The sequence below is a fragment of the Massilia sp. AB1 genome, assembly GCF_018119385.1.
Taxonomy (GTDB): Bacteria; Pseudomonadota; Gammaproteobacteria; order Burkholderiales; family Burkholderiaceae_D; genus Telluria.
Genome location: NZ_JAGKSG010000002.1, coordinates 170062 through 223835, shown reverse-complemented (window position 1 = coordinate 223835; position 53774 = coordinate 170062). Strand labels below are relative to the sequence as shown.

Annotated in this window: 63 protein-coding genes and 1 tRNA gene (2 of these 64 only partly in view); 29 read left to right on the top strand and 35 right to left on the bottom strand. The window is 64.9% G+C overall.

What is annotated here, in order from left to right; translation table 11 throughout:
- The 3 genes from J8847_RS02405 to J8847_RS02395 form a co-directional block, all read right to left on the bottom strand.
- On the bottom strand, positions 1–40 hold the start of the coding sequence (locus tag J8847_RS02405) for an amino acid deaminase (RefSeq protein ID WP_211523088.1). Its footprint begins 1286 nt before the window's first position; the window shows 40 of its 1326 coding nt (coding positions 1–40); its start codon is at positions 38–40; its stop codon lies beyond the left edge, outside the window.
- A 230-nt stretch (positions 41–270) separates the two neighbouring features.
- Positions 271–1011, bottom strand: coding sequence for an acetoacetyl-CoA reductase (gene phbB, locus J8847_RS02400; protein ID WP_211523087.1), 741 nt, complete (start codon positions 1009–1011; stop codon positions 271–273).
- Positions 1012–1070: 59 nt separating this feature from the next.
- Positions 1071–2249, bottom strand: coding sequence for an acetyl-CoA C-acetyltransferase (locus J8847_RS02395; RefSeq protein ID WP_211523086.1), 1179 nt, complete (start codon positions 2247–2249; stop codon positions 1071–1073).
- A 321-nt stretch (positions 2250–2570) separates the two neighbouring features.
- Here J8847_RS02395 and minC point away from each other — a divergent pair, with 321 nt between their 5' ends.
- From minC to minE, 3 genes are read left to right on the top strand one after another with little or no spacing between them, the layout of a single operon-like run.
- The gene (gene minC, locus J8847_RS02390; RefSeq protein WP_211523085.1) at positions 2571–3362 is read left to right on the top strand and encodes a septum site-determining protein MinC; all 792 of its coding nucleotides are present in this window, start codon (positions 2571–2573) and stop codon (positions 3360–3362) included.
- A 35-nt stretch (positions 3363–3397) separates the two neighbouring features.
- On the top strand, positions 3398–4213 hold the full coding sequence (gene minD, locus J8847_RS02385; protein WP_211523084.1) for a septum site-determining protein MinD: 816 nt from the start codon (positions 3398–3400) through the stop codon (positions 4211–4213).
- Between the two features lies 1 nt (position 4214).
- Positions 4215–4466 carry a cell division topological specificity factor MinE gene (minE, locus tag J8847_RS02380; RefSeq protein ID WP_211521554.1) on the top strand — a complete coding sequence of 84 codons (252 nt, stop codon included), beginning with the start codon at positions 4215–4217 and terminating at the stop codon, positions 4464–4466.
- A gap of 50 nt (positions 4467–4516) precedes the next feature.
- Here the strand turns inward: minE and J8847_RS02375 are convergent, their stop codons facing one another.
- Positions 4517–5101: a hypothetical protein gene (locus tag J8847_RS02375; protein ID WP_211523083.1), complete on the bottom strand. Its 585-nt coding sequence runs from the start codon at positions 5099–5101 to the stop codon at positions 4517–4519.
- A gap of 208 nt (positions 5102–5309) precedes the next feature.
- Here J8847_RS02375 and J8847_RS02370 point away from each other — a divergent pair, with 208 nt between their 5' ends.
- The 9 genes from J8847_RS02370 (at position 5310) to J8847_RS02330 (ending at position 15131) form a co-directional block, all read left to right on the top strand.
- Entirely contained in the window at positions 5310–5999 is a 690-nt protein-coding gene (locus tag J8847_RS02370; RefSeq protein WP_211523082.1) for a response regulator transcription factor, read from the top strand.
- Between the two features lie 79 nt (positions 6000–6078).
- Positions 6079–7350, top strand: a complete 1272-nt coding sequence (gene hemA, locus J8847_RS02365) for a glutamyl-tRNA reductase (RefSeq protein WP_211523081.1) — start codon at positions 6079–6081, stop codon at positions 7348–7350.
- Positions 7351–7443: 93 nt separating this feature from the next.
- On the top strand, positions 7444–8520 hold the full coding sequence (gene prfA / locus J8847_RS02360; RefSeq protein ID WP_211523080.1) for a peptide chain release factor 1: 1077 nt from the start codon (positions 7444–7446) through the stop codon (positions 8518–8520).
- Between the two features lie 132 nt (positions 8521–8652).
- Positions 8653–9126 carry a disulfide bond formation protein B gene (locus tag J8847_RS02355; protein ID WP_211523104.1) on the top strand — a complete coding sequence of 158 codons (474 nt, stop codon included), beginning with the start codon at positions 8653–8655 and terminating at the stop codon, positions 9124–9126.
- Between the two features lie 9 nt (positions 9127–9135).
- On the top strand, positions 9136–9972 hold the full coding sequence (gene prmC, locus J8847_RS02350; RefSeq protein ID WP_229429549.1) for a peptide chain release factor N(5)-glutamine methyltransferase: 837 nt from the start codon (positions 9136–9138) through the stop codon (positions 9970–9972).
- 58 nt (positions 9973–10030) lie between these two features.
- Positions 10031–11923 carry a DUF885 family protein gene (locus tag J8847_RS02345; protein ID WP_211523079.1) on the top strand — a complete coding sequence of 631 codons (1893 nt, stop codon included), beginning with the start codon at positions 10031–10033 and terminating at the stop codon, positions 11921–11923.
- Positions 11924–11998: 75 nt separating this feature from the next.
- Positions 11999–13597 (top strand): glutamate--cysteine ligase, encoded by a 1599-nt coding sequence (gene gshA / locus J8847_RS02340; RefSeq protein WP_211523078.1) that lies wholly within the window; start codon positions 11999–12001, stop codon positions 13595–13597.
- A gap of 12 nt (positions 13598–13609) precedes the next feature.
- On the top strand, positions 13610–14656 hold the full coding sequence (locus J8847_RS02335) for a histone deacetylase family protein (RefSeq protein WP_211523077.1): 1047 nt from the start codon (positions 13610–13612) through the stop codon (positions 14654–14656).
- Between the two features lie 22 nt (positions 14657–14678).
- Positions 14679–15131, top strand: a complete 453-nt coding sequence (locus tag J8847_RS02330; protein ID WP_211523076.1) for a GNAT family N-acetyltransferase — start codon at positions 14679–14681, stop codon at positions 15129–15131.
- Here the strand turns inward: J8847_RS02330 and J8847_RS02325 are convergent, their stop codons facing one another.
- Complete coding sequence (locus tag J8847_RS02325; RefSeq protein ID WP_211523075.1) at positions 15132–15560, bottom strand: FKBP-type peptidyl-prolyl cis-trans isomerase; 429 nt, start codon at positions 15558–15560, stop codon at positions 15132–15134.
- Positions 15561–15763: 203 nt separating this feature from the next.
- Here J8847_RS02325 and J8847_RS02320 point away from each other — a divergent pair, with 203 nt between their 5' ends.
- A complete protein-coding gene (locus tag J8847_RS02320; RefSeq protein ID WP_211523074.1) occupies positions 15764–16717 on the top strand; it encodes an IS1595 family transposase in 954 nt (317 codons plus the stop codon).
- A 27-nt stretch (positions 16718–16744) separates the two neighbouring features.
- Here J8847_RS02320 and J8847_RS02315 read toward each other — a convergent pair whose 3' ends face one another.
- Complete coding sequence (locus J8847_RS02315) at positions 16745–18622, bottom strand: potassium transporter Kup (RefSeq protein WP_211523073.1); 1878 nt, start codon at positions 18620–18622, stop codon at positions 16745–16747.
- 166 nt (positions 18623–18788) lie between these two features.
- Between J8847_RS02315 and rarD the strand changes: the two genes are divergently transcribed.
- From rarD to J8847_RS02300, 3 genes are all read left to right on the top strand, one after another.
- Entirely contained in the window at positions 18789–19667 is an 879-nt protein-coding gene (rarD, locus tag J8847_RS02310) for an EamA family transporter RarD (protein ID WP_211523072.1), read from the top strand.
- Positions 19668–19744: 77 nt separating this feature from the next.
- Positions 19745–21412 (top strand): energy-dependent translational throttle protein EttA, encoded by a 1668-nt coding sequence (gene ettA / locus J8847_RS02305; protein WP_211523071.1) that lies wholly within the window; start codon positions 19745–19747, stop codon positions 21410–21412.
- A 173-nt stretch (positions 21413–21585) separates the two neighbouring features.
- Positions 21586–22119: a transposase gene (locus tag J8847_RS02300; RefSeq protein WP_211523070.1), complete on the top strand. Its 534-nt coding sequence runs from the start codon at positions 21586–21588 to the stop codon at positions 22117–22119.
- Positions 22120–22288: 169 nt separating this feature from the next.
- Here J8847_RS02300 and J8847_RS02295 read toward each other — a convergent pair whose 3' ends face one another.
- Positions 22289–22861 (bottom strand): porin family protein, encoded by a 573-nt coding sequence (locus J8847_RS02295; protein ID WP_211523069.1) that lies wholly within the window; start codon positions 22859–22861, stop codon positions 22289–22291.
- A 175-nt stretch (positions 22862–23036) separates the two neighbouring features.
- Complete coding sequence (locus J8847_RS02290; RefSeq protein ID WP_211523068.1) at positions 23037–23633, bottom strand: alpha-ketoglutarate-dependent dioxygenase AlkB; 597 nt, start codon at positions 23631–23633, stop codon at positions 23037–23039.
- Between the two features lie 52 nt (positions 23634–23685).
- Between J8847_RS02290 and J8847_RS02285 the strand changes: the two genes are divergently transcribed.
- Complete coding sequence (locus J8847_RS02285) at positions 23686–24261, top strand: molybdopterin-dependent oxidoreductase (protein ID WP_211523067.1); 576 nt, start codon at positions 23686–23688, stop codon at positions 24259–24261.
- Here the strand turns inward: J8847_RS02285 and J8847_RS02280 are convergent.
- The 7 genes from J8847_RS02280 to J8847_RS02250 form a co-directional block, all read right to left on the bottom strand.
- A complete protein-coding gene (locus tag J8847_RS02280) occupies positions 24258–24620 on the bottom strand; it encodes a hypothetical protein (protein ID WP_211523066.1) in 363 nt (120 codons plus the stop codon). The genes J8847_RS02285 and J8847_RS02280 overlap by 4 nt on opposite strands.
- A 131-nt stretch (positions 24621–24751) precedes the next feature.
- The gene (locus J8847_RS02275) at positions 24752–25129 is read right to left on the bottom strand and encodes an MAPEG family protein (RefSeq protein ID WP_211523065.1); all 378 of its coding nucleotides are present in this window, start codon (positions 25127–25129) and stop codon (positions 24752–24754) included.
- A 16-nt stretch (positions 25130–25145) separates the two neighbouring features.
- Positions 25146–25976 (bottom strand): Rossmann-like and DUF2520 domain-containing protein, encoded by an 831-nt coding sequence (locus J8847_RS02270; protein WP_373999812.1) that lies wholly within the window; start codon positions 25974–25976, stop codon positions 25146–25148.
- A 1-nt stretch (position 25977) separates the two neighbouring features.
- On the bottom strand, positions 25978–26571 hold the full coding sequence (locus J8847_RS02265; protein ID WP_211523063.1) for a DUF924 family protein: 594 nt from the start codon (positions 26569–26571) through the stop codon (positions 25978–25980).
- A gap of 36 nt (positions 26572–26607) precedes the next feature.
- The gene (locus J8847_RS02260) at positions 26608–27354 is read right to left on the bottom strand and encodes an MgtC/SapB family protein (RefSeq protein WP_211523062.1); all 747 of its coding nucleotides are present in this window, start codon (positions 27352–27354) and stop codon (positions 26608–26610) included.
- Between the two features lie 8 nt (positions 27355–27362).
- Complete coding sequence (locus J8847_RS02255; RefSeq protein ID WP_211523061.1) at positions 27363–27623, bottom strand: hypothetical protein; 261 nt, start codon at positions 27621–27623, stop codon at positions 27363–27365.
- Complete coding sequence (locus J8847_RS02250; protein WP_211523060.1) at positions 27623–29431, bottom strand: aminopeptidase P family protein; 1809 nt, start codon at positions 29429–29431, stop codon at positions 27623–27625. The genes J8847_RS02255 and J8847_RS02250 overlap by 1 nt, the downstream gene beginning before the upstream one ends.
- Positions 29432–29612: 181 nt before the next feature.
- On the opposite strand from J8847_RS02250, the gene J8847_RS02245 reads away from it, so the two are divergent.
- Both J8847_RS02245 and J8847_RS02240 read left to right on the top strand, forming a co-directional pair.
- Positions 29613–29978 (top strand): MmcQ/YjbR family DNA-binding protein, encoded by a 366-nt coding sequence (locus J8847_RS02245; protein WP_211523059.1) that lies wholly within the window; start codon positions 29613–29615, stop codon positions 29976–29978.
- A gap of 93 nt (positions 29979–30071) precedes the next feature.
- Positions 30072–30656: a hypoxanthine-guanine phosphoribosyltransferase gene (locus J8847_RS02240; RefSeq protein WP_211523058.1), complete on the top strand. Its 585-nt coding sequence runs from the start codon at positions 30072–30074 to the stop codon at positions 30654–30656.
- A 152-nt stretch (positions 30657–30808) separates the two neighbouring features.
- On the opposite strand, the gene J8847_RS02235 is transcribed toward J8847_RS02240, so the two are convergent.
- The 3 genes from J8847_RS02235 to J8847_RS02225 all read right to left on the bottom strand — a co-directional run bounded on the left by J8847_RS02235 (position 30809) and on the right by J8847_RS02225 (position 32946).
- Positions 30809–31762, bottom strand: coding sequence for a nitronate monooxygenase family protein (locus J8847_RS02235; RefSeq protein ID WP_211523057.1), 954 nt, complete (start codon positions 31760–31762; stop codon positions 30809–30811).
- Between the two features lie 82 nt (positions 31763–31844).
- A complete protein-coding gene (locus tag J8847_RS02230; RefSeq protein WP_211523056.1) occupies positions 31845–32750 on the bottom strand; it encodes an MBL fold metallo-hydrolase in 906 nt (301 codons plus the stop codon).
- A 1-nt stretch (position 32751) separates the two neighbouring features.
- Positions 32752–32946, bottom strand: a complete 195-nt coding sequence (locus tag J8847_RS02225) for a DUF1289 domain-containing protein (protein ID WP_211523055.1) — start codon at positions 32944–32946, stop codon at positions 32752–32754.
- 119 nt (positions 32947–33065) lie between these two features.
- On the opposite strand from J8847_RS02225, the gene J8847_RS02220 reads away from it, so the two are divergent.
- Positions 33066–33539, top strand: coding sequence for a hypothetical protein (locus J8847_RS02220; RefSeq protein ID WP_211523054.1), 474 nt, complete (start codon positions 33066–33068; stop codon positions 33537–33539).
- On the opposite strand, the gene J8847_RS02215 is transcribed toward J8847_RS02220, so the two are convergent.
- Positions 33518–33955 (bottom strand): thioesterase family protein, encoded by a 438-nt coding sequence (locus tag J8847_RS02215; protein WP_211523053.1) that lies wholly within the window; start codon positions 33953–33955, stop codon positions 33518–33520. The two genes, J8847_RS02220 and J8847_RS02215, sit on opposite strands and share 22 nt — an antisense overlap.
- A 124-nt stretch (positions 33956–34079) precedes the next feature.
- On the opposite strand from J8847_RS02215, the gene J8847_RS02210 reads away from it, so the two are divergent.
- Positions 34080–35099 carry a PHB depolymerase family esterase gene (locus tag J8847_RS02210; RefSeq protein WP_211523052.1) on the top strand — a complete coding sequence of 340 codons (1020 nt, stop codon included), beginning with the start codon at positions 34080–34082 and terminating at the stop codon, positions 35097–35099.
- Here the strand turns inward: J8847_RS02210 and J8847_RS02205 are convergent.
- Complete coding sequence (locus J8847_RS02205) at positions 35096–35287, bottom strand: cysteine-rich CWC family protein (protein ID WP_211523051.1); 192 nt, start codon at positions 35285–35287, stop codon at positions 35096–35098. The genes J8847_RS02210 and J8847_RS02205 overlap by 4 nt on opposite strands.
- Positions 35288–35467: 180 nt before the next feature.
- Between J8847_RS02205 and argB the strand changes: the two genes are divergently transcribed.
- The 5 genes from argB (at position 35468) to pabB (ending at position 39768) form a co-directional block, all read left to right on the top strand.
- A complete protein-coding gene (argB, locus tag J8847_RS02200) occupies positions 35468–36397 on the top strand; it encodes an acetylglutamate kinase (RefSeq protein WP_211523050.1) in 930 nt (309 codons plus the stop codon).
- Positions 36398–36433: 36 nt separating this feature from the next.
- Positions 36434–36508: transfer RNA gene (locus J8847_RS02195), tRNA-Thr, on the top strand.
- A gap of 96 nt (positions 36509–36604) precedes the next feature.
- Positions 36605–37336, top strand: coding sequence for a pyrimidine 5'-nucleotidase (locus tag J8847_RS02190; RefSeq protein WP_211523049.1), 732 nt, complete (start codon positions 36605–36607; stop codon positions 37334–37336).
- A 26-nt stretch (positions 37337–37362) separates the two neighbouring features.
- A complete protein-coding gene (slmA, locus tag J8847_RS02185) occupies positions 37363–37941 on the top strand; it encodes a nucleoid occlusion factor SlmA (protein WP_211523048.1) in 579 nt (192 codons plus the stop codon).
- 3 nt (positions 37942–37944) lie between these two features.
- Entirely contained in the window at positions 37945–39768 is a 1824-nt protein-coding gene (gene pabB / locus J8847_RS02180; protein ID WP_211523047.1) for an aminodeoxychorismate synthase component I, read from the top strand.
- Here the strand turns inward: pabB and J8847_RS02175 are convergent.
- From J8847_RS02175 to J8847_RS02165, 3 genes are all read right to left on the bottom strand, one after another.
- Positions 39765–40376, bottom strand: a complete 612-nt coding sequence (locus tag J8847_RS02175; protein ID WP_211523046.1) for an OmpW family protein — start codon at positions 40374–40376, stop codon at positions 39765–39767. The two genes, pabB and J8847_RS02175, sit on opposite strands and share 4 nt — an antisense overlap.
- Positions 40377–40487: 111 nt before the next feature.
- The gene (locus J8847_RS02170; RefSeq protein ID WP_211523045.1) at positions 40488–41075 is read right to left on the bottom strand and encodes a glutathione peroxidase; all 588 of its coding nucleotides are present in this window, start codon (positions 41073–41075) and stop codon (positions 40488–40490) included.
- Positions 41076–41137: 62 nt separating this feature from the next.
- Entirely contained in the window at positions 41138–41560 is a 423-nt protein-coding gene (locus J8847_RS02165; protein ID WP_211523044.1) for a CoA-binding protein, read from the bottom strand.
- Positions 41561–41673: 113 nt separating this feature from the next.
- Here J8847_RS02165 and J8847_RS02160 point away from each other — a divergent pair, with 113 nt between their 5' ends.
- Positions 41674–42291, top strand: coding sequence for a peptidoglycan recognition family protein (locus tag J8847_RS02160; protein ID WP_211523043.1), 618 nt, complete (start codon positions 41674–41676; stop codon positions 42289–42291).
- A gap of 26 nt (positions 42292–42317) precedes the next feature.
- Here the strand turns inward: J8847_RS02160 and J8847_RS02155 are convergent, their stop codons facing one another.
- Positions 42318–43997, bottom strand: a complete 1680-nt coding sequence (locus J8847_RS02155) for a serine hydrolase (protein ID WP_211523042.1) — start codon at positions 43995–43997, stop codon at positions 42318–42320.
- 154 nt (positions 43998–44151) lie between these two features.
- Positions 44152–44511: a hypothetical protein gene (locus tag J8847_RS02150; RefSeq protein WP_211523041.1), complete on the bottom strand. Its 360-nt coding sequence runs from the start codon at positions 44509–44511 to the stop codon at positions 44152–44154.
- A gap of 336 nt (positions 44512–44847) precedes the next feature.
- Here J8847_RS02150 and J8847_RS02145 point away from each other — a divergent pair, with 336 nt between their 5' ends.
- Both J8847_RS02145 and J8847_RS02140 read left to right on the top strand, forming a co-directional pair.
- Complete coding sequence (locus tag J8847_RS02145; protein WP_211523040.1) at positions 44848–45051, top strand: hypothetical protein; 204 nt, start codon at positions 44848–44850, stop codon at positions 45049–45051.
- Between the two features lie 67 nt (positions 45052–45118).
- Complete coding sequence (locus J8847_RS02140; protein WP_211523039.1) at positions 45119–45304, top strand: hypothetical protein; 186 nt, start codon at positions 45119–45121, stop codon at positions 45302–45304.
- Between the two features lie 249 nt (positions 45305–45553).
- On the opposite strand, the gene J8847_RS02135 is transcribed toward J8847_RS02140, so the two are convergent.
- The 10 genes from J8847_RS02135 to J8847_RS02090 form a co-directional block, all read right to left on the bottom strand.
- Positions 45554–45976, bottom strand: coding sequence for a F0F1 ATP synthase subunit epsilon (locus tag J8847_RS02135; RefSeq protein WP_211523038.1), 423 nt, complete (start codon positions 45974–45976; stop codon positions 45554–45556).
- Positions 45977–46126: 150 nt separating this feature from the next.
- Positions 46127–47530, bottom strand: a complete 1404-nt coding sequence (atpD, locus tag J8847_RS02130) for a F0F1 ATP synthase subunit beta (protein ID WP_211523037.1) — start codon at positions 47528–47530, stop codon at positions 46127–46129.
- Between the two features lie 44 nt (positions 47531–47574).
- Positions 47575–48450 carry a F0F1 ATP synthase subunit gamma gene (gene atpG / locus J8847_RS02125; protein ID WP_211523036.1) on the bottom strand — a complete coding sequence of 292 codons (876 nt, stop codon included), beginning with the start codon at positions 48448–48450 and terminating at the stop codon, positions 47575–47577.
- 56 nt (positions 48451–48506) lie between these two features.
- Complete coding sequence (atpA, locus tag J8847_RS02120) at positions 48507–50048, bottom strand: F0F1 ATP synthase subunit alpha (protein WP_211523035.1); 1542 nt, start codon at positions 50046–50048, stop codon at positions 48507–48509.
- Between the two features lie 68 nt (positions 50049–50116).
- Positions 50117–50650 carry a F0F1 ATP synthase subunit delta gene (locus J8847_RS02115; protein ID WP_211523034.1) on the bottom strand — a complete coding sequence of 178 codons (534 nt, stop codon included), beginning with the start codon at positions 50648–50650 and terminating at the stop codon, positions 50117–50119.
- Between the two features lie 2 nt (positions 50651–50652).
- Positions 50653–51123 (bottom strand): F0F1 ATP synthase subunit B, encoded by a 471-nt coding sequence (locus tag J8847_RS02110; protein ID WP_211523033.1) that lies wholly within the window; start codon positions 51121–51123, stop codon positions 50653–50655.
- Between the two features lie 77 nt (positions 51124–51200).
- A complete protein-coding gene (gene atpE / locus J8847_RS02105) occupies positions 51201–51443 on the bottom strand; it encodes a F0F1 ATP synthase subunit C (protein ID WP_211523032.1) in 243 nt (80 codons plus the stop codon).
- An 87-nt stretch (positions 51444–51530) separates the two neighbouring features.
- Positions 51531–52364 carry a F0F1 ATP synthase subunit A gene (atpB, locus tag J8847_RS02100; protein ID WP_211523031.1) on the bottom strand — a complete coding sequence of 278 codons (834 nt, stop codon included), beginning with the start codon at positions 52362–52364 and terminating at the stop codon, positions 51531–51533.
- Complete coding sequence (locus J8847_RS02095; RefSeq protein WP_211523030.1) at positions 52364–52705, bottom strand: ATP synthase subunit I; 342 nt, start codon at positions 52703–52705, stop codon at positions 52364–52366. Before J8847_RS02095 ends, atpB begins: the two co-directional genes overlap by 1 nt.
- A gap of 378 nt (positions 52706–53083) precedes the next feature.
- On the bottom strand, positions 53084–53774 hold the 3' portion of the coding sequence (locus J8847_RS02090) for a ParB/RepB/Spo0J family partition protein (RefSeq protein WP_211523029.1). Its footprint extends 191 nt past the window's final position; 691 of the gene's 882 nt are visible here — the last part of the coding sequence; its start codon lies off the right edge, out of view — the gene reads right to left on this strand; it ends in the stop codon at positions 53084–53086.

Below are 53774 nucleotides of genomic sequence, written 5' to 3'. Positions count from 1 at the left end.
GGCTGGACAGCGCCAGCGCGCCATGCGGCAAGGTAGACATCGGTTTCCTCTTCATGCCAGGTGGAGACCATGCCATTGTAAATGGCGGCGGCATCGTGCGGCACCGCGATCGGCGGCCTGGCGCCAGTGCGCGCTCGCGTATGTGCCAAGGGGCATGGAAGCTCGCGTGTCACGCGCATCGTGAAGCCGGAAACAGCCGAAAAAAAGCCCGGCCATTACTGGACCGGGCCGAGAGCGCAAGCGCAGATCGGTGTGATCAAGCCATGCGGATCAGAACATGTGCTGGCCGCCGTTGATGGCGATGTTGGCGCCGGTGACGAAAGCCGCGTCGTCGGAAGCCAGGAAGGCGACCAGACCAGCCACTTCTTCCGGCTTGCCCAGGCGGCCCATCGGAATCTGCGGGATGATCTTGGTTTCCAGGACTTCGCTCGGGATGTCCATCACCATCTTGGTGCCGATGTAGCCCGGCGAGATGGTGTTGACGGTCACGCCCTTGCGCGCCACTTCCAGCGCCAGCGCCTTGGTGAAGCCGTGCATGCCGGCCTTGGCCGCCGAGTAGTTGGTCTGGCCGAAGGCGCCCTTCTGGCCGTTCACCGACGAGATGTTGATGATGCGGCCCCAGCCGCGCTCGACCATGCTGTCGCAGACCGGCTTGGTCATGTTGAAGACCGAGTCCAGGTTGGTCTTCATGACCGCATCCCAATTGACCTTGTCCATTTTCTTGAAGGTCATGTCGCGGGTAATGCCGGCGTTGTTGACCAGCACGTCGACCGGACCGATGTCCTGCACCACCTGGCGCACGCATTCCTGGGCCGAGTCGTAGTCCGACACGTCGCAGGCGTAGGCCTTGAAGTCGTGGCCCTGCTCGCGCATGCTGCTGAGCCAGCCGTCGACCTTCTTGTTACCCGGCGAAAAAGTAGTGACGACCGTATATCCCAGCGCGGCCAGTTTGAGGCACACCGCTTCGCCCAGGCCGCCCATGCCGCCCGTTACTAATGCTACTCTAGCCATTGTTCTCTCCAGTGTTGGTATTCGTCACTTCCCTAACATCCCCGTATATGGATCGCCTGTCAGTCGCGTTCGACTGCCAGCGCCACGCCCATGCCGCCGCCGATGCACAGGCTGGCCAGGCCGCGCTTGGCGTCGCGCCGGGCCATTTCGTGCAGCAGGGTGACCAGGACACGGCAGCCGGACGCACCGATCGGGTGGCCCAGCGCGATCGCGCCGCCGTTCACATTGATCTTCGAGGTATCCCAGCCCATTTCCTTGTTGACGGCAATGGCCTGGGCGGCGAACGCCTCGTTGATTTCCATCAGATCCACGTCCTCGTGGCGCCAGCCGGCCTTCTGCAGGCACAGGCGCGAGGCCGAGACCGGTCCCATGCCCATGATGGTCGGGTCGATGCCGGCCGATGCGTAGGCCTTGATGCGCGCCAGCGGGGTCAGGCCCAGTTCGCGCGCCTTGGAGGCGCCCATCATGATCACGGCGGCCGCGCCGTCGTTCAGGCCGGACGCGTTGCCGGCGGTGACGGTGCCTTCCTTGTTGAAGGCCGGGCGCAGGCTGGCCAGCGCTTCCAGCGTGGTGCCGTGCTTCGGGTATTCATCGCTGTCGAACACGATCGCGCCCTTCTTGGACGGGATCTCGATCGGGATGATCTCGTCCTTGAAGCGGCCTTCCTTCTGGGCGGCCTCGGCCTTGAGCTGCGACTGCAGCGCGAATTCGTCCTGCTCGGCGCGCGAGACTTCGTACTTGCGCGCGACGTTCTCGGCCGTCACCCCCATGTGGTACTGGTTGTAGACATCCCACAGGCCGTCCACGATCATCGTGTCGGTCATCTTGATGTCGCCCATGCGGAAGCCGTCGCGCGAGCCGTTGAGCACGTGCGGCGCGGCGCTCATGTTCTCCTGGCCGCCGGCGATGATGATGCCGGCGTCGCCGCAGCGGATCGCCTGGGTGGCCAGGTGGGTGGCCTTGAGGCCGCTGCCGCAGACCTTGTTGATGGTGTAGGCCGGCACCATGTCGGGCAGGCCCGCCTTGATGGACGCCTGGCGGCCCGGATTCTGGCCCACGCCGGCGGTGAGCACCTGGCCCATGATGACCTCGCTGATGGAAGCGGGATCGATGCCCGTCTTGCCCAGGAGGTGGCGGATCACATGCGCGCCGAGTTCGGCGGCTGGGATCTTGGCGAGCGTGCCGCCGAACTTGCCGACGGCAGTGCGGCCAGCGGCTACGATGACTACGTCTTCCATGTCGATCTCCGTTCTGCCGGCCCGTTCGGGCCGGGTTGGTCGAGACGGCGGCCGGAGCCGCCGGCATCCCTTGATTGGCGCGAGGGGTGCGAAACCCAAGCATATTACGTACGGTGCTCTACTCTAGTTTGAGCAAAATCAATCTTATCAGCTTATTCACAGAATACAACCGCTGTAGAACCGCCTTTCGGCCTATGGCGCGACTTAATTTTTTGGGTTTGGCAAAGCATCAATTTCCACTAAGAATCATTTATCCGCGACGACCTTTTCTGTAAATTTCACAGTAGAATGCACGAGCGCAACGCCAACCACTCCTGTTTTATGCCGAAAACCACGCTGCCCATCGAAATCAAGATCTCCACGGTCGTCGCCATCTCGACGATCCTGCACTCGGCCGATCCGGTGGCCATCGATGCGGCCCTGACCCAGATGACCGGCGGCGTGTCCGACTTCTTCGAAGACGAATTCGCGGTGATCGACGTGGCGGCGATCGCGCACGAGACCCCGGCCATCGACTGGCCGGCCCTGGTGGCGCTGCTCAAGAAATACCGGCTCAATGCCGTGGCGGTGCGCGGCGCCAGCCCGGCGATGGCCGAGGCGATCCGCGCCCACGGCCTGGCGCTGGACGACGGCTCGAGCGGCGTGCGCGCGCCGGAGAGCGCCGCGCCGGCGGCTGCGGCTGCCCCTGTTCCCGCGCCGGTCGCGGCGCCGGTGCCGGTGGCGGAACCGGCCCCTGCTCCGGCGGCGGCTCCCGTCCCGGCCCCGACGGCCATGATCATCGACACCCCGGTGCGGGCCGGCCAGCGCATCTATGCGCGCGGCAGCGACCTGATCATCACGGCGGTGGTCAACAACGGCGCGGAAATCATCGCCGACGGCAGCATCCACGTGTATGCGCCGCTCAACGGACGGGCGCTGGCGGGCGCGTCGGGAGACGCCGGGGCGCGCATCTTCGCCCTGACGATGCAGCCCGAGCTGGTGTCGATCGCCGGCGTCTACCGCACCTTCGACGAAGGATTCCCGAACAACCAGGCGCGCCAGCCGGCCCAGGTCCGGCTGGTCGGCGACCGGATCGACATCCAGTCGCTGGGCCCGGCATCGCCGCGCGCCTGAATCCCGAACTCACAGATATTGAAAAGGACTTTTTTGTGGCAAGAATTATTGTTGTGACGTCCGGCAAGGGCGGTGTGGGCAAGACGACCTCGAGCGCGAGCTTCTCGACCGGGCTGGCCATGCGCGGCTACAAGACCGCGGTCATCGACTTCGACGTCGGCCTGCGTAACCTCGACCTGATCATGGGCTGCGAACGCCGCGTGGTGTACGACCTGATCAACGTGATCAACGGCGAGGCGACCCTGAACCAGGCGCTGATCAAGGACAAGCACTGCGACAACCTGTTCATCCTGCCGGCCTCGCAGACCCGCGACAAGGACGCGCTGAGCGAAGAAGGCGTCGAGAACGTGCTCAACGACATGGTCAAGATGGGCTTCGACTTCATCGTCTGCGATTCGCCGGCCGGCATCGAGCACGGCGCCCTGATGGCCCTGACCTTCGCCGACGAGGCGATCGTCGTGACCAACCCGGAAGTGTCCTCGGTGCGCGACTCGGACCGCATCCTGGGCATCCTGCAGGCCAAGTCGCGCCGCGCCCAGAGCGGTTCGGAGCCGGTCAAGGAACACCTCCTGATCACCCGCTACTCGCCGAAGCGCGTCGAAGCCGACGAAATGCTGTCCTACCAGGATGTGCAGGAAATCCTGCGCATTCCGCTGATCGGCATCATCCCGGAATCGGAATCGGTGCTGCACGCATCGAACCAGGGCAACCCGGCCATCCATTTCAAGGGCACCGACGTGGCTGACGCCTACGAAGACGTGGTCGCCCGTTTCCTGGGCGAGGAACGTCCGCTGCGCTTCACGAACTACGAGAAGCCGGGCCTGTTCCAGCGCATTTTCGGAGCCAAGTGATATGCCGCTGCTTAATTTCCTCTTCCCGGAAAAAAAGAAGAGCGCGACAGCCGCCAAGGAACGCCTGCAGATCATCATCGCGCGCGAACGCAGCAGCCGCACCGGCCCGGACTTCCTGCCTGCCCTGCACCGCGAGCTGATCGAGGTGATCTCGAAGTACACCAAGGTCAACCCGGACGACATCAAGATCTCGCTCGACCGCCAGGGCAACCTGGAAGTGCTCGATGTAAACGTCGTGCTGCCGGACGCCTGATTTTCTTCAGGCGCTCCCACTGGATGCCCGCCTCGCGCGGGCATCGTCGTTTACATCACCGGCATCGGCGACTCGCCTTCGAAGCCCTTGCCCGCGGCCGGCATCGGCGACAAATTGTCGAATTCCTTGCCGGTCTCCGCTTCCAGCGCACGCGCCACCTTGGCGCAGGCTTCCACGTGCTGGTCGCCCATCTTCTTGAACAAGGCATAGCCGATCGCCGCCGAGGCCAGCTGCCCGGCCAGCGGCACGAACCTGGCGGTCGACTTGGCCGCCATCTTCCCGGCCGAGCGCTTGAACAGGCCCATCACCAGCCTGCGCGTCACCATCTTCCCGACCATCATGCCGCCCACCGAAGCGGCCGCCTCATAGGCGATCCGGCGCAGGCGCGGGGTCAGCTTCTCGATCTGCGCCTGGGTCAGGCCGAATTCCTTGTTGACTTCGTCCACCAGCACGGCGAAGCCGGTCGCGTCCGACAGGATGTCCATGCCCGGCAGCGGGATCGCCGCCACGCCGGCCGACATGGCCGCGCGCTTCTTCACGACCTGCAGGCAACGCTGGCGCGCTTGCTCGATCTGGGTTCCGGTCACGGGCACGCGGCCCGACTCGTCGATCTTGTTTTTGCGTCGAAACAACATATCGTCACCTCGCTGTAGATGTTGGAAAACCGTGTTTCGAGTGTACTCCCATAGTAGAAATTGCTTAGTGGTCCCTTTCACACAACAGATCTGTAGTTGCAAATGTAAATTCGGTGTTTATCTGTAGCACTATTTTGTGAAAGTCTGATATATTTGGTTTAACCTTGTAGGACACTTCCTACAAAGGCAACTTTTTATAAGCGTCAACATGAAGATCGCCGTTCTTGAACAAGACCGTAGCCAGGCAGACCTGATCTGCCAGGTGCTGAGCGCTGCTGGCCACAGCTGCCAATCGTTTGATAGCGCCAAGGAGCTGCTGGGGCAGCTTCGCAAGGACAGTGCGGATATGCTGGTCATGGACTGGAACGTTCCTGACCTCGACGGTGCCGAGGTGCTGCGCCGCGCCAAGGAAAAGCTGGCGCCGACCGCACCGGTCATCTTCCTCGTCGGCAACAATGCCGAAGACGACATCATCGACGGCGTCAGCGCCGGCGCCGACGACTACCTGGTCAAGCCGCTGCGCCGCGGCGAGCTGGTGGCCCGTGTCTCGGCCCTGCTGCGCCGCGCCTACCCCTCGCAGAACAGCGCCGAGCAGCTGCAGTTCGGCCCCTATGTCTTCGAAACCCGTCCCGGCCGCCTGCTGAAGGACGGTTCGGTCATCGACGTGACCCAGAAAGAGTTCTCGCTGGCGCTGCTGTTCTTCCGTAACATCGGCCGCCCGCTGTCGCGCGCCTACATACACGAGTCGGTCTGGGTGCGCGATACCGATGTCCCTTCGCGCACCATGGACACCCACGTCTCGCGCGTACGCAACAAGCTGCACCTGCGCCCGGAGAACGGTTTCCGCCTGGTGCCGGTCTACAGCTACGGCTACCGCCTGGAAAAGCTGGGCGCCTGAGCCCCCCTCGGCGGTATCCGCTGAAACCCTGCTGGCCTGAGGGTATAATGGGTGCATACCTGTCGACCCCCGTCCCCGAATGCAACTGCTCGCCGTTGGCCTGAACCACACCACCGCACCGGTCTCGCTGCGCGAGCAGCTGGCGCTCGCGCCCGACCAGCTCGGACGCGCGGTGCAGGCGGCGCGCACCTGGTTCTCGCGCCAGGGTTCGACCGGCGAGGAAGCGGCGATCCTGTCGACCTGCAACCGCACCGAACTCTACGCGGCAAGCAACCTGCCGAATCCCCTCGACGCCTCCGGCCAGTTCCTGGCGCATTATCATGCGCTTAACTACGCCGAGCTGCGTCCGCACCTCTACCTGCTCCCCCAGCACGACGCCGTGCGCCACGCCTTCCGCGTCGCTTCCGGCCTGGATTCGATGGTGCTGGGCGAACCCCAGATCCTGGGCCAGATGAAGGACGCAGTGCGCACCGCCGAAGAAGCGGGCGGCCTGGGCACCTACCTGCACCAGCTGTTCCAGCGCAGCTTCGCGGTGGCCAAGGAAGTGCGCAGCACCACCGAGATCGGCGCCCACAGCGTCTCCATGGCCGCCGCCGCGGTTCGTTTATCGCAGCGCATCTTCGACCGCATCGCCCACCAGCACGTGCTGTTCATCGGCGCCGGCGAAATGATCGAGCTGTGCGCGGCCCACTTCGCGGCCCAGAATCCGAAGTCGGTCACCATCGCCAACCGCAGCATGGAGCGCGGCGAAGCCCTGGCCACCCGCTACAACGGCAAGGCGATCCGCCTGGCCGACCTGCCCGACTGCCTGCACCAGTTCGACATCGTGGTCTCCTGCACCGCCTCGACCCTGCCCCTGATCGGCCTGGGCCTGGTGGAGCGCGCGGTCAAGGCGCGCCGCCACCGCCCGGTGTTCATGGTCGACCTGGCCGTGCCGCGCGATATCGAGCCGGAAGTCGCACGCCTCGACGACGTCTTCCTGTATACCGTGGACGACCTGGCCCAGGTGGTCCAGACCGGCATGGAAAACCGCCAGGCCGCCGTCAAGCAGGCCGAGGCCATCATCGACGCGCGCGTCGAATCCTTCATGCACTGGGTAGGCGACCGCGCCATGGTGCCGGTGATCCGCGAGCTGCACGAATCGAGCGAAGCGCTGCGCATGGCGGAACTCGAGCGCGCCCGCAAGCTGCTGGCGCGCGGCGACGATCCCGAAGCCGTGCTCGAAGCGCTGTCCAAAGGCCTCGCCGCCAAGTTCCTGCATGGCCCGCAACAGGCCCTGCACCACGCCCAGGGCGACGAGCGCGCCCGCCTGGCCACCCTGCTGCCGCAGCTGTTCCGCAGCCGCCGTTAGCGCCGCTTCGCCTTGCGTGTCCCGCCGGGACGCGCGCCCTTGCCGCGCCCCGCGGCGCCTGTTCGATCCTTTCTTCTTGTTCCGGGAATCCGTATGAAACCTTCCATGCTGGCCAAGCTGGACCAACTTGCCAACCGCCTCGTCGAAGTGGACGAATTGCTCTCGCACGAGGGGGCGACCGCGAACATGGACAACTACCGCAAGCTCACCCGCGAGCACGCCGAGCTGTCGCCGCTGGTCGCGCTCTACCACGAGTACCAGAAGGCGCTGGGCGACATCGCGGCGGCCCAGGAACTGCTGGCGGATCCGGAGATGAAGGAGTTCGCGCAGGAAGAGATCGAATCCGGCAAAGGCCGCCTGGCGGAGCTGGAGCTGGACCTGCAGAAAATGCTGCTGCCGAAGGACGCCAACGACGAACGCAACATCTTCCTCGAGATCCGCGCCGGCACCGGCGGCGACGAATCGGCCCTGTTCGCGGGCGACCTGCTGCGCATGTACACCCGTTTCGCCGAACGCAACCGCTGGCAGGTCGAGATCGTGTCGGAGTCGGCCTCGGACCTGGGCGGCTACCGCGAAGTCATCGCGCGCATCATCGGCAACGGCGTGTACTCGAAGCTCAAGTTCGAGTCCGGCGGCCACCGCGTGCAGCGCGTGCCGGCCACCGAGACCCAGGGCCGCATCCACACCTCGGCCTGCACGGTGGCGGTGATGCCGGAAGCCGACGAGGTCGAGGACGTCAACATCAACCCGGCCGACCTGCGCATCGATACCTACCGCGCCTCGGGCGCGGGCGGCCAGCACATCAACAAGACCGATTCGGCGGTACGCATCACCCACCTGCCGACCGGCATCGTGGTCGAGTGCCAGGATGACCGCAGCCAGCACAAGAACAAGGCCCAGGCCCTGAAGGTGCTGGCCGCGCGCATCAAGGACGTGCAGCTGCGCGAGCAGCAGTCGAAGGAAGCCGCCACCCGCAAGAGCCTGATCGGCTCGGGCGACCGCAGCGAACGCATCCGCACCTACAACTTCCCCCAGGGACGCCTGACCGACCACCGCATCAACCTGACCCTGTACAAGCTCGACATGATCATGGACGGCGACCTGGCCGACCTGACCAATGCGCTGTCCGCCGAGCACCAGGCCGAGCAGCTGGCGGCGCTGGGCGATTGAGGCGTATGAAGTTAAGCAAAGGTTAAGTTGCTAGACTGAAAATATGCGCGGGCAGACGCGCCGGGTTCGTGCGAGAATGCCCCCGATTTCATCTTGAACCACGCCCAGAGAAAGCACCGCATGCTGCCAATTATGCCCACCTCGCGCCAGGTCCTGTTCGCCATTTCCTCGATCTGCTTCGCGCTGATCGCCGTCGCCCTCTACCTGCAGCACATCATGGAAATGCGGCCCTGCCCGCTGTGCGTGATCCAGCGCTACATGTTCCTGGCCATCGGCGTGTGCGCCCTGGTGTCGGCCATCAGCGGCAAGGTCCGCGAAGGCACGATCCTGGCCCTGCTGGCGGCGCTGGGCGGACTGTACGCGGTCGGCAAGCACCTGTACGTGATCGCCAACCCGGGTTTCTCCTGCGGCATCGACCCGATGGAGACCATGCTCAACAAGATCCCCACCGCCGAATACCTGCCCTGGCTGTTCCGCGCCGACGGCCTGTGCGAAGGCGCCACCGACACCGTGCTGGGCCTGGCGATTCCGCAGTGGTCGGCCGTGTGGTTCGTGGCCCTGACCGTGCTGCTGGTCTGGGTGCTGGTGCGTAAAAAAACGGCATGACCGCGTGAGATGAAGGACACAGGCATGATCCAGGCCGGCGCCACCCTTGGCCAGCTGCAAAAACACCTGCCGCTCGACCCGCTGGAAAACCGCATCCTGCTGTGCCATGCCCTGCAGCTGCCGCGCGTGGCCCTGATCACGCAGGCGGAGCGGGCGCTCACTGGCGAGGAAGCCGCCGCGCTTGCCGGCCTGGTGCAGCGCCGCCTGGACGGCGAACCGATCGCCTACATCGTCGGCGAACGCGAATTCTTCGGGCTGCCGTTCCGGGTCAGCCCGGCCGTGCTGATCCCCCGCCCCGATACCGAACTGATCGTCGAACTGGCGCTGGACCGCCTGGCGCCGCGCGCGCGCCTGCTCGACATGGGCACCGGCAGCGGCGCCATCGCGGTCGCCGTCGCCCATACGCGCCCGGACGCCGCCGTCACCGCGCTCGATGTCAGCATGGAGGCCCTCGACATCGCCCAGGCCAACGCCGCCGCCAACGGCGCCCGCGTGCGCTTCCTGCGCAGCGACTGGTACGCTGCGCTGGGCGAGGAAGGCTTCGACCTGATCGCCTCCAACCCGCCCTACATCGCATCAAGCGACCGCCACCTGGGCGAAGGCGACCTGCGCTTCGAGCCCACCGGCGCCCTCACTGACCATGCGGACGGCTTGTCGGCGCTGCGCATCATCATAGCCGGCGCTCCCCTTCACCTGGAACCGGGCGGCTGGCTGCTGCTCGAACACGGCTACGACCAGGCCGAGGCCGTGCGCGCCCTGCTGGCCGCGCGCGGCTTCACCGAGGTCCAGAGCTGGCGCGACCTGGCAGGCATCGAGCGCGTCAGCGGCGGACGCTGCGGCGCCTGAAGAGCGCGAGGCTTACGGTGGCCTTGTTACAATGGCCAGCCCGAACCCCGGAGCCCGCATGCGTCACCTGTTCGCCACTCTCGCCCTGCTCGCGCCCCTAGCCTGCGCCGCCGTCGGGCCGGAAGCCGATCCCCCGACGCCCGCCACGCCGGCTCCTTCCGCAGCCGAGCAGGCAAGAAAGCTGTTCGAGCGCGACTGGCAATGGCAGCTGCGCCGCGCCCCCGAACGCGCGACCGGCCTGGGCGAGCAGCGCCACAACGCCCTGCTCTCCGACACCAGCCTGGCCGCGCGCGCCGCCGCCCTCGAGCACGAGCGCGAGATGCTGGAGGCGGCGCGCGAGATCGACCGCAGCCGCCTGGAAGGCCAGACACTGGTCTCGTACGACCTGTTCGTGCTGGACAAGCAGCAGCGCCTGGCCGCCGGCGCCCTCCTTCCCTTCGATCCGCAGCCGCTCACCGCCTACGACGGCCTGCACGTCCAGCTGCCGCGGCTGGTGGCGCAGATGCCCTTCGCCGGCGAAGACGACTACCGCGCCTATATCGCGCGCCTGAAGGCCCTGCCCGCCCACGTGGACGGCCTGGTCGAACAGCTGCGCGCCGGCCTGAAGGCGGGCTGGCCTATGCCCAAGACGGTGCTGCGCGGCGTGCCGGACGCGCTGCGCAGCCTGCGCGAAGGCCTGCAGGACGGCGCGCTGGCCGCCCCGTTCAAGCGCATCCCCGCAGCGGTCGCGCCCGAGGTGCGCGAAGAACTGCTGGCGGCCGGCGCGGCGGCCCTGAACGACAGCGCCGCGCCGGCCCTGCGCAAGCTGGAAGACTTCCTGCGCACCGACTACCTGCCGCTGGCGCGCGACAGCATCGGCGCCTCCAGCCTGCCGAACGGCGCGGCCTGGTACGCCCTCCTGGTGCGCCAGTCCACCAGCACGGAACTGACGCCGGCGGAGATCCATGCGATCGGCCAGAAGGAAGTGGCGCGCCTGCGCCTCGAAGTGGCGGCGCTGGTGCCGCGCACCGGCTTTCGCGGCGACCCCGCCAGGTTCCTGGTGTTCGCACGCACCGATCCGCGCCTGTTCTTTCCCGATGCCGAGACCCTGCTGGGACGCTACCGGCGCGCCCTCGCACGCGCGGAAAACAAGCTGCCCAAGGTGGTCGGCACGCCGCCTTCCGCCGGCCTGGCGGTCAAGCCGATGACGGCGGCGGGGGCCGGCCAGCCGGCCGCCTATTACGAGGCCGGCAGCGAACAGCGCAGCGCGGCCCTGGTGGTCAACGTGGCGGACCTGGGGGCGCGGCCGATCTGGCAGGTCGACACCATCGCCCTGCACGAGGGCCTGCCCGGCCACCACCTGCAGGTGGCGCGCGCCAGGGAACTCGAGCTGCCCGCCTTCCGGCGCCACGGCTGGTTCCCGGCCTTCGGCGAAGGCTGGGCCACCTATGCCGAAGGCCTGGGCCCGGAACTGGGCTTCTTCCAGGACCCGTTCTCGCTGTTCGGGCACCTCAACGAGCAGGCTTTCCGCGCCGCGCGTCTGGTGGTCGACACCGGCATCCACGCGCTGGGCTGGTCGCGCCAGCAGGCCGTCGATTACCTGAACGCCAACACCGCCAATCCGCCCGCCGACAACGAGGCCGAGGTCGACCGCTACATCGCCCGGCCGGCCCAGGCCCTCAGCTACAAGATCGGACAGCTGCGCATCCTGGCGCTGCGCAAGAAGGCCAGGGCGGCCCTGGGCGAACGTTTCGACCTGCGCCGTTTCCACGACGCGGTGCTGGGCGGCGGCGCCCTGCCGCTGCCCCTCCTCGAGCGCCAGGTCGAGCGCTGGATCGCCGCCGAAACCCGGCCCGCCGACGCTGCCGCGACGCCTGCCGCCGCACCGGTCGCCCCTGCCGCCGCACCTCCCCCGGCTCCTGCCGCCAAGCCTCCCGCTGGGAGCGCCAACCCCGGCCAGAAGCAGGAATGAGGGGCGGTCGGCGAACTTGCCGGTTTTCGGTTACTCTCTGCACCACCGCACTGGCAGTATAAGAAAGGAAACCCCGTGTCGAACCAATTCAACCGCCGACTGGCCCTGCTCGACGACGACGAACATCGCGCCCTGCTGGGCCAGGGCTTGCGTGGCATCGAACGCGAAACCCTGCGCGTGGACCCACAAGGTCAGCTCGCCCGCACTCCCCATCCGGTGGCGCTGGGGTCGGCACTGACCCATCCGCAGATCACGACCGACTACGCGGAGACCCTGCTGGAATTCATCACCCCGGCCGAGCACGACATCGGCCTGGCCCTGCACCGCCTGGACGCCATCCACCGCTACGCCTACTCCAAGCTGGGCGACGAGATGCTGTGGGGCGTGTCGATGCCGGGCGAGCTGCCGTCGGAAGAAGAGATCGAGATCGCCTGGTACGGCAAATCCAACCTGGGCATGCTCAAGCACGTCTACCGCCGCGGCCTGGCCCTGCGCTACGGGAAGGCGATGCAGTGCATCGCCGGCATCCACTACAACTACTCGCTGCCGGAAAAGCTGTGGAAGCTGTTCGCGGAAAACGAAGGCATCCTTGAAGAACGCCGCAACGCGCTGCGCGACTTCCAGTCCGAGAGCTATATTGCGATGATCCGCAATTTCCGCCGCTACGCCTGGCTCCTGATGTACCTGTTCGGCGCCACCCCGGCCCTGACCACCAGCTTCCTGCGCGGCCGCCCGCACCAGCTCGAGCGGCTGTCGGACGACACGCTCTACCTGCCCTATGCGACCAGCCTGCGCATGAGCGACCTGGGCTACCAGAACGACGCCCAGTCCGGCCTGTGCCCGCACGAGAACAGCCTGGAAAGCTATGTCACCAGCCTGATGGACGCGGTCAACCGCCCCTATGCACCCTACGCCGCGATCGGCACCAAGAAGGACGGCGAGTGGATCCAGCTCTCGACCAACGTGCTGCAGATCGAGAACGAATACTATTCGACCATCCGTCCCAAGCGCGTGATCCGCACCGGCGAGCGTCCGGTGCAGGCGCTGTGCAACCGCGGCGTGCAGTACATCGAGGTGCGCTGCCTGGACGTCGACCCCTTCGAGCCGATCGGCATCGCCCTGGAGACCGGCCGCTTCCTGGACGCCTTCCTGCTGTTCTGCGCCCTGGACGAGAGCCCCCTGATCAGCGCCCACGACGGCGCGATCCACGCGCGCAACTTCGCGCGCACCGTCAAGGAAGGCCGCCGCCCGGACCTGACCCTCACCCGCGATGGCCGTGAAGTGCCGCTCAAGGAATGGGCGGAAGAACTGATCGAACGCATCCGCCCGGTGGCCCAGCTGCTCGACGACCAGCACAACGAAGGCGGCGTGCACGAGTCGTCGCTGAACCTGCAGAAGGCCAAGGTCGCGGATGCCTCGCTGACGCCGTCGGCGCGCGTGCTGGAAGAAGTGCGCGCCCTCGGTTCGGCCGCCGCCTTCGGCCTGCGCCAGAGCGAGCTGCATGCGGCCACCTTCCGCGACAGCCCCCTGATGCCGGCCGAAGCGGCCCTGTTCGACGAGATGGCGGCGGCCTCGCTGGCCGAGCAGGCCACCATCGAGGCCTCGGACACCGGCAGCTTCGACGACTTCGTCGCGGCCTACAACAGCAGTACGCTGTGCGGCAATCACCACTGATCCGGGGATGCCTTGCTCACCTTTTACAACGAACACCATGCCCAGCATGCGGGACGCTTCGCCTTCGTGCGCGGCGAGCTGGCGCCGTGTCCGGAACAGCCTGAGCGGGCCGCCTTCGTCCTGAAGGAATGCGAGCGGCGCGGGCTGGGCCGCATCGTCACGCCGCACGGCGTACCCCTGGTGTCGCTCGAGCGCGTGCACAGCCCGCGCTATCTGCACTTCCTGCGCAGCGCCTGGAGCGAGTGGACGGCGCTCGATGCCGCCAACGCGGCGCGCGACGCCTTTCCCTCGGCCTGGCCGCCGCGGCCGGTGCGCATGGACATCGAACCGGACAGCTTCGACGCCCGCTTCGGCCTGTACGCAATGGACAATGCGACCCCGCTCACCGCCGGCACCTGGCTGGCCGCCAAGACCGGGGCCGACTGCGCCGTGAACGCCGCGCATGCGCTGCGCATGGGAGAACGCGGCAGCTTCGCGCTCACGCGTCCGCCCGGCCACCATGCGGGCGCGGACTTCTTCGGCGGCGGCTGCTTCCTGAACAATGCGGCGCTGGCCGCCCAGCACTTGCTGGACGACGGCCTGGGACGCGTGGCGATCCTGGACCTCGGCTACCACCACGGCAACGGCACCCAGGCGATCTTCTACGGCCGCGGCGACGTGCTGTTCCTGTCGCTGCATGCCGACCCGCGCGGCGCCTATCCCTGGTACAGCGGCCATGCCGACGAAACGGGCGTGGGCGCCGGGCTGGGCGCGACGATGAACCTGCCCCTGGCGGCGGGCGCGGGAAGCGCCGAGTGGTTCGCGGCGCTGGAGACGGCCTGCGTCAAGCTGGCCATGTTCCGCGCCGAGGCGCTGGTGGTCTCGCTAGGCGCGCCCGCCTTCGGCACGGCGCCGGAGGCGCGCTTCCGGCTGCAGGGAGGCGACTTCCTGCGCATCGGCGAACGCATCGCCCACCTGGGCCTGCCCACCGCCTTCATCCTCGAGGGCGGCGACGCGGCCCCGGAGCTGGGCACGCACATCGTGAACGTGCTCGAAGGCTTCGAGACCGCTACCGAATGATTATTTTTTGAGTCCGACTTCCATGCTCGACTGGCAATTCTCCAGCTTTACCGACCTGTCCAACAAAGACCTCTACGAGGTGCTGGCCCAGCGCCAGAACATCTTCATCCTGGAGCAGACCTGCCTGTATCCGGACATCGACGGCTATGACCTCGAGGCCCATCACCTGCTCGGCTGGCGCACCGTGGACGGCAAGCGCGAGCTGGCCGCCTACCTGCGCGTGCTGGCGCCGGGCGCCAAGTACGACGAGATGTCGCTGGGCCGCGTGATCACGACCCAGGCCGCGCGCGGCACCGGCGCCGGCCGCCAGCTGCTGGCGCGCGGCATCGCATGCGCCGAAGCGCTCTACCCGGGCCACCGCATCCGCATCGGGGCCCAGCAATACCTGGAAAAGTTCTACCAGGGCTTCGGCTTCGAAACCGTCTCCGCCCCTTACGACGAAGACGGCATCATGCACATCGACATGCTGCGCTGATCACTCGACCTTGTTCAGGGTGATCTCGAACACCAGGCCCGAATTCGGCGGTACGCCACGGCCGCCGGACGTGCCGTAGCCCATGCTCGACGGCACCAGCACGGTGCGCTTGCCGCCCACCTTCATGCCCAGCACGCCTTGCTCGAAGCCGCCGATCACGGCGCTCGTGCCGAGCTTGAAGCTGTAGGGGTTCGATTCCAGTTGCGTGCCTTTATGGTCGGCGGCCGTGGCGCTGTACAGCCACAGGGTGTAGTTCAGGCTGACGGTCTTGCCGGTGACGGCTTCGGCGCCGGTGCCGACCACGCTGTCGGTCTTGGTGAGGGTGGCCGGGCTGCTGACCTGCACGCCGCTGTCGGCGGAACCGCCGCCGCAGGCGGTCAGGGCGAGCATGGCGACGAAAGCGGCGACCAGGGGGAACTTCAGTTTCATGGAATCCTCGACGAGATAAGGTGAAAAAGTTTCGAAGCGAATTTGCTACGAGAAACTTTGCACCTTACCTCATCAATTCCACGAAAATGTGCGGATTTTGTCGGCGATTTGTAAGGCGCTGTCACCGCTAAATGTAGAAATCGAACTGCCGAGTTTCCTGCTGGTCCAAGTGTCATTGATCGACCTGGACACTGGAGACGGAAATGCAAGGCAAACGCTTCGCGCAGTGGATGCGGCAACTGCCGCTGCTGACCAAAGGGCAGCGCGGTCGACTTATGGCGGCGCTCACGCCGGCGCTTGGCCTGGATCGCCTTCGCGAAGCCATCGAAGTGGGCCCTTCGGCGCCTTGCTGTCCGGCGTGCGAGGCCGAGCGCCCTTATCGGCATGGCCAGCTCCGTGGCCTGCAGCGCTATCGCTGCCGCGCGTGCGGCAAGACCTTCACGGCATTGAGCGGCACACCGCTTTCGCGCTTACGCCAGCGCGGCAAGTGGCTTGATTACCTCGACAAGATGCTTGATGCCACGAGCGTGCGCGCGGCGGCCAAGGTAGTCGACGTGCACCGGAATACCAGTTTTCGCTGGCGCCATCGCTTTCTGGAGCTTGCCAAGCACGACAGGCCGCAGCGCCTGAACGGCATAGCCGAGGCTGACGAACTCTTCTTGCTTGAATCGCAAAAGGGCTCGCGCCAGCTGAACCGGCCGGCACGCCGTCGTGGTCGAGTGGCTTCCAAACGCGGCATCTCGCACGAGCATGTGTGCATCCTGGTCGCCCGCGACCGCACCGGACGGACCCACGACTTCGTCACGGGACGCGGCGCGGTCACGAAACCGCAACTGCACCGGCACTTGCTGCCCGTGCTCGATCCGGACGTGCTGCTGGTGACCGATGCGCATGCCGCCTACCGCGCCTTCGCGCGCGAGGCAGGCATCTCTCACGAATGCGTCAACCTGCGCGCCGGCGAACGGGTGCGTGGCGCCGTCCATGTGCAAAACGTCAATGCCTACCACCGCCGCTTCCGGCAATGGCTGGCGCGCTTTCATGGCGTCGCCTCGCGTTACCTGCCGAACTACCTCGGCTGGCAATGGGCGCTGGACGGTTCTCGCATTGCTTCGCCGGAGCGCTTTCTGCGAGCGGCGATGGGCCTCTTCCACACCTAAAGAGGACAGCGCCATTTGTAATTCCGCTCAGATCTCGATCTGCGTGCCCAATTCGATCACGCGGTTGGGCGGGATCTGGTAGTAGTCCGCCGCCGCACGGGCATTCCTCGACATCATCACGTACAAATGCTCGCGCCATGGCGCCATGCCGCGGCCCGGGGTCGAGATCACGGTCTGGCGCGCGATGAAGAACGAGGTCTCCATCATCTCGAAGCCCAAGCCGAGGTCGGCGCACTGGCGCAGGATGCCCGGGATGTCCGGCTCGTCCTTGAAGCCGTACTGGACGTTGAGCTGGTAGCAGTTGTGGCCCAGCTCGACGATCTTCACCTGCTCCTGCGGCGGCACCCAGGGTTCTTCGCGGATGTGCACGGTCAGGAACACCACGCGCTCGTGCAGCACCTTGTTGTGCACCAGGTTGTGCAGCAGCGCGTGCGGCACGCCGTCGCTTTCGCCGCGCAGGAACAGGGCGGTGCCCGGCACCCGCACCGGCGGCGCGACGAACAGTGATTCCATGAAGGCGTCCAGCGGAATCGCGTGCTTTTCCAGGTTCTCGAAGACCAGTTCGCGGCCGCGCTTCCAGGTCAGCATCAGGGTCAGCAGCACCGTGCCCAGCAGCAGCGGGAACCAGCCGCCGTGGAACAGCTTGAGCGTGGTCGACGAGAACAGCATGATGTCGATCGCGAAGAAGAAGCCGGTCGCGCCCAGGCACACGGCCAGCGGAAGGCGCCAGCGGTAGCGCGTGACGAAGAAAGTGAGGATGGTGGTGGCCATCATGGTCGCGGTCACCGCGATGCCGTAGGCGCCGGCCAGTTCGTCCGAGGAACCGAAGCCGATCACGGCGATCAGTACCACGCACAGCTGCAGCCAGTTCACGGCCGGGATGTAGATCTGGCCGATCTCGCTTTCCGACGTGTGCAGGATGCGCATGCGCGGCAGCAGGCCCAGCGCGATGGCCTGCTTGGTCATCGAATAGGTGCCCGAGATGGTCGCCTGCGAGGCGATCACCGCCGCCATGGTCGACAGGATCACCAGCGGAATCACGCTCCAGGAGCCGAGCTGGTGGAAGAAAGGATTGTCCACGGCGTCCGGCTGCATGATCAGGAGGCCGCCCTGGCCCAGGTAGTTCAGCGCCAGCGCCGGGAAGGCGATCATGAACCAGGCCATGCGGATCGGCTTCTTGCCGAAGTGGCCCATGTCGGCGTACAGCGCCTCGGCGCCCGTGATCGCCAGCACCACCGCGCCCAGCGCCACGAAGGCCAGCAGCTTGTTTTCCAACATGAAGCGCAGCGCTTCCCACGGGTTGAGCGCGCGCAGGATCACCGGCGCCTCGATGATGTTGATGACGCCCATGACGGCCAGGGCGATGAACCACACCAGCATGATGGGGCCGAAGAAGCGGCCGATGCCGGCGGTGCCGTGGCGCTGCACGCTGTACAGGACCAGCAGCACGACGACCGCGATCGGCACCACGTAGTGCGACATGCCGGGCGCCGCCACTTCCAGGCCTTCGATCGCGCCCAGCACCGAGATCGCCGGCGTGATCACGCTGTCGCCGTAGAACATGGTGGCCCCCAGCACGCCGATCACCAGCAGCGGGAAGTGCCAGGCCGAGTGCCTGGTGACGGAGTTGGTGGCCAGCGCCATCAGGGCCATGATCCCGCCTTCGCCGCGGTTGTCGGCGCGCAGGACCAGGGTCACGTACTTGAGCGAGACGATGATCGTCAGGCTCCAGAAGATCAGGGACACGATGCCGAGGATGTTCGGCGTGTTGAGGGGCAGGCCATGCTCCTGGTCGAAGATGGCCCGCAGGGTGTAGAGAGGGCTGGTACCGATATCCCCGTAGACGATGCCTACCGCGGCCAGGGTCAGCGCGGCCAGGCTGCTTTTCTTGTTCTCGGACGTCAAGATTGCACCATGTTTTTGTTCTGGTGCGGCGCACCATAAAATATCGACAAGAAAATTGCAAGAAACATTTCGTCCTGCATCATACACCTGCGCAAATTTGCGCCGCGCCAGCAGGGTTCGTGCGCATCGGGGATAATGGCAGCTCAGCAATCGCCCCTCCCTTCCCATGCGCTCCGGTATCCTGTCCGCCACCCTCGCCTTCCTGTGCTGGGGGCTGTTTCCTTTGTATTTCCACGCGATCGGCGAGGTGCCGCCGCTGGAAATCCTGATGCACCGGGTGCTGTGGTCGCTTGGCTTCCTGTTGATCGTCCTGGCCGTGCGGCGCCAGTGGAAATGGCTGGCGCTGGCGCGCCAGCCGCGCGTGCTGGGCAGTTTCCTGGCTTCCGCCTTCCTGCTCAGCGCCAACTGGCTGGCCTATATCTGGGCGGTCAAGAACGGCCACGTGATCGAGGCCAGCCTCGGCTACTTCATCAATCCGCTGGTGAACATCATGTTCGGCTACGTGATCCTGAAGGAGCGCCTGCGTCCCGCGCAATGGGGTGCGATCGGGCTGGCGGCGCTGGGCGTGGCCTGGCTGACCTGGCAATCGGGTTCGGTGCCCTGGATCGCGCTGTTCCTGGCCGCCACCTTCGGCGGCTACGGCCTGCTGCGCAAGACCGCCGCGCTGGGCGCGCTCGAAGGCCTGTCTTTCGAAACCATGCTGCTGTTCCCGGTGGCGGCCGTCTACATCGGCTGGCTGAGCTATACCGGCGACAACGCCTTCATCAACGCGCCGTCGGACACCACCCGCCTGCTGCTGATCCTGGCCGGTCCGATCACCGCGATTCCGCTGCTGCTGTTCGCCAGCGGCGCGCGCCAGATCCCGCTGTCGATCCTGGGACTGCTGCAGTATCTGTCGCCCACCATCCAGTTCCTGCTGGGCGTGTGGCTGTTCCACGAAGCCTTCAGCGCCGACCGCCTGGCAGGCTTCGTCCTGATCTGGTCCGCGCTGGCCCTGTTCGGCGGCGAAGGCCTGTGGCGCAGCCGCGCGGCGAATAAAGCGTGATGCGGCACCAATAAATCCTGTGTGCGAAACGGGTTCTGTCGTATCCTGTGCACCTTAAACAACACCAGAGTTAAAGCATGGCCAATTACGTCTATACCATGAACCGCGTGGGCAAAATCGTCCCGCCAAAACGCCAGATCCTGAAAGACATCTCGCTGTCCTTCTTCCCGGGCGCCAAGATCGGCGTGCTGGGCCTGAACGGCTCGGGCAAGTCGACCCTGCTGAAGATCATGGCCGGCATCGACACCGACATCCAGGGCGAAGCGCGCCCGATGCCGGGCCTGAACATCGGCTACCTGCCGCAGGAACCCCAGCTCGATCCGGAAAAAACCGTGCGCCAGGAAGTCGAATCGGGCCTGGGCGAAGCCTTCGAAGCCCAAGCCAAGCTGGAAGCCGTGTACGCCGCCTATGCGGAAGAAGACGCGGACTTCGACGCCCTGGCCAAGGAGCAGGAGCGCCTGGAATCGATCATCGCCGCGGCCGACGGCGGCAACCTGAACCTGCAGATGGAAATGGCCGCCGACGCGCTGCGCCTGCCGCCCTGGGACCAGAAGATCGGCGTGCTGTCGGGCGGCGAGAAGCGCCGCGTGGCGCTGTGCAAGCTGCTGCTGTCCAAGCCGGACATGCTGCTGCTCGACGAACCGACCAACCACCTGGACGCCGAATCGGTCGAGTGGCTGGAGCAGTTCCTGCTGCGCTTCCCGGGCACCGTGGTGGGCATCACCCACGACCGCTACTTCCTCGACAACGCCGCCGAATGGATCCTGGAACTGGACCGCGGCTCGGGCATCCCCTGGAAGGGCAACTACTCGTCCTGGCTGGACCAGAAGCAGGCGCGCCTGAAGCAGGAAGAAGCGACCGAATCGGCGCGCCAGAAGGCCCTGCAGAAGGAACTCGAGTGGTCGCGCCAGAACCCGAAGGCGCGCCAGGCCAAGTCCAAGGCCCGTCTGGCCCGCTTCAACGAACTGAGCGAATTCGAATACCAGAAGCGCAACGAGACCCAGGAGATCTTCATTCCCGTGGCCGAGCGCCTGGGCAACGAAGTCATCGAGTTCAAGAACGTCTCGAAAGCCTTCGGCGACCGCCTGCTGATCGACAACCTGTCCTTCACCGTGCCTCCGGGCGCGATCGTCGGCATCATCGGCCCCAACGGCGCCGGTAAGTCGACCCTGTTCAAGATGATCGCCGGCAAGGAACAGCCGGACAGCGGCGAAGTCGTGATCGGCAAGACCGCCAAGGTCTCGCTGGTCGACCAGAGCCGCGACGAGCTGGCCAACAACAAGACCGTGTTCGAGGACGTCACCGGCGGCGCCGACATGCTGAGCGTCGGCCGCTTCGAGATGCCGTCGCGCGCCTACCTGGGCCGCTTCAACTTCAAGGGCGCGGACCAGCAGAAGGTGGTCGGCAACCTGTCGGGCGGCGAACGCGGCCGTCTGCACCTGGCCAAGACCCTGCTGCAAGGCGGCAACGTCCTGCTGCTGGACGAACCGTCGAACGACCTGGACGTGGAAACCCTGCGCGCGCTGGAAGACGCCCTGCTGGAATTCGCCGGCAGCGTGATGGTCATCTCGCACGACCGCTGGTTCCTGGACCGCATCGCGACCCACATCCTGGCCTTCGAAGGCAACTCGCAAGTCACCTTCTTCGACGGTAACTACCAGGAATACGAAGCCGACAAGAAAAAGCGCCTGGGCGAGGAAGGCGCCAAGCCGAAGCGTATCCGCTACAAGCCACTGACGACCTAAATGCTTGTTTCCTAAAGAAAAGCCCGCGCAGGGAGTCACTGCGCGGGCTTTTTTACGCCCGGAAACGGAACGTGGGGATCGTGGCTTCGTGTGTAGAATTCCCGAGGACGAGGCCGTGCAAGCGCCTGGTCCTGCCTTGCCGTCGCTACGGCTGCCGGGCGTTAAACATACCCATGACAGATTACCGCGACAACCGCGTCCCTGGCGGGACGTTCTTTTTCACGGTGCGCCTTCTAGACCGTGGCAGCGCCCTGCTGACCGAGCACATTTCCGCGTTTGGCGAAGCGATGCGGCTGGCGCGCGTGCGCAAGCCCTTCCACGTCGACGCCTGGGTGGTGCTGCCGAACCACGCGCATACGATCTGGACCCTGCCCCCGGGCGACCACGACTGCTCCAGCCGCTGGCGCGCGGTCAAGATCGCATTCTCGAAAGCCTTGCGCAAGGCCGGCATGGCGGATGCAAGCGATGGGGCGGTGTGGGAGCGGCACTACCGGCATTACCGGGTGCAGGAAGACCAGGACTACAAGGCGCTGGTGGACTACGTGCACACGGATGCCGTACGCCATGGGCACTGCGTGGCGCCGCGCGAGTGGCCGTGGTCGTCGCTGCACCGGTTCCTGTCGGCGGGGCATGCGCAGCCGGAGGCGGAGCTGATCGTGCCGCCGTGGGTGACAAGGCCGCAGGGAATGGTGCTGGCGCGGCTTTAGCTCCGTTAGCACCACTCACTTCAAAACGTCATTCCCGCCACTGGCGGCAATGACTCCCCGCGAAGGCGGGGACGACGGGGAAGTTGAGGGTGACTCTTACGACCATGTCTGCATCCGCGCAAAAAAGAAAAAGGCCCCGCAGGGCCTTTTCGCTTGAACCGCAGTCCAATCAGAAGCTGTACTTCGCCCCGATCGTCCACACATTCGGCTTCGCGCCGAAGTCCTTGCTCTTGCCATAGCGCTCGTACTCAGCAATCAGGGAAACATCCTGGTTGATGTTGTACTGCAGCCCCAGCGCACCATATGCCTCGGTCTTGCTGTGGCTGCGGTTCATCACAGCATTGACGGTCTCGAGCTCGTTCTTGTTGCGCGACACGCCCAGCTTGGCATACGCCAGGAACTGCTCGTTGATCGGCATGCTCGCCTTGCCCGCCACATACAGCGAATGGCCTTTCGTTTCACCGCTGCCCGGCACGCCGCCGAGCGAATAGGTCACGTTCGAGCTGCGGAAATCGGTGTAGCCGGCTTCGACGCCCCAGGTACGGTTGAAGTCATAGCCGCCGAAGATCTTGCCCGAGGCCTTGTAGCCGTCGGCATCGACGCTGGTGGCGCCCGGCAGGGAATTCTGGTGGTCGGCGCTGGCCACACCCACGCCGACATAGGCGCGCGGGGTGTCTTGCTGGGCATGAGCGGCGGACATCGCCGCGACGGACGCGATCAGTGCAACGATAAGCTTGTTCATTACGGATCCTCTTCTTGTTACCTGGTTCGCGATTCCCAATGAATCGCAATAGGGCCAAGATAGCATTGACAAAAAATGAAAGCGTTGCCAAACCCGTAAAAACTGTAAGCGGATGTAACGTTCTGACTTTGCGGTCAGATAAAATACATACCAGATAGCGCAAGAAGAAGGAAGATCAAATGATCTTCCTAAAAGTTAGATTCACGCGCGGCCCAATCGGTTTTGCCGTTTTGTTGATTCCGTGCAACCAATTCTGTTGCGTGGAGCCCCTCATCAGGAGCAGGCTGCCGTCCGTGAGGCGCAGGCGCAGGGTCTCTTTCGTCTGTTTGTGGCGCAGGATGAACGTGCGCTCGGCGCCAAAACTCAGGGAAGCGATTGCAGGCGCCGGGCCCAGTTCGGGTTCGTCGTCGGCATGCATGCCCATGCTGTCGCGTTCGTTGCGGTAGTAGTTCAGCAGAACACTGTTGAACTCGCATCGGGTGACCTGCTGGACGCTGGCGCGGATGGCCTCCAGCAGCGGTGTGAACGGCGCCGGCGCCAGGCTCAGGCCGGAATAGCGGTAGGCGGCATCCCCATACCAGGCGCTCAGGCGCGGCTGCAGGTGGCGCTTGCCGTACACGACCACGGTTTCCTCGCGCCAGGCGGTTTCGAGAATCAGGCGCGCCAGCACATCCCCGTTCGGCCAGGGCAGCGGCAGCTGCTGCAGCCAGCCGAGTTCGCCGTCCGGCAACGGGATCGGCATCAGGCCGGGGCCTGCGCTAAATAAATCCATAGTGCAATGTTCAAGGCTATGATGGCGGCTTTCCCAGGAAGGACATTCTCGCATGGACAAACGCCACTTCCTCGGCGCCGCCGCGCTGGCCGGCGCCGCGCCCGTCTTTGCCGCGGCCAAGCCCACGCTGCAAGGCCCGGCCCTGCTGACGATCACCGGCGCCATAGGGCGCAGCAATCGTGGCGCGCTTGATCCGGCGCTCGACCAGATGATGCACAAGCAGAAACTGGACTTCGCACAAGCCTATGCCATGGATTTCGCCGCGCTGGCTTCCCTGCCCGCGCAGACGATCCGCCCCACCCTCGAATACGACGGCAAACCGCATACTCTGCGCGGTCCGCTGCTGGCGGATGTGCTGGCGCAGGGGGGCGCCCGGCCGGGCGATGCAGCCAAGGTGGTGCTGCGGGCGGTGGACGGCTATGCGGCGGCGCTGGAGATGCGCCAGGCCCGCGCCTGGAAGCTCATCGTCGCCACCCACCTGGACGGCAAGACTATGCCCTTGGGCGGGCTGGGCCCCTTATGGGCGGTGTACGACGCCGACCGGGTGCCGGAAATGGCAAAGCGCCCGCTCAACGAGCGTTTCGGCGCCTGTCCCTGGGCGCTGTATCACATCGACGTCGCCGCTTAACGGTAGGCTTCCGCCAGGCTCATCACGCGCGGAGCGAGCTTGATGCCGACATTGCCAAACAGCGCATCGAGGGCGGCCAGGTTGGCCGTGCACTCTTCCGACTTCCAGCCGGCGAACAGGTCGGTGCCGTCTTTCTGGAAATGCAGGTCAAGGACCTTGCCCTTGTCCTTGTGGACGTAGCGCTGCTCGTGGATATTGCGGAAGCCCAGTTCCGCCAGGCCGGCAAGGATGGACTGCGGCGGATTGTCCGGGTCGGTCGCCATGAAGACGCCAAAGGTCTTGCCGGGCGGCTTGGCCGCGACATCGACTTCGTAAATGCCTGGGGCCTTGGTAACGCTGGTGCTCTTCAGAAACAACATAGTGTTCTCCTTCTCCAGGGTCCGCGCCGGCAAGCTTTCCGATTGGCGCGCGGACCATGTTTTGTGTGATTAGCAGCCTAGCTTATTGCCCTCTGGGAACTTTGTCGATCTTTCTCTGTAGTTTCTTGACTCTAGCGCAGCAATAAGCCCACAACTGAGCCGCCAATCAATGCAGCACAGGCAAGCATGCCAAGAATGAAACCCATTTCGCGCCTGGCCGGATCGCGGACATAGCCGAGCGCGTACAGGATCCGGCTGGCGCACCACAGCAGGCCGCCCGCGGCGGCCCAGACGTCGCCCAGGAAGGCGCCGCACAGGAACAGGGGCACGAGCACCAGCGGCAGCTGCTCGAGGGTGTTCATTTGCACGCGATGGGCGCGCAGGAAGCCTTCCGGGCCCTCCATCGAGGGCGCCGGCACGTCGTAGCGCGCACGAGCCCGGGCGGCGTTCGCCCAGGTCCAGAAATACACGCCCAGCACGGCCAGCGAGGCCCAGGCGGTCAACACCATATGTTCTCCTTGCGATTCAGGTTTGCTTCGGCTTGCGCCGGGCCAGGTCGGTGGTCGGCGCCACCAGTGCTTCGTAGAGCTGGCCGGTGGGCGCGTCCCATTGCGTGAGCGCCGCCTGCTGGCGCGCCACGGTGGCGAAGTCGCCGCGCGCCACCGGGCCGCTGAGGGCGGCGGCCGGCCCCAGGCGGAACACGTTGGCCAGCGTTTCCTCGGCCAGCGGCCGCGCCAGCTCGCGCGCCACCTCTTCGGGCACGCCAGCGGCCTGGTAGGCGCGCAGGGACGCATCCAGTACCGTCACCAGGTAATTCGAGGCGAACACGGCGGCGGCGTGGTAGACGGTCTTGGCAGCCGGATCGATCTCCACCAGGCGCGCACCGATCGCCGCGAAGGCCGGTTCGAGCAGCGTGAGCGCCTCCACATCGCCTTCGATGCCGCAGAAAGTGCCGGCGAACTCGCGCGCCACCTTGTCGGGATCGGCGAAGCTGCGGATCGGGTGCACGCTCGCCACCAGGGCGCCGGCGTCGCGCGCCGCCTGCAGTTCGGAGGAGGCCTTGGCGCCGCTGCAATGGAAGATCACCGCGCCCTTCAGGTCATGCGCGGCGGCCAGCGCCGCGCACACAGGCGCGATCTGGTCGTCGTTCACGGCCAGCAGCCAGGCACGCGCCGGGCGCATGGCCGCGAGCGTCGAGGCGGGCGTACCGGCGCCGATGAAGTCCACCGCCTGCCGCGCGCTGTCCGCCGAACGGGTCAGCACGTCCTGGACCGCGAACACGCCGCTGGCATGGAACAGGCGGCCCAGCGCGCGCCCGACGTGGCCGGCGCCGGCCAGGTTCAATGCAGGCGCCACCTCAGAAGCCCGAGCCGGGCTGGCGCAGGTACTCGGTTTCCTCCGGCGTGGAGGCGCGGCCCAGGATCGCATTACGGTGCGGGAAGCGGCCGAAGCGCGCGATCACGCCGCGGTGGCGGTGCGCATAGTCGAGCGTCTCCGCGAAGCCCGCGTGCTCGTTCGACAGCGCGGTGAACAGCTCCACCGCCTGTTCCTGCATGCGCGCGTCCTCGGCGTGCTCGAAAGGCATGTAGGCGAAGGAGCGCTCCACCGGCGACAGTGCCAGGTGCCCGCCGGAGTCCACCAGCTGGCGGGCGGCGGCCAGGGCCAGCGTGTCGCCGGCGAAGGACTCGGGCGTGTTGCGGTGGGCGTTGCGCGTGAACTGGTCGAGCACCAGCAGGCGCGCCAGCACGCCGCGTGGGCCGAGCGCATCCCATTCGCGCAGGCCGCCCGCCACCGCCTTGGCGATGGTGGCGCCGAAGCGCTCGCGGATCGCCGCGTCGAACCTGTCGTCCTTGCGGAACCACTCTGGCCGCTGCTTGCCGTGGCCTTCGTGCGAAGGCGGCAGGAACCAGAAATCGAGTACGTCCTGGGCTTGTACGTCTGTTGCTTCCATGGCTGTTCCGGTTTTGGAGAGTATTGTTATTCGATGTCAATTACGGGCGTGCGATACCTGGAAGCCTTCCACGCCTTCGAAAGCGGCCAGCTCTCCGGCCAGCGCGTGCAGCGGCGCGCCCGACTTGCGCGACAGCGCCAGCGCCACGAAGCGCCATTCCTGGCGGCCGTTCTCGCTGCTGATGGTGAGCGAGCTGCCGGCGATCTCGTAGCCGCGCTCCAGCGCGGCCTGGCGCAGGCCCTCTTCGCGCGGCAGGAAATCGGGCTTGAAGCGCACCCGCACCGCCACCGCGTGGCGCGCCGGCAGGAAGCTCTCCAGGCGGTTCAGGTAGATCATGATCATCGAGGCGAAGAAGGCCAGGCCCATCGCGGCCAGGTAGAAGCCGACGCCGACCAGGATGCCGATCGCCGACGAGGCCCAGATCGAGGCCGCCGTGGTTAGGCCGCTGATGTTGAAGCCTTCGCGCATGATCACGCCGGCGCCGAGGAAGCCGATGCCGGTCACCACGCCCTGGATGATGCGGGTCGGATCGACCGGGGCCAGGAAGCCGGAGGCGCCGCCGCCGTACCAGAAGTCCGGATAACCGGCCAGGATGGTCAGCGCCGCCGAGGCCATGCACACCAGGCCATAAGTGCGCATGCCGGCCGCGCGCCCGTGGTAGGCGCGCTCGTAGCCGACCAGCAGGCCGAGCGCCAGCGCCCCCGCCAGGTGCAGCAGGATCAGCGCATTGGTGAAAATCTCGGGCCCTGACCAGTAGGTGGCCAGCAATTCGTTCTTGTTCATGGCGGCGCCTAGGGCTTCTTCTTGACCAGTTGCTTCTCGAAGGCGAGATCGTGTTTGCTGATCCGCTTCACTTCCTGCGGGCCGAGGCCGTTGACGAAGGCGACGAAGTCGTCCAGTTCGAGCGGCGCACACAGCGGCGGCGCGCCCGGCGCTTCGGACAGGAAGAACAGGCCGTCGCCGGTACGGGCCATTGAATAGCCCATGTTCCCGGTACGCTTCTTCAGCCGTTCGACCGCCGAGCTGGCGCGGGTGGAGCGTCCGCCGGCCATCAGATCGCCTCCGTGCGCAGCATCAGCCAGTCCCGCGCGGCGCCCTCGACATGCGGCGCCAGGCGCGCACGCACGGTCGCGTGGTAGTCGTTCAGCCACGCGATTTCATCCGGGCGCAAGATGCTCATGTCGAGGCAGCGGGTGTCGATCGGGCACAGGGTCAGGGTCTCGAAGCCCAGGTACTCGCCGAACTCGGTGGTCTCGACGCTGCGGTTCAGCACCAGGTTCTCGATGCGGATGCCCCAGCGTCCCGGACGATAGATGCCCGGCTCGATCGAGGTGATCATGCCCGGCTCCATCGCGGTGTGCGCTTCGGGCAGCGCCGACGGCGAGATGGTCTGGGGACCTTCGTGCACGTTCAGGAAGTAGCCCACGCCGTGGCCGGTGCCGTGGGCGTAGTCGATGCCGGCCGCCCAGATCGGCGCGCGCGCGATCGCGTCCAGCATCGGCGAACGGATGCCGCGCGGGAAGCGCGTGGCCGACAGGTTGATCAGGCCCTTGAGCACCAGCGTGTAGTCGCGCTTCTGAGCGTCGGACGGCGTGCCGACCGGGATCACGCGCGTGATGTCGGTGGTGCCGCCCAGGTACTGGCCGCCCGAGTCGATCAGCAGCAGGCCGTCGCCTTCGATGGTGGCGCAGGATTCCGGCGCGGCGCGATAGTGGATGATCGCACCGTTCGCATTGAAGCCGGCGATGGTCGAGAAGCTCGGGCAGATGAAATGCGGCCGCCGCGTGCGCGCCTGCGTCAGCTGGGTGTCGATGTCGACTTCGCTTACCGGCGCGCGATCGGCGTTGGCCAGCAGCGGCTCGAGCCAGGAGAAGAACTCGCACAGCGCCGCGCCGTCCTGCTCCATGGTGGCGCGCACGTTGGCCGCTTCCGATTCGACTTTGCGCGACTTGGCGAAGGTGGTCGGGTTGACGGCTTCGGCCACGCGCACGCCCTGCGCCACCGCGGCGCGCATGCCGGCCGTCACGCGGCGCGGATCGAGCAGCAAGGTGGCGCCGTCCGGCAGCGACTCCAGCGCGTGCGCGGCGTTGGCATAAGGCGCCAGGTGGACGCCGTCATGCTCCAGGCGCGCGCGCAGCTCGTGCGGCACCTTGCCTTCGCCGATGAACAGGGTGGCGTCGGCGCGGCCGATCAGCGCATGCGCCAGGAACACCGGATTGAAGCTGACATCGGCGCCGCGCAGGTTGAACAAGTAGGCAATGTCGTCCAGGGTCGAGATGAAGTGGTAGCCGGCGCCATGCGCTTCCATCGCGGCGCGGACCGCGGCCAGCTTCTCGTGGCGTTCCACGGTCGCGAACGGCGGCAGGTGCTCGAACACGGGGTCGAGCGGCAGCGCCGGGCGCTCGCTCCAGACCTCCTCGAGCAGGTCGATGTCCGTGCGCAGCTTGACGCCGCGCGCCCCCAGCGCTTCCTGCAGCAGGCGCGCGCCGGCCAGGCCGAGCACGCGCGCATCGACCGCCACCGTGCCGCCGGCGTGCACGTTGGCGGCCAGCCAGTCGACGTGGATCTGGCTCGCCGCGCTCGGGATCTTCATCAGCTGGATCCTTGAGCCCGCCAGCTCGGTTTCGGCCTGGGTCACGTAGCGCCCGTCGGTCCAGACACCCGCGAAACCGGCGGTGGCGATGAAGGTGCCCACCGAACCGGTGAAACCGGACAGCCATTCGCGGCCCTTCCAGTGGCCGGGCAGGTATTCCGAGAGGTGCGGATCGCTCGACGGGATGATGCAGGCGTCGATGCCGTGGCGCGCCATGGCGCTGCGCAATTGGGCCAGCCGTTCGGCGCGGGTGTCGTTGGTGGACATGGGTCGGAGAATCGGGTTGTTTTCCAAGCACGTATGATACGCCGCAATTCCCGGAACGTGGCGCGACGGATTATTGCGCCAAGACATCAAAATCCTTGGAATCCGGCCGCGAGGGGTTAAGATGATGGCTCAAACCATCACGAGACTGGCGCCATGACGCCGGCAGCAACAGGAGACGCACATGGATTTCGAAGCGGCCAAGGACGTATGCCGGAGCTTCCCCGGCTGTACCGAGGACATCAAGTGGGACCACGACATCGTGTTCTCGGTCGGCGGCAAGATGTTCGCCGCCACCAATGCCAGCTCGCCCGCCGAGGGTTTCAGCTTCAAGGTCGAAGACGACCGCTTCCTGGAACTGACCGACCGTCCGGGGATCATTCCCGCGCCCTACCTGGCGCGCCACAAGTGGGTGTATGTGGCGGGCGACGCCTCGATGGATGACGGGGAAGCGGCCGCGCTGCTGCGCCGTTCCTACGAGCTGGTGTTCGCCAAGCTGACGCGCAAGCTGCAGCAAGAGATTAACGAACTGCGCAATAACGCCTCCTGACCGGACCTGTTCCAAGCGGAACACCGCCTCCGCCGGGCTTGGCGCATAATGGCCCGGCCACCACTAGACCGTATGACCATGCAAGAAATCCCTATGCCAGAGTTCCATGACGAGCGCGCGCGTGCGCTGCTGGCCAATGCGCGCGAGATCGTCAATGCGGAACAAGTCCAGGCCGCAGTGCGGCATGTCGCCGACCGGCTCAACGAACGCTTCGGCAAGGATGGCGATCCCGCCTTCCCGCTGGTGCTGGGCGTGATGGGCGGCGCGGTGGTATTCACCGGCCACCTGCTGCCCCAGCTCGACTTCCCGCTCGAGTTCGACTACATCCACGTGAGCCGCTACGGCGACGAGGACAGGGGCGGGCAGATCGTGTGGAAGGTGATCCCGCGCCAGAACGTGGCCGGCCGCACCATCGTGGTGGTCGACGACATCCTCGACGAAGGCGAGACCCTGGCCCACGTGAAGCAGCGCCTGCTCGACATGGGCGCGGCCGAGGTGATCGTGGCGGTGTTCGCCGACAAGGACCTGGGGCGCAAGAAGCCGATCCAGGCGGACCTGGTGGGGCTGACGGTGCCGAACGATTTTGTCGTGGGGTTCGGGATGGATGTCTACGGGTATTGGAGGAATCTGCCGGGGCTGTGGATTATCCGGCAGGAAGACCTCAAGCAGCCCGGATAAAAACCCGCTGCGCGTAAACGTCGTCCCGGCGAAGGCCGGGACCCAAGTTTTGCATGCTCAGTGGCTGCGCAACGGACTTGGATCCCGGCCTTCGCCGGGAGTCATTGCTGCCAGTGGCAGGAATGACGGTTTTGAGGCTAGAGGTTGTTGGCTTACAGCGCCAGCCGCGCCCGCGCAGCCATGTATTCCCTCTTCAAGCGCTCCACCATCTCCGCCACGGTCGGCACGTCGTCCATTAAGCCCACGCCCTGCCCCGCGCCCCAGATATCGCGCCAGGCCTTGGCGCTGCCCGAACCGAAGCTCATCTTGCTCTTGTCCGATTCCGGCAGGTTCTCCGGATCCAGCCCCGCCGCCACGATCGACTTCTTCAGGTAGTTGCCGTGCACGCCAGTGAACAAATTGGTGTACACCACATCCGCCGCGCTCGAGGTGACGATCGCCTCACGGTAGGCGTCGGTGACGTTCGACTCCCTGGTCGCCAGCCAGCGCGAACCGATGTACGCGAAGTCCGCGCCCATCGCCTGCGCGGCCAGGATCGCATCGCCGGTCGCGATCGAGCCCGACAGCGCCACCGGACCATTGAAGAACTTGCGCACCTCGCCCACCAGCGCGAACGGCGACAGCGCGCCCGCGTGGCCGCCGGCGCCGGCCGCGACCAGGATCAGGCCGTCCACGCCCGCTTCCAGCGCCTTCTCGGCGTGGCGGATCGACACCACGTCGTGCAGCACGATGCCGCCGTAGCTGTGCACCGCGTCCAGCATCTCCTTCGGCGGCGCGCGCAGCGAGGAGATGATGATCGGCACCTGGTGCTTCACGCACACCTCGACGTCATGCGCCAGGCGGTCGTTCGACTGGTGCACGATCTGGTTGACCGCGATCGGGCCGACCCTGGCGCCCGGGTTCGCTTCCTGGTAATCGGCCAGCTCGCGCTGCAGGTCCGTCAGCCAGGTGTCGAGCAGCTCGGCCGGGCGCGCGTTGAGCGCCGGGAAGGAGCCGACGATGCCGGCCTTGCACTGGGCCGCCACCAGCGCGGGGCCGCTGGCGATGAACATCGGCGAGGCGATGACGGGAAGGGACAGGTTTTGCAGCACGGGGGGCATCGTCATGGATGGCTCTCGGTGGTCGGTTGATCGGAATCCTCAGGCATTATAGCCGCGAAAAAAGAACGACCGTGCTAGAACTTCGACTCTAAACGTCGCGCAGCATGCCCTCGTCCACGCGCGCCGCCTCGGCGCGCACCAGCGCCCCGGCGGCCCAGCGGGCCAATTCCTCGGGCGGCATGCCGAATTGTTCCTGCCGCACGCGCTCGACCAGCGGAATGGACGCCAGCAAGGCCGGCAGCGCCCCCAAGGAAATCGCCTGCCGCTCCAGCAGCAGGAACTTGAGCAGCACCTTGACCGCGTTGCGCGCATTGCGCAGCGGGTCGGCGCGCAGGTAGTCGAGCCGTTTCCTTGCCCGCGCCAGCGCGCCCGCCACATCCGTGAAGGCCGCGCCATGGCCGGGAATGAGCACCCGCGCATCCAGGCCGGCGATCAGGTCGAGGGTCGCGCCCACCTCGTCGAAGCCGGGTTCGCCCGCCAGCTCGGGAAAGATCACGCCGAACCCATCTTCCCATAAAGCATCCCCGGCCACCAGCACGCCGTCCTGTGCACAAAAAAACAACAACGCATGGGGATCGTGGCCGGGCGCGGCCAGCACGTCCCAGCGCAGGCCGGCCAGGACCAGGCTGTCTCCCGGCGCCAGCGTGGCGTCGAAAGCGAAGCGCGGGCACTGCTGGCCGGTGGCGCGGAAGCTGAGCGCGTCCTCGTCCCAGGCGGCGACCTTGGCGGCCTCGAGTGCGGGAATCGCGACCTCACAGCCGAGTTCGGCGCGCAGCAGCGCATTGCCGCCACAATGGTCGGAATGCAGGTGGGTGTTGAGCAGAAGGTCAAGCGGGCGGCCATCGAGCGCAGCACGCACCAGCGCCAGGGTCTGCCCGGCGTGGGTCGCATAGCCGCTGTCGATCAGCGCCGCGTCCTCCGGCCCGAGCAGGAGGACGCTATTGGACGAGAGCCAGCCACGCTCCAGGATGCGGATGGCGGGCGGCAGGTTCACGTCAGTCCCACTTGATCTCGGCTTCGCGCCGCCGGATCTCGGCCCACACGGCGCGCTTGGTGTCCTCGCTGGCCGTGCCCCAGGCGACGATTTCGTCGATGGTGCGCAGGCAGCCGCGGCACAGGCCGGTGTCGGGCGCCATCTGGCACACGTTGATGCAGGGCGAAGGGACGGGACTAGGCAAATCTTGGTTCATGCGCTGGGAATGAAAGCGAATAGGATGAAGCCGCATTATCGCGCGTCCGGACGGCGGCTGCCGGATTCGCCGGGCGCGGCTTTATACTGGTTTTCCCGACGCCTCAGAAAGGTCTTCCGATGCCTCTGCGTTTTCTGCTCGCCGCCCTCTTCACCTGCGCCACGGCCAATGCACAAACACTCAGTCCCGACGGCTACGGCAAGATCCGCTTCGGCGACCGCCTGGCCACGGCCGAGAAGCGCCTCGGCCAGCGCGCCACGCTCAGGCCGCGCGATCCCGCCTGCTCGATCGTGCGCTTCAAGCGCTATCCACGCGTCAGCTTCATGGTCGAGCAAGGCCGCATCACGCGCGCCGACGCCAGGACCATCGTGCCCAACAGCGCAGGTGTGACGGCAGCCATGCAGCCGGAAGAAGTGCTGCGCCGCCATCCCCATGCCCGCGTCGAGCCGCACAAATACGATGAGCATGGCAAATACCTCATCCTGCGCAAAGGGACAGGCAAGTCGCTGATCTTCGAAACCAGCAAGAACAAGCTCAAGCGGGTCCGCGCCGGCCTCAAGCCCTCGGTCGATTACGTGGAAGGCTGCTCGTAGGCGGCCTGCTTGAGTTTCATCTTCTGCGCGAAGCGTTCGGTATCGATCAGGCAGCGCTCGTGCGTGCCTTCGCACACCTTTTCCACCTCGTCCCAGGCCTCGACCCGGAAGCGCACGCGCCGTCCCTCGACTTCCAGCACTTCGCCGCGAATGGTGAGCGTCATGCCGGGCGGCGTCGGCGCCAGGTGCTGGAAACTCACCATCGTGCCCAGGCTCTGCTCACGCGGCCAGTCGACGAAGGGCATCATCCCGTGCAGGCAGGCAAGTTCCATCATGCCGACCAAATAGCCCGTGGCCAACACGTCCGGCATCTCTCTGCAAAACAAGGTATCGTGGTAAAGCTCGGGCACGGTAGCGCGCTCGGGCACGGTGTACTGCCATTCGAAGCGATGGCCAGGTTGGAAGCTGGGATTCATGTTCCTAGAGTAACGCAAGCACGAGGGATGCGCCTGATTCGCTTGGGCCGTCCGGCAACACCCTGAAAGGTTCGTGTAAGCCTGCGGGCCGAGATTGATCTCATGCACCGCACAAGGAGAGCTCATGAAACTGAACAGGAGATTGCTTGCCCAGGTGCGCGCCGCAACCCGCACACTGATGCGCAAGGGACCAGCAGGAACGGGCGCCGTGATTCAAGAGGCGATGAAGAATGCGACCGCCATGCAGCGCGCGGCAATGCGCGACATGGCGGTGACGATGCCTGCGCCCTTCCTGGGCCGGGATACACTGCCGGGCAAGTTCGTCGACGGCAGCTATGCCAACGAGGCCGGCAGCCGCGACTACAAGCTGTACGTGCCGAGCAGCTACACGGGGGAACCGGTAGCGCTGCTGGTGATGCTGCACGGCTGTACCCAGGATCCGGAGGATTTCGCCAAGGGCACCGGCATGAACGCACTGGCCGAAGAGATGGCCTTCCTGGTGCTCTACCCGGCCCAGAGCAAGCAGGCCAATCCCTCGCGCTGCTGGAACTGGTTCAACGAGATCGACCAGCAGCGCGGCCAGGGGGAGCCCTCGATCATCGCCGGGATGACGAACGCCGTCATGGCGCGCCATGCGGTCGATGCCTCCCAGGTCTACGTGGCGGGCCTGTCGGCCGGCGGCGCGATGGCGACCATCATGGGCACGCTCTATCCCGAGCTGTACGCGGCGGTCGGCGTGCACTCGGGCCTGCCTTTCGCCTCGGCCAGCGACCTGCCCTCGGCGCTGGCGGCGATGAAGGGAGAATTCCGCCGGAGCCAGGCTCCGGACCGTTCGCTGCCGATCATCGTCTTCCACGGCGACCAGGACACGACCGTGCATCCGTCGAACGGCGAGGAACTGGTGGCCCAGGTCGCGCGCGGCCTGCCGCGGCGGCCGGCGGTGGAACCGGGGCGGGTGCCGGACGGCCATGCCTATACGCGCACCGTGCACCGCCATCACGACGGCACCGTGCACGCCGAGCACTGGGTGGTGCACGGCGCCGGCCATGCCTGGTTCGGCGGAAATGCGCTCGGCAGCTATACGGATGGCAGGGGACCGGACGCGAGCCGCGAAATGCTGCGCTTCTTCCGCACCCGGCGCTAGCCGGCCTGACGCTCGCGCGCCAGGCTGACAGCCTCGATGTGGGCGCGCAGGCAGGCCGGGCACCAGCAGCCCGCGGCTTCCTGCGGAACAGGGACGGCGGGCGGCAGCGCGGTGCACCAGCAAGGCTCGGCCGCGCCGTCGGCCATGGCGCAGCCGAATTCGGCGCCGCAGCGGGTGCAGACGCTCATCGCGCTGCCCCTGCAACGGACAAAACACTTGATTTTTTGAAAAGACCTGGATTCACGGTGGCGAGCCTCTGGAGCGGACTGCCATAAAATACAACAAGACGCCCTATAATCTGCACAAGTTTTACGCTAATTGCACGGCTTTTGCCTGTAAAATCTCGCGACATTATTTTCGGACCCTCCATGAACGCTCATCTGACCAGCTTGAAGACCGACGACCAGACCAGTGACCTGACCAAGGTCTCGCCTCAGATCAAGGCGCAAATTCTGGCCGAAGCGCTTCCGTACATCCGTAATTTCCACGGCAAGACCATCGTCATCAAATACGGCGGCAACGCCATGACCGACGAGCGCCTGAAGCACGGCTTCGCGCGCGACGTCATCCTGCTCAAGCTGGTCGGCATGAATCCGGTCGTGGTACACGGCGGCGGTCCGCAGATCGACAACGCGCTGAAGAAGATCGGCAAGCAGGGCACCTTCGTGCAGGGCATGCGCATCACCGACGAAGAGACCATGGAAGTGGTCGAGTGGGTGCTGGGCGGCGAAGTCCAGCAGGACATCGTGATGCTGATTAACCACTACGGCGGCCAGGCCGTCGGCCTGACCGGCAAGGACGGCGGCCTCATCCGCGCACGCCGCATGGCGATGCCGGACAAGGACAAGCCGGGCGAGTTCCTCGACATCGGTTTCGTCGGCGAGATCGAAGCGATCAACCCGGCCGTGGTCAAGGCGTTGCAGGACGACGCCTTCATCCCGATCATTTCGCCGATCGGTTTCGGCCAGGACGGCCAGGCCTACAACATCAATGCCGACGTCGTCGCCGGCAAGATCGCCGAGATCCTGAAAGCCGAAAAGCTGATCATGATGACCAACATCGCCGGCGTGCAGGACAAGAACGGCAAGCTGGTCACCGACCTGTCGGCGCGCGAGATCGACGAGATGTTCGCGGACGGCACGATCTCGGGCGGCATGCTGCCGAAGATCTCGTCGGCGCTGGACGCGGCGAAATCCGGCGTCAATACCGTGCACATCATCGATGGCCGTATCGAACACAGTTTGCTGCTCGAAGTCTTGACGGAACAGGCTTTTGGCACTATGATCCGGTCGCACTAAAACATTCGCGGCAGAAAAAGCCGCGAATTTCTACCCGCCCTTGTAGCTCAGTGGTAGAGCACTCCCTTGGTAAGGGAGAGGCCACGTGTTCAATCCACGTCAAGGGCACCATCTCCTTCTCCCCGCTTGTCATCATCGTCCCGCTGCGCAGTCGCGCCCGGATGGCTATAATCGCATGTTGCAACCATCCTGCTTCATGCTCACATCGTGGCTACTTCGACGACCCTCCGCGCGCCGGTCTGGCTGTTTGACCTGGACAACACGCTGCACGACGCCTCGTACGCCATCTTCCCGGCGATCAGCGCCAACATGAACATCTATATCGCCCGCGTACTGGGCGAGAACGGCATGCCCGCCAACCAGGCCGCCGTCGATGCCGCGCGCCTGGGCTACTGGAAGCGCTACGGCGCCACCCTGCTCGGCATGATCCGCCACCACAAGGTGCGCGCCGCCGACTTCCTGCACGAGACCCACGACATCGGCCCGCTGGACCGCATGATGCGCGCCGAGCGCGGCCTCGGACGCCTGCTGCGCCGCCTGCCGGGCCGCAAGATCCTGCTCACCAATGCGCCGACCCGCTATTCGACCGAGATCGTGCGCCGCCTGAAGCTGCACAATCACTTCAGCCATCACATCGCGATCGAGAACATGCACGTGCACGGCCAGCTGCGTCCCAAGCCCTCGAAGCTGATGCTGCGCCGCCTGCTGCGCCGCCATGGCGTGGCCGCGCAACGCTGCGTGCTGGTCGAGGACACCCTGGCCAACCTGAAAAGCGCCAGCCAGCTGGGGCTGCGCACGGTCTGGGTCACCCAATACCTGCGCATGAGCGATCCGATTGGCCGCGCGCCGCTGCCGCGGACCCTGAAACGCCCCGGTTACGTCGATGTCAAAGTAAAATCCGTACGGCAACTTCCTGCACGCCTGCACCGGTTGCGCTAAACATCACAACAATCACTAGGGAATCCATGGCAAGCACCAAGCCAGGCCAGCGCAAGCTGCAAATCCTCCAGGCCCTGGCCTCGATGCTCGAGCAGCCGAAGGGCGAAAAGATCACCACGGCGGCCCTGGCGGCGCGCCTGTCGGTGTCGGAAGCGGCGCTGTACCGCCATTTCGCCAGCAAGGCGCAAATGTACGAGGGCCTGATCGAATTCATCGAGTCCACCGTGTTCGGCCTGATCAACCAGATCAGCGAGCGCGAGGAAGGCGGCGTCGAGCAGGCCCACGCCATCCTGCAGATGCTGCTCGGCTTCGCCGCCAGCAATCCGGGCATGACCCGCGTGCTGATCGGCGATGCGCTGGTGGGCGAGGACGAGCGCCTGCAGGCGCGCATGAACCAGTTCTACGACAAGATCGAGCTGGCCTTCAAGCAGGCGCTGCGCGTGGCCGTCACCCAGGGCCACGGCCAGGAAGCCGATGTCGCCGCGCGCGCCGGCCTCCTGGTGAGCTATGTGACCGGCCGCTGGCACCGTTTCGCCAAGAGCGGCTTCAAGCAGAATCCGGCGGAAGGCACCACCTTGCAGCTGTCGCTGCTGCTCGCCGCATAAAACATGGACACCCCGGAAGTCTTCGCGCTGCTGGACGACGCCAGCGCCACGCAGGAGGCGGGCTCACGGCTGTACAACGGCCACGCGGGCAGCTTGCGCTGCGAAGACGCCGCCGGGTGGCCGCAACTGCTCGGCGAGCTCCAGCAAGCGCTTAACAACGGCCTGTACGCGGTCCCGCTCCTGAGCTACGAGCTGGGCGCGCACCTGCAGGGATTGCCCGCCAGGCCGCTGGACGGGCCTCTGGCGCAGGTGCTGCTGTTCTCGCACTGCGAACGCATGACGGCGCCCCAGGTCGAGGCCTGGCTGGCGACCCGCAGCGCCGGCCAGGAAGCGGCCGGCGTGGCCGGCATCCAGGCCAACGTCGACGAAGCCAGCTTCACCGATGCGATCAACCGGATCCGCGACTACATCGCGGCCGGCGACACCTACCAGGTCAACTACACCTACCGCCTGCGTTTCGACGCCTTCGGCCCGCTGATGGGACTGTACACCCGCCTGCGCGCGCGCCAGCCGGTGCCCTACGGCGCGCTGATCGCACTGCCGGACGGCGGCGCGGTGCTGTCCTTCTCGCCCGAGCTGTTCGTGCGCCACGAGGCTGGTACCCTGCTGGCGCGGCCGATGAAAGGCACGGCGCCCGCCAGCGGCGACCCGGCGGTCGACGAGGAGCGCGCGAAGGCGCTGGCGCAGGACACCAAGAACCGCGCCGAGAACCTGATGATCGTCGACCTGTTGCGCAACGACCTGGGGCGCGTGGCGCAGACCGGCAGCGTGCAGGTGCCGGCCCTGTTCGAGGTGAAGCGCTATGGCGCCGTGCTGCAGATGACGTCCACGGTGCAGGCGCGCGTGCGCGAGGACGCCAGCTTGCTTGAACTGTTCGCGGCCCTCTACCCCTGCGGATCGATCACCGGCGCGCCCAAGCGGCGCACGATGGAAATCATCCACGAACTGGAACCGGATGCGCGCGGCATCTACACAGGCGCCATCGGCTGGTTCGATCCGCCGCGGGATGGACGCGCCTTTGGGAACTTCTGCCTGTCGGTGCCGATCCGTACGCTGGCCTTGCAGGCGCCGGCGAACGGCGTGCGGCGCGGGGAATTGGGCGTGGGCGCCGGCATCGTCTACGACAGCGATCCGCAATCCGAATTCGCCGAGTGCCAATTGAAGGCGCGCTTCCTGACCGGGCTGCACAACGAGTTCGAGATCTTCGAAACCCTGCGCGCGTCCTGGGACGACGGGCCGCGCCACCTGGAGCAGCACCTGGACCGCATCGCGGGCTCCTGCGCCTGGTTCGGCCTGCCTTTCGAGCGCGAGGAGGCGCGGCGCATGCTGGTCGAAGCCTGCCTGGCCCTGCCGCATGGGCAGCTGCACCGCATGCGGCTGTCGAACTCGCACGCCAAGGGCCTGCAATTGCAATCCGGTGCGATCAGCGAGCTGCACGAACCCGTCATGGTCGTGCTGGCGTCCGAGCCGACCCAGTCAAATGACATCTTCCTGCGCCACAAGACCAGCATCCGCAGCCGCTACGACGCGGCCTGGAAGGCGGCCGAGGCGCAAGGCGCCTTCGATATGCTGTTCTTTAACGAGCGCGGGGAATTGACGGAAGGCGGGCGCAGCAACGTGTTCGTGCGCTTCGGCGAAGCATGGTTCACCCCTCCCCTGTCCTCGGGCCTGCTGCCGGGCGTGATGCGCGGCGTGATGCTGGCGGCGCCCGCCTGGCAGGCGAGCGAGCGCGTGATCACGCGCGAGATGCTGGAGCAGGCCGACGACCTTGTCGTGTGCAATGCCTTGCGCGGCCCGCTGCGGGCCGTGATCGTCGACGGCGCCTAGAAGCGGTAGCCGGCGCCGATCCCGAACAGCACCGGATCGACCTTGACGCGGCTGGCCGTGGCGCCGCCCACGAAGACGTCGCTGCGGATCGTCACCTTCTTCACATCCAGGTTCAGCGACCAGCGCTGGTTCAGGCGGTAGTCGATCCCCGCCTGCACAGCTGCGCCCCAGCTATCCTTCTCCAGGCCGGCGGCGCCATCGAGCAGCTTCACCTTGGAGATGCGCGTGTAGTTCACGCCCAGGCCCACATAAGGCTGGAAACCGGCGGCGGGCAGGAAGTGGTACTGCAGGCTCAGGGTCGGCGGCAGGTGGCGGAAGGAGCCGATGCGCGCGCCGTCGAGGTAGACACCGTGCTTTTGTGGATAAGTCAGCACCAGCTCGGCGGCGAGCCGCGGCGTGAAGAAATAGCTGATGTCGACTTCGGGGATGGTCTTGCTGCCGACACCAATGCGGTCGGCGGCACCATTGCCGCCAAGCGGACTGGATTTGCCGGCCGGGTCGATATGGACCGCGCGGGCGCGCAGCAGCCACGGCGCTTCCTGTGCCATGGCCTGGGAAGCGGCCACTGCAATCAGCGTGGCCAGCAAGGTGTTCGTCATCGTGCGCATCGTTCTCTACCTTTCTTCATGTCGTCTAAACATGAGTAAGGTTATTGATGCGACGCAAAAAAAACGTTGATGTAGATCAAAATAACCACACCAGCAGTGTGGTTATGGGCCTTACATCTTCAAAGCCTGTTCGATCTTGCCGACCAGTTGAGGATCTTCCGGCGCGACCTTGCTCGGGAAGTGCTCCAGCACCTTGCCGTCGCGGCCGATCAGGTACTTGGTGAAGTTCCACTTCGGTTCCTTGCCGGTGATCCTGGCCAGTTCGGCGTGCAGCGGATTGGCTTCCGGACCCGAGACGACGCTCTTGGCGAACATCGGGAATTTCACGCCATAGGTGTTGAAGCAGAAGTCGGCGATTTCCTTGGCGCTGCCCGGTTCCTGCTTGCCGAAGTCGTTCGAGGGAAAGCCCAGCACCACGAGACCGCGGCCGCCGTACTTGGCGTGCAGCTTCTCCAGGCCTTCGTACTGCTTGGTGAAGCCGCAGTAGCTGGCGGTGTTCACCACCAGGACCACCTTGCCGGCGTACTGGCACAGGTCCTGCGGCGCTTCGTCCTGCAGGCGCTTGAAGTTGTGCTTGAGGACGGCCGGGCAGCTCGCCGGACGGGCGCTCAGCGGCGCCGCGGCGGTCTGCGCGCGCACCGGCTGGGTGACGCTGGCGGCCGCCAGGGCGGCCAACGCGAAGGCAAGGATCTTGGTCATGGTGGAGGTCCCACAAAGAAAGGTGCCACGATTGTAACGCAGCACCTTGCGCACGGCTGGACTCAGGCCTGGAGGCTGCGGTGCTCGATCTTGATGCAGTGGTTCATGACCACGTCCAGTCCGGCGGCGCGCGCCAGGTCGGCGGCGGCCTGGTTCTCGATGTCGAGCTGCATCCACAGGCAGCCGGCGCGCACGGCGATGGCGTCGCGCGCGATCGGCGGGATGTCTTCGGACTTGCGGAAGCAATCGACGATATCGATGCGCTGGCCGTTGGCGGCCAGGGAATCGGCGGCTTCCTGCAAGGTGGCGTAGACCGTCTCGTCGAGAATCGTCTGGCCCGCGTAGCTCGGGTTGACCGGGATGACCTGGTAGCCGTGGCCCTTCAGGTATTCGGCGACGCCGTAGCTCGCACGGTCGGGTTTGTTCGACAGGCCGACGATGGCGATGGTCTTGCTGTCGTTGAGGATCTGGGCAATGCTTCTCATGGTGGATGCGGAGTAGTTCAGGGTTCGCTGTTAGCTTATCAGGTTTGCATCAGCGCTGGCGTGGCGCGCGCAAACGTGAAAAGATGCGGATTCGTCCCCGATCGAGCCGTCCCATGCGCCTGTTCGCCCTCTCCTTTCTTGCCGCCGTCCTGGCTGCCCCTGCCCATGCCCAGCAGCCGCTGGCCGGCGTCGAACGCGCCATCGTTCCCGTGGCCGCCTGGGGCGGTACCCCGGCGGATGCGGCCAAGGCGCGTCCTCATCGGATCACGCAGATCACGCTGCACCACCAGGGCGAACCCTTCCTGCCGGGTACCGATCCGCAAGCCTACCTGCGCCGGCTGCAGACCTGGTCGCGCACCACCAAGGGCTGGATCGACATTCCCTACCACTACGTGATCGATCTGGAAGGACGGGTGTACGAGGCGCGTCCCATCGGATTCGCGGGCGACACCAATACCGAGTACGACCCGGCCGGGCACGCCCTGATCGAGGTGGTCGGCAATTTCGAGGAAGTGGAACCGAACCAGCGCCAGCTCGATGCGGTCGTCGATGTGATGGCGATGCTGGCGGCGAAGTACGGGGTGCCGCTGGACGAAATCCGCAGCCACCGGGACTACTCGGACAAGACCGTGTGCCCGGGAGCGAATTTGTACCGCTATGTGAAGGAAGATTATTTCCGCCACAAGGTGGCCTTGAGGCTGGCGGGAGAGCAGGCACGCGCGCCGCGCTGAGCCGCCCTCAAGCCAGCAGTTAGCGCTTACTGCAGCCGTGCGCCGCGCAGCTCGCGGCCACCCTGCTTCAGCACCAGCACCGGCGCATCCCCCTCGCCCTTGGCGAACGCGATCTCGGCATCGACCTCGCGCGAGAAGAACACGTCGTCCCTGGCCGCGAAGATCTCGAGCTTGCGCTGCCCGGTCGCCTGCGCGAAGTAGCGGTCGCCTTCGCGCGTCAGCTCCATCACGAAGCCCGGGCGCAGCTCGTAGCGACCCGCGCGGCTGTCGAAGGCCGTGCTGGCGATCCTGACCGCCTCGCGCGGCGCCGGGGCGTCGCCGGTGCGCGGCTGGACCAGGACGCCGCCGTCGTAGTGCTGGGTCACCTGGGTCACCCGGCCCTTGTCGTCGCGCGCGAACTCGAAGTACTCCAGGGAATTGGGAAGGAAGAAGCCGTTCGGCGAGAAGGCCTTCACCGTGACCGGAGGACGGCCGGTGCGCTGCATCACCAGCTTGTCGCCGTCGCGGCGGAACACGCGCTGCACGCCTTTCTCGACTTCGTAGCTGCCGTTGAAGGCGTCCAGCGCCGCCGGCTCGAGAGCCACTTCCTTGAAGTCGCGATAGGGCTTGCCGATGGCGACGCCGGCCGCCTTGCGCGCCACCATGCCCGGATTCACCGGGCCGCTGTCGCTGTTGGTCAGGACCGCCACGTAGAGCTTCTGTTCCGGCACCCGCATCGCATAGGTCGAAAAGCCGGGGATGCCGCCGCCGTGCCCGATCGCGGGGACGCCCTGCAGCTGCGTCACTTCCCAGCCATAGCCGTAGTTGGTTTCCTTGCCGTCGCTCAGGCGGTAGGAGGTGAAGGCTTTGTTCCAGCTGGCCGGCTTGAGCAGCTTGCCACTGCCGATGGCGGCGTCCCAGCGCGCCAGGTCGTCCACGGTGGACACCAGTGCACCGGCCGCGTAGGGCTGGCTCATGCTGACCCGGATCGGCGGCGCGTAGCCATTCTCGGCCGCGGTATGGCCGGCGGCGGCCGGGCCCTTGCTGCGCTCGAAGCCTTCGTAGGCGGTGTGCGTCATCCCCAGCGGCACGAAGATGCGCTGCTCGACGAATTTCGCATAGGGCTGGCCGGAGATCTTTTCGATGATCGCGCCGAGCAGGAAGTAGCCCGAGTTGTTGTAGCGGTAGCGGCTGCCCGGCTCGAATTCCAGCGGCTCGTTCTTGAAGGAGTCGATCATCTGCGCCACACTGAGGTCCTGGGTCATGCGCGCCTTGAATCCCGGCTGGCTGGTGTAGCTGACGATGCCCGAGGTATGGGTCAGCAGGTGTTCGATGGTGATCTTCTTGCCCTGGGTGGGATAGTCCGGCAGGTACTTCGTGATGTCGTCGTCGACCGAGAGCTTGCCCTCTTCCGCCAGCATCAGGATGCCGGCCGCGGTGAACTGCTTGGTGATCGAGCCGAGGCGCAGCGCCATGTCCGGCGTCATCCTGGCGCCCTTGCCCACGTCGGCCATGCCGTAGGCCTTGCGCAATACGGTCTTGCCGTCCTTGACCACGATGACCGTGCCGCCGGGAGCGTCAGCCTTGAAGTGGGGCGCGATGACCCCGTCGATGCGGCCGGCCAGGTCCTGCACGCCCGCGGCGGGGGCGGAAGCATCCTGGGCGAAGGCGGCGTGCGGCTGGCATAGCAGGAGCACGGCGGCGCAGATGGCGGTACGGAGCAGCATGGTCGGATCCCTTTCTTGATGTTGTTGAGCGATCAATGTAGGACGCCCGGGCGTGCGGCGGCAATCGCGGCCGGATAAACGGTCGTTCCGGTGGGTCGAGTGGTCGGATTCACGGGGCGACTGGTGGGCCGCCGGCAGGGGCGATCCTGCTACCTCAGGGCAGTTTCGCGGCGAGGAGGATCCACATCACCGTCATCAGGGCGATGCCGGTCACGGTCACGCAGGACCAGGTGAAGAACCAGGCCGACAGCACGGTCGCCTGCATCACCCGTTCGAACAGGAAGCCCAGGGTGAAGTCGCAGGCCGCCAGCACCGACCAGCGCCGCATATAGACGGGCAGGTAGCGGCTCATGCGATGGTTGTGCTCGCGTGCGGCGTGGCGTTCGAACAGGTTGCGCGCGGCGTTCACGTCGCGGAACAGCCAGTCGAAGAAGAGGAAGCGGTACAGCGTGCGGCCAAACGACACATCTTGCGGCGTTTGCTGTTGTTCGCGATGCGGTGGGTGCTTGTCCATGTCGACTCGGAGGTGGCGTGCCCGGACCGGCACTGGCCCATCCTACGCTGAAACACGCTGCCTCAACGTGCGCGCGGTAACAGTAGGTCAGCTTTGACCCTGAAAACAGCCGGCGCAACCAACAGTAGATCTTATTCCCAGACTCTCGGAAAGGAATCCATTTATTGGCGAATATTCATTCGCATTTAGAATAAATAAGTGAAGGAGCGGTCAATAATCCTCCATGAATAAAATTGATTGCGATACGTATCTTACTCTCATTGAATAAATCTCTCACAGTAGAATGATTTCACCGGCTGCAATAACGCGCCGGGTAATTTGGAGACTTACAATAAAATGCAAGAACTGACTTTTGACGAGATCAATAGCGTTAACGGCGCAGCCATTTCCTTCACCGTGACCGTGGACTGGGACTGGGGCGGTGCAACTGCCGGCGCCATCGGCGGCGCCATCGGCGGCTCGCTGGGCGGCTTCGCAGGCGCTGGCCTGGGCGCAATCGGCGGCGGCATCGCCGGCGGCCTGAAAATCAGCTTCTCGTAATAGCCCGCCGTAGGCTATATTAGTATGGAGCGGTCCCCGTGGCCGCTCCATATTGAAAGGAACAGGTATGCAGAATAAATATGTACAAGCGCTGATCGCAGCGGTTATTTACGCAATTGTTTTCCCATTCCTTTATCGGACATTGACGAATAATTCGCTCGCAATCGATTCGATCGCGGTTTCTACCGCCATCTTTTTCTTTTTTATGCTGGCTTATTTCAGCCGCAAGAAAAAAGACGAAAAAAGAGGTTAATTACGCTGGTATCCCAGCGATAAATCTATTTGAATTGGCCGCGTAGCGCTGGTTTGCGACGCGGCAGTATCTTTTCCCCGTCATCCGTTCGAGATGCCCCTTTGTCCCGCCGAGAGCAGGACTGCCGCATTGCCTCCTGATGTTTTCCTCGACTGGCGCTGGCGCCAGGACGACTATCATGAAGGGCGTGGACGCCAATAAAAAAGGCAGCCCATGGGGCTGCCTTTTCTCGATGCTGCACGGAAGAGCTTAACGGCCCTTCGAACGCAGCTTCTGGATCGCCGCGAGCTGCGCGATCGCCGCGGCCATTTCGGCCTGGGCTTTCGCGTAGTCGATCTTCGATTCCTTGTTCAGCATCAGCTCTTCGGCCTGCTTCTTGGCCTCGATCGCCTTCGCTTCGTCCAGGTCGCTACCGCGGATCGCGGTATCGGCCAGCACGGTCACGCCGTTCGGCTGCACTTCGAGGATACCGCCGGCGACGAAGACGAACTCTTCGCCACCACCGGCCACCTGGATTCGCACAGCACCCGGCCTGATGCGCGTGATCAGCGGGGTGTGCTTCGGGTAGATACCCAGCTCGCCCGCTTCACCCGGCAACGCGACGAATTCAGCCTGGCCGGAGAAGATCTGCTCTTCGGCCGAGACCACGTCCACTTGAATAGTGTTTGCCATGTCTTTCCTTCAGTTTAAGAAGCCGGCTGCAGAAATCCCGGATAACCTGCTGCGCGTTGCAGTTTCGGGCGGCGATGCTCGCTGTACTAGCGTACAGCTGCGCTTCTCACCCAAAACTGCCGCCGCTCGCGACGGTTCTCCGAGATTTCTTTAGGCAGCCAGTTTCTTGGCCTTTTCGATCGCTTCCTCGATGGTGCCGACCATGTAGAAGGCCTGCTCCGGCAGATGGTCCAGTTCGCCCGAAGCGATCATCTTGAAGCCCTTGATCGTGTCTTTCAGCGAAACGTACTTGCCCGGCGAGCCGGTGAACACTTCAGCGACGTGGAACGGCTGCGACAGGAAACGCTGCATCTTACGAGCGCGTGCGACGACCAGCTTGTCTTCCGGCGCCAGTTCGTCCATGCCCAGAATCGCGATGATGTCGCGCAGTTCCTTGTAGCGCTGCAGGGTGCCCTGCACGGCGCGCGCGGTGTTGTAGTGCTCTTCACCGACGACCAGCGGGTCCAGCTGGCGCGAGGTCGAGTCCAGCGGGTCCACTGCCGGGTAGATACCCAGCGAAGCGATGTCACGCGACAGAACGACGGTCGAGTCCAGGTGGGCGAAGGTGGTAGCAGGCGACGGGTCGGTCAAGTCGTCCGCAGGGACGTACACGGCCTGGATCGAGGTGATCGAGCCGGTCTTGGTCGAGGTAATACGCTCTTGCAGGCGGCCCATTTCTTCGGCCAGGGTCGGCTGGTAGCCCACCGCCGACGGCATACGGCCCAGCAGTGCCGACACTTCGGTACCGGCCAGGGTGTAGCGGTAGATGTTGTCGACGAAGAACAGAACGTCCTTGCCTTCATCGCGGAACGCTTCCGCCATGGTCAGGCCGGTCAGCGCGACGCGCAGACGGTTGCCCGGCGGCTCGTTCATCTGGCCGTAGACCATCGCCACTTTCGAGTTGGTCGGGTTTTCCAGGTCGACGACCTTGGCGTCCGCCATCTCGTGGTAGAAGTCGTTACCTTCACGGGTACGCTCACCCACGCCGGCGAACACGGACAGACCCGAGTGCGCCTTCGCGATGTTGTTGATCAGTTCCATCATGTTGACGGTCTTGCCGACGCCGGCGCCGCCGAACAGGCCGACCTTACCGCCTTTTGCGAACGGGCAGACCAGGTCGATCACCTTGATGCCGGTTTCCAGCAGGTCGGTCGACGGCGACAGCTCGTCGTAGGCAGGCGCATCGCGGTGGATCGATGCCATGCGCTCGTGGCTGACCGGACCGCATTCGTCGATCGGGTTGCCCAGCACGTCCATGATGCGGCCCAGGGTCGGGGTGCCGACCGGGACCATGATCGGGTTGCCGGTGTTCTGGATGATCATGCCGCGACGCAGGCCTTCCGAGCTGCCCAGTGCAATGGTACGGACGATACCGTCGCCCAGCTGCTGCTGGACTTCCAGGGTCAGTTCCGAACCTTCCATTTTCAGTGCGTCGTACACTTTCGGCATGGCGTTACGCGGGAATTCCACGTCGACCACGGCGCCGATACACTGAACGATTTTGCCATCAGCCATTTTCGTTCCTTCAGATATATAGTTAATTTCTTTTACGTGATCGGTTAAACGGCTGCTGCGCCGGAAACGATCTCGGAGAGTTCTTTGGTAATCGCTGCCTGGCGGGTCTTGTTGTAGACCAGCTTCAGGTCGCTGATGACACTACCGGCGTTGTCGCTCGCTGCCTTCATCGCCACCATGCGCGCCGATTGCTCGGACGCCAGGTTCTCGGCCACGGCCTGGTACACCAGCGCCTCGACATAACGCACCAGCAGCTCGTCGATGACGACTTGCGCTTCCGGTTCGTAGATGTAGTCCCAGCTGATACCGCCGGCATCCTTTTCCAGGTGCTTCGCCGGCAGCGGGAGCAGCTGCTCGACCATCGGCTCCTGCTTCATCGTGTTGATGAACTTGGTGTAGCACAGGTAGACAGCGTCGAGCTTGCCTTCCTGATACGCGTCCAGCATCACTTTGACCGGTCCGATCAGCTTGTCCAGATGCGGCGTATCGCCGATCTGGGTCACCTGCGAGACGACCTTCATGCCCATGCGGTTCAGGAAGCCAAGGCCCTTGTTGCCGATGGCAACCGCTTCGACCTTGTTGCCCGCCTGTTCCATCTCGCGCGCTTTTTGCGTCACCTGGCGCAGCACGTTGGTGTTCATGCCGCCGCACAGACCCTTGTCGGTCGTGACGACGATGAAACCCACGGCCTTCGCCTGCACGTCCTTGGCATGCGCCATGAACGGGTGCGTGTATTCCGGGTTTGCGCCGGCAAGATTGGCGGTGATGTTACGAACCTTGTCACTATAGGGACGGGCGGCGCGCATGCGATCCTGCGCCTTGCGCATTTTCGATGCGGCGACCATTTCCATCGCCTTGGTGATCTTCTTCGTATTCTCTACGCTCTTGATCTTGCCACGAATCTCTTTGCCTACTGCCATGAGTCCTTACTCCTTCCGCGCACCGGCGCCGTGCTTACACGGCGCCGGCTCGTCGATTAATATGCGCCGGATTTCTTGAAATCAGCAATGGCGGCGGCCAGCGCAGCTTCGCCGTCCTTGTCCAGTTGCTTGGTTTCGTCGATCTTCGACAGCAGCGCAGCGTGGCTCGACTTCAGGAAGTTGTGCAGACCGTGCTCGAACGGCAGCACTTTCTTGACTTCGATGTCGTCCAGGTAGCCTTTGTTGACGGCGAACAGCGATGCGGCCATCAGCGAGGTCGACAGCGGCGAGAACTGCGGCTGCTTCAGCAGTTCGGTGACGCGGGCGCCACGGTCCAGCTGCTTGCGGGTCGATTCGTCCAGGTCCGATGCGAACTGCGCGAACGCAGCCAGTTCACGGTACTGCGCCAGGTCGGTACGGATACCGCCCGACAGGCCCTTGATGACCTTGGTCTGGGCTGCGCCACCGACGCGCGACACCGAGATACCGGCGTTGATCGCAGGACGGATGCCGGCGTTGAACAGCGAGGTCTCCAGGAAGATCTGGCCGTCGGTAATCGAAATCACGTTGGTCGGCACGAAGGCCGAGACGTCGCCTGCCTGGGTTTCGATGATCGGCAGTGCGGTCAGCGAACCGGTCTTGCCGGTGACGGCGCCGTTGGTGAACTTCTCGACGTAGTCGGCGTTCACGCGCGCTGCGCGCTCGAGCAGGCGGCTGTGCAGGTAGAACACGTCGCCCGGATAAGCTTCGCGGCCCGGCGGACGGCGCAGCAGCAGGGAGATCTGGCGGTATGCGACAGCTTGCTTCGACAGGTCGTCGTACACGATCAGCGCGTCTTCGCCGCGGTCGCGGAAGTATTCGCCCATCGCGCAGCCCGAGTAGGCCGAGATGTACTGCATCGCAGCCGATTCCGAAGCGGACGCGGCGACAACGATGGTGTACTCCATCGCGCCGTGCTGTTCCAGCGAGCGGACGATGTTCTTGATGGTCGATGCCTTCTGGCCGATTGCGACGTACACGCAGGTGACGCCCTGGCCCTTCTGGTTGATGATCGCGTCGACTGCGACAGCCGATTTACCGGTCTGGCGGTCGCCAATGATCAGCTCACGCTGGCCACGGCCGATCGGCACCATCGCGTCGATCGACTTGATGCCGGTCTGCATCGGCTGCGAGACGGATTCACGGGCGATCACGCCCGGAGCGATCTTTTCGATCGGCGCGGTCAGGGCGGTGTTGATCGGACCCTTGCCGTCGATCGGCTGGCCCAGTGCGTTGACGACGCGGCCACGCAGTTCCGGACCGATCGGCACTTCCAGGATGCGGCCGGTGGTCTTGACGGTGTCGCCTTCCGAGATGTGCTCGTAAGCACCCAGGATCACGGCGCCGACCGAGTCACGCTCGAGGTTCATCGCCAGACCGAAGGTGTTGCCGGGGAATTCCAGCATCTCGCCCTGCATCACGTCCGACAGACCATGGATGCGGCAGATACCGTCGGCGACGGAGATCACCGTGCCTTGATTGCGAACATCAGCGGATGCTTCGAGGCCCTGGATCCGGCTCTTGATCAGTTCGCTGATTTCAGATGGGTTAAGTTGCATGCTTGCTAACTCCAATAATGTTTTTTGATGCGTAGGGCAAGGGCGGGACGCCGGCGAGTGCGATGTTCTTACGACACCAGCGCAACATGCATCTGTTGCAGCTTGGCGCGTACCGAGGTATCGAGCACTTCGTCACCAACGACCACGCGCACACCACCGATCAGCGAAGGATCCACTGTTACCGTTGGGTTCAGCTTGCGGCCAAATTTCTTTTCCAGCGTAGCAACCAGCTGCGAGAGCTGGTCAGCCGAGATCTCGAAGGCGCTGTAGATCGTGGCGTCGGCAGCACCTTCGCTCGCGTTCTTCAGGGCAGCAAACTGGGTGCTGATCTCGGGCAGCAGGGCGATGCGGCCGTTTTCAGCCAGCATCGCGATAAAGTTCTTCGCTTCAGCGTTCAGCGGCGACTTGACCAGGGACGCAATCGTGTCCGCCAGCTGTGCGTGGGTGAGGTTCGGGTTGCTGGCGAAGGCCTGCACTTCGGGATTCGCGCCGATCTGGCCGAGTTCCGAAGCGACGGCCGACCACGCGGCCATGTCGCCGGATTGGGCGACACGGAACAGCGCTTCGGCGTAGGGGCGGGCGACGGTTGCGAGTTCTGCCATGATCAGAGCTCGGTCGACAGTTTCGACAGCAGGTCGGCGTGGGCCGCTGCGTTCACTTCACGCTTCAGGATCTGCTCGGCGCCCTGGACGGCGAGGGTCGCCACCTGGCCGCGCAGTTCTTCGCGGGCACGGGTCACTTGCTGCTCGGCGTCGGCCTTGGCGGCGGCGACGATACGGGCGGCTTCTTCGGTAGCGGTTTGCTTGGCTGCGTCGATGATCTGGGCAGCACGCTTTTCAGCGTCGGCAATGCGCTTCTGGACTTCGTCACGGGCGCCAGCCAGTTCGGTCTGCACGCGCTTCTCGGCGGCGGCCAGGTCGGCCTTGCCACGATCGGCTGCTGCCAGACCATTCGCGATCCTTTCGGCGCGCTCGTCCAGCGCTTTCATCAGTGGCGGCCACACGAACTTCATGGTGAACAGCGCCAGGATGAAAAAGACCCCGAACTGGACAAACAACGTTGCGTTGATGTTCACGGTATTTTCCTTCTTACAGAAACACGGATGCCGAACCAGAGTTGGTTCGGCCCTTCAAGACTTCAAGCCGCCAGGTCTTAGCCGGTGAACGGGTTGGCGAATGCGAACATCATTGCGATACCAACGCCGATCAGGAATGCCGCGTCGATCAGGCCAGCCAGCAGGAACATCTTGGTCTGCAGGGTGTTCATCAGTTCAGGCTGACGTGCCGAGGCTTCCAGGTACTTACCGCCCATCAGAGCGATACCGATACATGCGCCGATAGCGCCGAGGCCGATGATCAAACCGCAAGCCAGTGCAACAAAAGAAACGTCAGTCATGATTACTCCAAAAAGTTAATTTAAAAACTAGATTAAAAACTACAACTTCGTTACAACCACTATCTTGTTCGATGCTTGCGGCGCCGATCAGTGGCCTTCATGGGCCTGACCGAGATACACCAGCGTCAGCATCATGAAGATGAATGCCTGCAGGAACACGATCAGGATGTGGAAGATCGCCCAGATCGAGCCTGCGATCACATGACCGACGATACCGAAGACGGTGAAGGTCGAGCCAAGCAAAGCGATCAATAGGAACAGCAGCTCGCCGGCGAACATGTTGCCGAACAGTCGCATTGCCAGCGACACCATTTTTGCTGCGTATTCGATGACGTTCAGGAGCAGGTTGAACGGCGCCATGGCGATGCCGAACGGTGCTGCGAACAGTTCGTGGAGCCAGCCGCCCAGGCCCTTGATCTTGATGCCGTAGTAGATCATCAGGACCAGCACGCCCAGGGCGATGCCCATGGTGCCGTTGATGTCGGCGGTCGGAACCACGCGGTGGTACGGGAAGACATGGGTCAGACCCAGCCATTCGAAGCCTTTGGCGAACATGTCGACAGGCAGGAAGTCCAGCGAGTTCATCAGGGCGACCCAGACGAACACGGTCAGCGCCAGCGGAGCGATGAAGCTGCGGTCGCCGTGGACGATCGACTTCGACTGGTCTTCGACCATCTCGACGACCATCTCGACAGCGGCCTGGAAGCGGCCCGGCACGCCCGAGGTGGCGCGGCGCGCCGCCATCCACATCAGCAGCGAGCCGATGACGCCCATCAGCACCGACCAGAAGATGGTGTCGTAGTGCAGAATCGAGAAGTCGATCGGGCTTTCCTGATGGTGGTTCGACAGGAAGCCGAGGTGGTGCCGGATGTATTCTGAAGCGGTGGGCGCGTGTGCTGCGCCTTCGGTTGGATTCGCCATTATCGTTGCCTAAATAATAAGAATATGTAACTTTTCAGTGCCACGATGAACCCGCCCATCAGGGCCAGCCAGTTCAGATCGCGGTACAGCCACGCCGTTACGCCCAGGAGCGCCAGCGTCATTCCAATCTTTATAAATTCCCAGATGAAAAACGTGAAGGGGTTTGCCCCTCCCGCTTTCGTTGATGCGGCAAACAGGCGTACCGCCATAATTCCGTTGGGCACGACACAACACAAACCGCCCAGTACTGCCGAAAACATCGCAGGCCATCCCCCCAGCAGTGCGGCGATGAGGCCGGCGACTACCGTTGCGATCAACTGCAGGGAAACGATGCGCAGCATTTTTTTCTAGTTTCGCGCCCGCGCATGTGGACGATTTGCGATGTGGTAATTACATGAATCAGCGGGATTATAAGTGGTTATACGGACGTGAGTCAAACGATTCGCAAGTTATAACTGAGACGTATAGATGGCGAAACTGTCACGTCTGAATGGGAGATTGTGCAATCTTTTCAGTTACTTAAGTAAAGACTGCTGTTGACTGCCGAGTTAACAATTTACCGCTTGGTAAGGGGATGCGGCAGGGGGAAAGACAGGCAGATCTTGTGTGTCTGACAGGGAAGTTTTCCCTGGGGGAAGTGGTGTTTGAAGCATCGCCCGGCGGTTGATCCGCCGGGCCGGTGATGTGCTGTTGTGATAATGAAACAGGCGGGGGGGCGATCAGGTGCGCAAGCGCGCCAGCACGCCGTCCAGGATATCCAGGTCGGCAAAGTCGATGATCAGCTGCCCCTTCCCTTTCGCGCCCATCTTGAACATGACCGGGGTCGCCAGCTTGTCCGAGAGCTCCTCTTCCAGGCGCACGATGTCGCCCGGCTTTTCCTTGGCGCGCGGCGCGGCGGCCGGCGCGTTCTGCTCTTCGATCGCACGGGCGACCAGCTTCTCGGTCTCGCGCACCGACAGGCGCTTGGCGATCACCTGGTTCGCCAGGGTGATCTGGCTTGCGCTGTCCACCGCCAGCAGGGCGCGGGCGTGGCCCATGTCGATGTCACCTGCCATGAGCATGGTCTGCACCGGCTGCGCCAGGTTGATCAGGCGCAGCAGGTTCGACACGGCGCTGCGCGAACGGCCGACGGCGGCGGCGGCCTGCTCGTGGGTGAAGTTGAAATCCGAGATCAGGCGCTGGATGCCCTGCGCTTCTTCCAGCGGATTCAGGTCTTCGCGCTGGATGTTCTCGATCAGGGCCATCGCGGCGGCGGCCTGGTCGTCGACGTCGCGCACCAGCACCGGGATTTCTTCCAGGCCGGCCATCTGGGCGGCGCGGAAGCGGCGTTCGCCGGCGATGATCTCGTAACGGGCGCCGGAGCCGGAGCCGTCGTGCAGCGGACGCACCAGCACCGGCTGCATGATGCCC

What these genes read in the sequence shown, in the direction of transcription:
- phbB (WP_211523087.1), bottom strand. Translation starts at nt 1,011, where the DNA reads ATGGCTAGAGTAGCATTAGTAACGGGCGGCATGGGCGGCCTGGGCGAA.
- J8847_RS02395 (WP_211523086.1), bottom strand. Translation starts at nt 2,249, where the DNA reads ATGGAAGACGTAGTCATCGTAGCCGCTGGCCGCACTGCCGTCGGCAAG.
- minC (WP_211523085.1), top strand. Translation starts at nt 2,571, where the DNA reads ATGCCGAAAACCACGCTGCCCATCGAAATCAAGATCTCCACGGTCGTC.
- minE (WP_211521554.1), top strand. Translation starts at nt 4,215, where the DNA reads ATGCCGCTGCTTAATTTCCTCTTCCCGGAAAAAAAGAAGAGCGCGACA.
- J8847_RS02375 (WP_211523083.1), bottom strand. Translation starts at nt 5,101, where the DNA reads ATGTTGTTTCGACGCAAAAACAAGATCGACGAGTCGGGCCGCGTGCCC.
- J8847_RS02370 (WP_211523082.1), top strand. Translation starts at nt 5,310, where the DNA reads ATGAAGATCGCCGTTCTTGAACAAGACCGTAGCCAGGCAGACCTGATC.
- hemA (WP_211523081.1), top strand. Translation starts at nt 6,079, where the DNA reads ATGCAACTGCTCGCCGTTGGCCTGAACCACACCACCGCACCGGTCTCG.
- prfA (WP_211523080.1), top strand. Translation starts at nt 7,444, where the DNA reads ATGAAACCTTCCATGCTGGCCAAGCTGGACCAACTTGCCAACCGCCTC.
- J8847_RS02355 (WP_211523104.1), top strand. Translation starts at nt 8,653, where the DNA reads ATGCCCACCTCGCGCCAGGTCCTGTTCGCCATTTCCTCGATCTGCTTC.
- prmC (WP_229429549.1), top strand. Translation starts at nt 9,136, where the DNA reads ATGAAGGACACAGGCATGATCCAGGCCGGCGCCACCCTTGGCCAGCTG.
- J8847_RS02345 (WP_211523079.1), top strand. Translation starts at nt 10,031, where the DNA reads ATGCGTCACCTGTTCGCCACTCTCGCCCTGCTCGCGCCCCTAGCCTGC.
- J8847_RS02330 (WP_211523076.1), top strand. Translation starts at nt 14,679, where the DNA reads ATGCTCGACTGGCAATTCTCCAGCTTTACCGACCTGTCCAACAAAGAC.
- J8847_RS02325 (WP_211523075.1), bottom strand. Translation starts at nt 15,560, where the DNA reads ATGAAACTGAAGTTCCCCCTGGTCGCCGCTTTCGTCGCCATGCTCGCC.
- J8847_RS02320 (WP_211523074.1), top strand. Translation starts at nt 15,764, where the DNA reads ATGCAAGGCAAACGCTTCGCGCAGTGGATGCGGCAACTGCCGCTGCTG.
- rarD (WP_211523072.1), top strand. Translation starts at nt 18,789, where the DNA reads ATGCGCTCCGGTATCCTGTCCGCCACCCTCGCCTTCCTGTGCTGGGGG.
- ettA (WP_211523071.1), top strand. Translation starts at nt 19,745, where the DNA reads ATGGCCAATTACGTCTATACCATGAACCGCGTGGGCAAAATCGTCCCG.
- J8847_RS02300 (WP_211523070.1), top strand. Translation starts at nt 21,586, where the DNA reads ATGACAGATTACCGCGACAACCGCGTCCCTGGCGGGACGTTCTTTTTC.
- J8847_RS02295 (WP_211523069.1), bottom strand. Translation starts at nt 22,861, where the DNA reads ATGAACAAGCTTATCGTTGCACTGATCGCGTCCGTCGCGGCGATGTCC.
- J8847_RS02290 (WP_211523068.1), bottom strand. Translation starts at nt 23,633, where the DNA reads ATGGATTTATTTAGCGCAGGCCCCGGCCTGATGCCGATCCCGTTGCCG.
- J8847_RS02285 (WP_211523067.1), top strand. Translation starts at nt 23,686, where the DNA reads ATGGACAAACGCCACTTCCTCGGCGCCGCCGCGCTGGCCGGCGCCGCG.
- J8847_RS02280 (WP_211523066.1), bottom strand. Translation starts at nt 24,620, where the DNA reads ATGTTGTTTCTGAAGAGCACCAGCGTTACCAAGGCCCCAGGCATTTAC.
- J8847_RS02275 (WP_211523065.1), bottom strand. Translation starts at nt 25,129, where the DNA reads ATGGTGTTGACCGCCTGGGCCTCGCTGGCCGTGCTGGGCGTGTATTTC.
- J8847_RS02265 (WP_211523063.1), bottom strand. Translation starts at nt 26,571, where the DNA reads ATGGAAGCAACAGACGTACAAGCCCAGGACGTACTCGATTTCTGGTTC.
- J8847_RS02260 (WP_211523062.1), bottom strand. Translation starts at nt 27,354, where the DNA reads ATGAACAAGAACGAATTGCTGGCCACCTACTGGTCAGGGCCCGAGATT.
- J8847_RS02255 (WP_211523061.1), bottom strand. Translation starts at nt 27,623, where the DNA reads ATGGCCGGCGGACGCTCCACCCGCGCCAGCTCGGCGGTCGAACGGCTG.
- J8847_RS02250 (WP_211523060.1), bottom strand. Translation starts at nt 29,431, where the DNA reads ATGTCCACCAACGACACCCGCGCCGAACGGCTGGCCCAATTGCGCAGC.
- J8847_RS02245 (WP_211523059.1), top strand. Translation starts at nt 29,613, where the DNA reads ATGGATTTCGAAGCGGCCAAGGACGTATGCCGGAGCTTCCCCGGCTGT.
- J8847_RS02240 (WP_211523058.1), top strand. Translation starts at nt 30,072, where the DNA reads ATGCCAGAGTTCCATGACGAGCGCGCGCGTGCGCTGCTGGCCAATGCG.
- J8847_RS02235 (WP_211523057.1), bottom strand. Translation starts at nt 31,762, where the DNA reads ATGACGATGCCCCCCGTGCTGCAAAACCTGTCCCTTCCCGTCATCGCC.
- J8847_RS02225 (WP_211523055.1), bottom strand. Translation starts at nt 32,946, where the DNA reads ATGAACCAAGATTTGCCTAGTCCCGTCCCTTCGCCCTGCATCAACGTG.
- J8847_RS02220 (WP_211523054.1), top strand. Translation starts at nt 33,066, where the DNA reads ATGCCTCTGCGTTTTCTGCTCGCCGCCCTCTTCACCTGCGCCACGGCC.
- J8847_RS02215 (WP_211523053.1), bottom strand. Translation starts at nt 33,955, where the DNA reads ATGAATCCCAGCTTCCAACCTGGCCATCGCTTCGAATGGCAGTACACC.
- J8847_RS02210 (WP_211523052.1), top strand. Translation starts at nt 34,080, where the DNA reads ATGAAACTGAACAGGAGATTGCTTGCCCAGGTGCGCGCCGCAACCCGC.
- J8847_RS02205 (WP_211523051.1), bottom strand. Translation starts at nt 35,287, where the DNA reads ATGAGCGTCTGCACCCGCTGCGGCGCCGAATTCGGCTGCGCCATGGCC.
- argB (WP_211523050.1), top strand. Translation starts at nt 35,468, where the DNA reads ATGAACGCTCATCTGACCAGCTTGAAGACCGACGACCAGACCAGTGAC.
- slmA (WP_211523048.1), top strand. Translation starts at nt 37,363, where the DNA reads ATGGCAAGCACCAAGCCAGGCCAGCGCAAGCTGCAAATCCTCCAGGCC.
- pabB (WP_211523047.1), top strand. Translation starts at nt 37,945, where the DNA reads ATGGACACCCCGGAAGTCTTCGCGCTGCTGGACGACGCCAGCGCCACG.
- J8847_RS02175 (WP_211523046.1), bottom strand. Translation starts at nt 40,376, where the DNA reads ATGCGCACGATGACGAACACCTTGCTGGCCACGCTGATTGCAGTGGCC.
- J8847_RS02170 (WP_211523045.1), bottom strand. Translation starts at nt 41,075, where the DNA reads ATGACCAAGATCCTTGCCTTCGCGTTGGCCGCCCTGGCGGCCGCCAGC.
- J8847_RS02165 (WP_211523044.1), bottom strand. Translation starts at nt 41,560, where the DNA reads ATGAGAAGCATTGCCCAGATCCTCAACGACAGCAAGACCATCGCCATC.
- J8847_RS02160 (WP_211523043.1), top strand. Translation starts at nt 41,674, where the DNA reads ATGCGCCTGTTCGCCCTCTCCTTTCTTGCCGCCGTCCTGGCTGCCCCT.
- J8847_RS02155 (WP_211523042.1), bottom strand. Translation starts at nt 43,997, where the DNA reads ATGCTGCTCCGTACCGCCATCTGCGCCGCCGTGCTCCTGCTATGCCAG.
- J8847_RS02150 (WP_211523041.1), bottom strand. Translation starts at nt 44,511, where the DNA reads ATGGACAAGCACCCACCGCATCGCGAACAACAGCAAACGCCGCAAGAT.
- J8847_RS02145 (WP_211523040.1), top strand. Translation starts at nt 44,848, where the DNA reads ATGCAAGAACTGACTTTTGACGAGATCAATAGCGTTAACGGCGCAGCC.
- J8847_RS02140 (WP_211523039.1), top strand. Translation starts at nt 45,119, where the DNA reads ATGCAGAATAAATATGTACAAGCGCTGATCGCAGCGGTTATTTACGCA.
- J8847_RS02135 (WP_211523038.1), bottom strand. Translation starts at nt 45,976, where the DNA reads ATGGCAAACACTATTCAAGTGGACGTGGTCTCGGCCGAAGAGCAGATC.
- atpD (WP_211523037.1), bottom strand. Translation starts at nt 47,530, where the DNA reads ATGGCTGATGGCAAAATCGTTCAGTGTATCGGCGCCGTGGTCGACGTG.
- atpG (WP_211523036.1), bottom strand. Translation starts at nt 48,450, where the DNA reads ATGGCAGTAGGCAAAGAGATTCGTGGCAAGATCAAGAGCGTAGAGAAT.
- atpA (WP_211523035.1), bottom strand. Translation starts at nt 50,048, where the DNA reads ATGCAACTTAACCCATCTGAAATCAGCGAACTGATCAAGAGCCGGATC.
- J8847_RS02115 (WP_211523034.1), bottom strand. Translation starts at nt 50,650, where the DNA reads ATGGCAGAACTCGCAACCGTCGCCCGCCCCTACGCCGAAGCGCTGTTC.
- atpE (WP_211523032.1), bottom strand. Translation starts at nt 51,443, where the DNA reads ATGACTGACGTTTCTTTTGTTGCACTGGCTTGCGGTTTGATCATCGGC.
- atpB (WP_211523031.1), bottom strand. Translation starts at nt 52,364, where the DNA reads ATGGCGAATCCAACCGAAGGCGCAGCACACGCGCCCACCGCTTCAGAA.
- J8847_RS02095 (WP_211523030.1), bottom strand. Translation starts at nt 52,705, where the DNA reads ATGCTGCGCATCGTTTCCCTGCAGTTGATCGCAACGGTAGTCGCCGGC.